General features: G+C 54.5%; 47 protein-coding genes and 1 riboswitch. Of the genes, 33 read left to right on the forward strand and 14 right to left on the reverse strand.

Translation table 11 applies throughout. From position 1 onward, the window contains the following. Window positions 1–240 precede the first annotated feature (240 nt). Together hemQ and AN477_RS09910 are read left to right on the forward strand one after the other, a co-directional pair. The gene (gene hemQ / locus AN477_RS09905; RefSeq protein ID WP_054968999.1) at window positions 241–987 is read left to right on the forward strand and encodes a hydrogen peroxide-dependent heme synthase; all 747 of its coding nucleotides are present in this window, start codon (window positions 241–243) and stop codon (window positions 985–987) included. Between the two features lie 222 nt (window positions 988–1,209). Beyond that, complete coding sequence (locus AN477_RS09910) at window positions 1,210–1,914, forward strand: LiaF transmembrane domain-containing protein (protein ID WP_054969000.1); 705 nt, start codon at window positions 1,210–1,212, stop codon at window positions 1,912–1,914. A 48-nt stretch (window positions 1,915–1,962) separates the two neighbouring features. On the opposite strand, the gene AN477_RS09915 is transcribed toward AN477_RS09910, so the two are convergent. Next, window positions 1,963–2,574: a Maf family protein gene (locus AN477_RS09915; RefSeq protein WP_083486138.1), complete on the reverse strand. Its 612-nt coding sequence runs from the start codon at window positions 2,572–2,574 to the stop codon at window positions 1,963–1,965. Between the two features lie 102 nt (window positions 2,575–2,676). Here AN477_RS09915 and AN477_RS24440 point away from each other — a divergent pair, with 102 nt between their 5' ends. Then, window positions 2,677–2,847: a hypothetical protein gene (locus tag AN477_RS24440; RefSeq protein ID WP_157061897.1), complete on the forward strand. Its 171-nt coding sequence runs from the start codon at window positions 2,677–2,679 to the stop codon at window positions 2,845–2,847. A 106-nt stretch (window positions 2,848–2,953) separates the two neighbouring features. Here AN477_RS24440 and tlp read toward each other — a convergent pair whose 3' ends face one another. Next, a complete protein-coding gene (gene tlp, locus AN477_RS09920; protein WP_054969001.1) occupies window positions 2,954–3,184 on the reverse strand; it encodes a small acid-soluble spore protein Tlp in 231 nt (76 codons plus the stop codon). 215 nt (window positions 3,185–3,399) lie between these two features. Between tlp and AN477_RS09925 the strand changes: the two genes are divergently transcribed. The 4 genes from AN477_RS09925 to AN477_RS09940 all read left to right on the forward strand — a co-directional run bounded on the left by AN477_RS09925 (window position 3,400) and on the right by AN477_RS09940 (window position 7,197). Continuing rightward, the gene (locus AN477_RS09925; RefSeq protein WP_157061898.1) at window positions 3,400–4,545 is read left to right on the forward strand and encodes a uracil-xanthine permease family protein; all 1,146 of its coding nucleotides are present in this window, start codon (window positions 3,400–3,402) and stop codon (window positions 4,543–4,545) included. A 212-nt stretch (window positions 4,546–4,757) separates the two neighbouring features. Next, the gene (locus tag AN477_RS09930) at window positions 4,758–5,945 is read left to right on the forward strand and encodes a M24 family metallopeptidase (protein ID WP_245631781.1); all 1,188 of its coding nucleotides are present in this window, start codon (window positions 4,758–4,760) and stop codon (window positions 5,943–5,945) included. A 104-nt stretch (window positions 5,946–6,049) separates the two neighbouring features. After that, window positions 6,050–6,778, forward strand: a complete 729-nt coding sequence (locus tag AN477_RS09935; protein WP_054969002.1) for a creatininase family protein — start codon at window positions 6,050–6,052, stop codon at window positions 6,776–6,778. Between the two features lie 218 nt (window positions 6,779–6,996). Continuing rightward, entirely contained in the window at window positions 6,997–7,197 is a 201-nt protein-coding gene (locus AN477_RS09940) for a hypothetical protein (protein ID WP_054969003.1), read from the forward strand. 95 nt (window positions 7,198–7,292) lie between these two features. Here AN477_RS09940 and AN477_RS09945 read toward each other — a convergent pair whose 3' ends face one another. Continuing rightward, the gene (locus AN477_RS09945) at window positions 7,293–8,654 is read right to left on the reverse strand and encodes a M20/M25/M40 family metallo-hydrolase (protein WP_054969004.1); all 1,362 of its coding nucleotides are present in this window, start codon (window positions 8,652–8,654) and stop codon (window positions 7,293–7,295) included. A gap of 238 nt (window positions 8,655–8,892) precedes the next feature. On the opposite strand from AN477_RS09945, the gene AN477_RS09950 reads away from it, so the two are divergent. Then, window positions 8,893–10,068 (forward strand): MFS transporter, encoded by a 1,176-nt coding sequence (locus AN477_RS09950; protein ID WP_054969005.1) that lies wholly within the window; start codon window positions 8,893–8,895, stop codon window positions 10,066–10,068. Between the two features lie 116 nt (window positions 10,069–10,184). On the opposite strand, the gene AN477_RS09955 is transcribed toward AN477_RS09950, so the two are convergent. After that, window positions 10,185–11,483, reverse strand: coding sequence for a BaiN/RdsA family NAD(P)/FAD-dependent oxidoreductase (locus AN477_RS09955; protein WP_211265992.1), 1,299 nt, complete (start codon window positions 11,481–11,483; stop codon window positions 10,185–10,187). Window positions 11,484–11,876: 393 nt separating this feature from the next. Between AN477_RS09955 and AN477_RS09960 the strand changes: the two genes are divergently transcribed. Further along, window positions 11,877–13,043, forward strand: a complete 1,167-nt coding sequence (locus tag AN477_RS09960) for an iron-containing alcohol dehydrogenase (RefSeq protein WP_054969006.1) — start codon at window positions 11,877–11,879, stop codon at window positions 13,041–13,043. A 1,167-nt stretch (window positions 13,044–14,210) separates the two neighbouring features. On the opposite strand, the gene acnA is transcribed toward AN477_RS09960, so the two are convergent. After that, window positions 14,211–16,931: an aconitate hydratase AcnA gene (gene acnA, locus AN477_RS09965; RefSeq protein ID WP_054969007.1), complete on the reverse strand. Its 2,721-nt coding sequence runs from the start codon at window positions 16,929–16,931 to the stop codon at window positions 14,211–14,213. A 381-nt stretch (window positions 16,932–17,312) separates the two neighbouring features. On the opposite strand from acnA, the gene AN477_RS09970 reads away from it, so the two are divergent. Next, window positions 17,313–18,551, forward strand: a complete 1,239-nt coding sequence (locus AN477_RS09970) for an alanyl-tRNA editing protein (RefSeq protein ID WP_054969008.1) — start codon at window positions 17,313–17,315, stop codon at window positions 18,549–18,551. A gap of 94 nt (window positions 18,552–18,645) precedes the next feature. On the opposite strand, the gene AN477_RS09975 is transcribed toward AN477_RS09970, so the two are convergent. The 3 genes from AN477_RS09975 to AN477_RS09985 form a co-directional block, all read right to left on the reverse strand. Continuing rightward, complete coding sequence (locus AN477_RS09975; RefSeq protein ID WP_054969009.1) at window positions 18,646–19,779, reverse strand: THUMP domain-containing class I SAM-dependent RNA methyltransferase; 1,134 nt, start codon at window positions 19,777–19,779, stop codon at window positions 18,646–18,648. Window positions 19,780–19,868: 89 nt separating this feature from the next. Continuing rightward, window positions 19,869–20,828: an MraY family glycosyltransferase gene (locus tag AN477_RS09980; protein ID WP_054969010.1), complete on the reverse strand. Its 960-nt coding sequence runs from the start codon at window positions 20,826–20,828 to the stop codon at window positions 19,869–19,871. 24 nt (window positions 20,829–20,852) lie between these two features. Beyond that, window positions 20,853–21,323 carry a hypothetical protein gene (locus AN477_RS09985; protein WP_054969011.1) on the reverse strand — a complete coding sequence of 157 codons (471 nt, stop codon included), beginning with the start codon at window positions 21,321–21,323 and terminating at the stop codon, window positions 20,853–20,855. Window positions 21,324–21,485: 162 nt separating this feature from the next. Here AN477_RS09985 and AN477_RS09990 point away from each other — a divergent pair, with 162 nt between their 5' ends. From AN477_RS09990 to AN477_RS10015, 7 genes are all read left to right on the forward strand, one after another. Then, the gene (locus AN477_RS09990; RefSeq protein ID WP_054969012.1) at window positions 21,486–22,673 is read left to right on the forward strand and encodes an MFS transporter; all 1,188 of its coding nucleotides are present in this window, start codon (window positions 21,486–21,488) and stop codon (window positions 22,671–22,673) included. A 291-nt stretch (window positions 22,674–22,964) separates the two neighbouring features. Further along, entirely contained in the window at window positions 22,965–23,633 is a 669-nt protein-coding gene (gene coxB, locus AN477_RS09995) for a cytochrome c oxidase subunit II (RefSeq protein WP_054969013.1), read from the forward strand. A gap of 42 nt (window positions 23,634–23,675) precedes the next feature. Further along, window positions 23,676–25,307, forward strand: coding sequence for a cytochrome c oxidase subunit I (gene ctaD, locus AN477_RS10000; protein ID WP_054969014.1), 1,632 nt, complete (start codon window positions 23,676–23,678; stop codon window positions 25,305–25,307). A gap of 290 nt (window positions 25,308–25,597) precedes the next feature. Then, window positions 25,598–26,527, forward strand: a complete 930-nt coding sequence (gene cyoE, locus AN477_RS10005) for a heme o synthase (RefSeq protein ID WP_245631782.1) — start codon at window positions 25,598–25,600, stop codon at window positions 26,525–26,527. 42 nt (window positions 26,528–26,569) lie between these two features. Next, window positions 26,570–27,196 carry a hypothetical protein gene (locus tag AN477_RS10010; RefSeq protein ID WP_054969015.1) on the forward strand — a complete coding sequence of 209 codons (627 nt, stop codon included), beginning with the start codon at window positions 26,570–26,572 and terminating at the stop codon, window positions 27,194–27,196. Between the two features lie 69 nt (window positions 27,197–27,265). Then, a complete protein-coding gene (locus AN477_RS25450; RefSeq protein ID WP_245631783.1) occupies window positions 27,266–27,376 on the forward strand; it encodes a putative holin-like toxin in 111 nt (36 codons plus the stop codon). A 206-nt stretch (window positions 27,377–27,582) separates the two neighbouring features. Next, window positions 27,583–28,296 carry a hypothetical protein gene (locus tag AN477_RS10015; RefSeq protein ID WP_054969016.1) on the forward strand — a complete coding sequence of 238 codons (714 nt, stop codon included), beginning with the start codon at window positions 27,583–27,585 and terminating at the stop codon, window positions 28,294–28,296. An 89-nt stretch (window positions 28,297–28,385) separates the two neighbouring features. On the opposite strand, the gene AN477_RS10020 is transcribed toward AN477_RS10015, so the two are convergent. Together AN477_RS10020 and AN477_RS10025 are read right to left on the reverse strand one after the other, a co-directional pair. Further along, window positions 28,386–28,571, reverse strand: coding sequence for a YjzC family protein (locus tag AN477_RS10020; protein WP_054969017.1), 186 nt, complete (start codon window positions 28,569–28,571; stop codon window positions 28,386–28,388). A gap of 132 nt (window positions 28,572–28,703) precedes the next feature. Next, window positions 28,704–29,771, reverse strand: coding sequence for a class I fructose-bisphosphate aldolase (locus tag AN477_RS10025; protein WP_054969018.1), 1,068 nt, complete (start codon window positions 29,769–29,771; stop codon window positions 28,704–28,706). A gap of 203 nt (window positions 29,772–29,974) precedes the next feature. Between AN477_RS10025 and ispG the strand changes: the two genes are divergently transcribed. The 10 genes from ispG to hisI all read left to right on the forward strand — a co-directional run bounded on the left by ispG (window position 29,975) and on the right by hisI (window position 39,234). Then, the gene (gene ispG, locus AN477_RS10030; RefSeq protein ID WP_054969019.1) at window positions 29,975–31,060 is read left to right on the forward strand and encodes a flavodoxin-dependent (E)-4-hydroxy-3-methylbut-2-enyl-diphosphate synthase; all 1,086 of its coding nucleotides are present in this window, start codon (window positions 29,975–29,977) and stop codon (window positions 31,058–31,060) included. Then, a complete protein-coding gene (locus AN477_RS10035) occupies window positions 31,057–31,815 on the forward strand; it encodes an MOSC domain-containing protein (RefSeq protein ID WP_083486142.1) in 759 nt (252 codons plus the stop codon). The genes ispG and AN477_RS10035 overlap by 4 nt, the downstream gene beginning before the upstream one ends. Window positions 31,816–32,168: 353 nt before the next feature. After that, window positions 32,169–33,254: an ATP phosphoribosyltransferase regulatory subunit gene (locus tag AN477_RS10040; protein WP_054969020.1), complete on the forward strand. Its 1,086-nt coding sequence runs from the start codon at window positions 32,169–32,171 to the stop codon at window positions 33,252–33,254. Further along, window positions 33,254–33,979 carry an ATP phosphoribosyltransferase gene (hisG, locus tag AN477_RS10045; RefSeq protein WP_054969039.1) on the forward strand — a complete coding sequence of 242 codons (726 nt, stop codon included), beginning with the start codon at window positions 33,254–33,256 and terminating at the stop codon, window positions 33,977–33,979. The genes AN477_RS10040 and hisG overlap by 1 nt, the downstream gene beginning before the upstream one ends. A gap of 61 nt (window positions 33,980–34,040) precedes the next feature. Continuing rightward, window positions 34,041–35,366, forward strand: a complete 1,326-nt coding sequence (gene hisD, locus AN477_RS10050; RefSeq protein WP_054969021.1) for a histidinol dehydrogenase — start codon at window positions 34,041–34,043, stop codon at window positions 35,364–35,366. A 2-nt stretch (window positions 35,367–35,368) separates the two neighbouring features. Beyond that, complete coding sequence (hisB, locus tag AN477_RS10055) at window positions 35,369–36,034, forward strand: imidazoleglycerol-phosphate dehydratase HisB (RefSeq protein ID WP_083486143.1); 666 nt, start codon at window positions 35,369–35,371, stop codon at window positions 36,032–36,034. After that, window positions 36,031–36,690, forward strand: a complete 660-nt coding sequence (gene hisH / locus AN477_RS10060; protein WP_054969022.1) for an imidazole glycerol phosphate synthase subunit HisH — start codon at window positions 36,031–36,033, stop codon at window positions 36,688–36,690. Before hisB ends, hisH begins: the two co-directional genes overlap by 4 nt. After that, complete coding sequence (hisA, locus tag AN477_RS10065) at window positions 36,687–37,436, forward strand: 1-(5-phosphoribosyl)-5-[(5-phosphoribosylamino)methylideneamino]imidazole-4-carboxamide isomerase (protein ID WP_054969023.1); 750 nt, start codon at window positions 36,687–36,689, stop codon at window positions 37,434–37,436. The genes hisH and hisA overlap by 4 nt, the downstream gene beginning before the upstream one ends. Next, window positions 37,430–38,200, forward strand: coding sequence for an imidazole glycerol phosphate synthase subunit HisF (hisF, locus tag AN477_RS10070; protein WP_054969024.1), 771 nt, complete (start codon window positions 37,430–37,432; stop codon window positions 38,198–38,200). The genes hisA and hisF overlap by 7 nt, the downstream gene beginning before the upstream one ends. Continuing rightward, complete coding sequence (gene hisI, locus AN477_RS25670) at window positions 38,188–39,234, forward strand: phosphoribosyl-AMP cyclohydrolase (protein ID WP_054969025.1); 1,047 nt, start codon at window positions 38,188–38,190, stop codon at window positions 39,232–39,234. Before hisF ends, hisI begins: the two co-directional genes overlap by 13 nt. A 660-nt stretch (window positions 39,235–39,894) precedes the next feature. On the opposite strand, the gene AN477_RS25870 is transcribed toward hisI, so the two are convergent. Continuing rightward, on the reverse strand, window positions 39,895–39,975 hold the full coding sequence (locus AN477_RS25870; protein ID WP_425388157.1) for a hypothetical protein: 81 nt from the start codon (window positions 39,973–39,975) through the stop codon (window positions 39,895–39,897). Continuing rightward, window positions 39,938–40,660, reverse strand: a complete 723-nt coding sequence (locus AN477_RS10080; RefSeq protein ID WP_425388155.1) for a DUF4931 domain-containing protein — start codon at window positions 40,658–40,660, stop codon at window positions 39,938–39,940. The genes AN477_RS25870 and AN477_RS10080 overlap by 38 nt, the downstream gene beginning before the upstream one ends. Window positions 40,661–40,946: 286 nt before the next feature. On the opposite strand from AN477_RS10080, the gene AN477_RS10085 reads away from it, so the two are divergent. Beyond that, on the forward strand, window positions 40,947–41,693 hold the full coding sequence (locus AN477_RS10085) for a Cof-type HAD-IIB family hydrolase (RefSeq protein WP_054969026.1): 747 nt from the start codon (window positions 40,947–40,949) through the stop codon (window positions 41,691–41,693). A 58-nt stretch (window positions 41,694–41,751) separates the two neighbouring features. On the opposite strand, the gene AN477_RS10090 is transcribed toward AN477_RS10085, so the two are convergent. After that, a complete protein-coding gene (locus AN477_RS10090; protein ID WP_054969027.1) occupies window positions 41,752–42,390 on the reverse strand; it encodes an MBL fold metallo-hydrolase in 639 nt (212 codons plus the stop codon). Between the two features lie 478 nt (window positions 42,391–42,868). Between AN477_RS10090 and AN477_RS10095 the strand changes: the two genes are divergently transcribed. The 5 genes from AN477_RS10095 to AN477_RS25675 all read left to right on the forward strand — a co-directional run bounded on the left by AN477_RS10095 (window position 42,869) and on the right by AN477_RS25675 (window position 49,557). Continuing rightward, window positions 42,869–43,699, forward strand: a complete 831-nt coding sequence (locus AN477_RS10095) for a YitT family protein (protein WP_054969041.1) — start codon at window positions 42,869–42,871, stop codon at window positions 43,697–43,699. Window positions 43,700–43,760: 61 nt separating this feature from the next. Further along, window positions 43,761–43,862: riboswitch (TPP riboswitch) on the forward strand. Window positions 43,863–44,001: 139 nt separating this feature from the next. After that, window positions 44,002–44,565: an ECF transporter S component gene (locus AN477_RS10100; RefSeq protein ID WP_054969028.1), complete on the forward strand. Its 564-nt coding sequence runs from the start codon at window positions 44,002–44,004 to the stop codon at window positions 44,563–44,565. After that, window positions 44,565–47,270 (forward strand): ATP-binding cassette domain-containing protein, encoded by a 2,706-nt coding sequence (locus tag AN477_RS10105; RefSeq protein WP_054969029.1) that lies wholly within the window; start codon window positions 44,565–44,567, stop codon window positions 47,268–47,270. The genes AN477_RS10100 and AN477_RS10105 overlap by 1 nt, the downstream gene beginning before the upstream one ends. A 65-nt stretch (window positions 47,271–47,335) precedes the next feature. Then, on the forward strand, window positions 47,336–48,658 hold the full coding sequence (locus tag AN477_RS10110) for a sensor histidine kinase (RefSeq protein WP_054969030.1): 1,323 nt from the start codon (window positions 47,336–47,338) through the stop codon (window positions 48,656–48,658). Further along, window positions 48,655–49,557 (forward strand): response regulator transcription factor, encoded by a 903-nt coding sequence (locus AN477_RS25675; protein ID WP_054969031.1) that lies wholly within the window; start codon window positions 48,655–48,657, stop codon window positions 49,555–49,557. Before AN477_RS10110 ends, AN477_RS25675 begins: the two co-directional genes overlap by 4 nt. A gap of 919 nt (window positions 49,558–50,476) precedes the next feature. Here AN477_RS25675 and AN477_RS10120 read toward each other — a convergent pair. After that, a partial coding sequence (locus AN477_RS10120) for a transposase (protein WP_211265974.1) occupies window positions 50,477–51,015 on the reverse strand: 539 nt, incomplete at its 5' end.

Consider the following 51,015-nt stretch of genomic DNA (forward strand, 5'->3'; position numbering starts at 1 on the left):
CACGAATCACACATCATCCCATCAACCATGTGGTCATGGTTGGGCAAGCATGGCGAACCGCCGTATGCGGACCCGCATGTACGGTGGTGTGGGGAGACGGGGGCTTCTTACCCCCTCTTACCCGATTAGTGTTAGGATAGAACTTGGACTAACGAGGCAACACCATTCGTGCCAACTCAAACGGTCTCTTCACAGGCCGTTATCGACATCAACAAACAAAAGTAAAGGAGCAAGTGTGGTATGAGCGAAGCAGTAGAAACCCTTGACGGTTGGTATGCGTTTCATGACTTTCGGACGATTGACTGGGCAAGTTGGAAGCTCGCAGGCAAGGAGGTTCGCGAGCAGGCTATCGCCGAGTTGCTTTCCTTCACGGAACAGTGCCAGGCAGACCAAGCGCAGCGAAAAGGCTCGTTTGGCCAGTATGCAGTGACCGGTACAAAGGCAGACTTCTTGTGGATTCACATGCGCGAGACGGTCGATGAGTTGACAGAACTCAAACTGGCGTTTCAGAAGACGCTGTTCGCCGATTTCACTGAACCTGTTTATTCGTACACATCCTGTGTTGAGTTGTCCTCTTATCTGGCCAAACCAGGTGTTGACGTGGATACGGATCCGTATTTGCAGAGTCGCCTGAAGCCTGTTTTGCCAGACAACAAGTATGTCTGCTTTTATCCGATGAACAAACGCCGCGCTGGTGAAGACAACTGGTATATGTTGTCCAGACAGGAACGTGGCGAGATGATGAAGAACCATGGCCTGATTGGACGGAAATACGCCGGTAAAGTGACGCAGATCATCACCGGATCGCAAGGATTAGATGACTGGGAGTGGGGTGTGACCCTGTACTCGGACGACGTGCTGCAGTTCAAGAAGCTCGTCTACGAGATGCGCTTCGATGAAACGAGTGCACGGTTTGCAGATTTTGGTCCCTTCTACATCGGATCCAACGTGACAGGTCACGCGTTGCAGCGGATGTTGACGATATAATTTTTCGCGATTGACCGGAGCGATCCGATAGTCTGGATCTCGCTGTGTCCCTAGGTCTCAAGTCGGAGATATCAAACGGTCTCCGGCCCGTGGTTCCGGCCCTGAACTCTTCGTACAATAAAACTAAAGATGAGATAAGCAGGGTACAGCCCGAGCCGGAAGAAACGTCGCGGCAGAACGGCTGACCTGGAGCTAACCAAGGGATATCAAGGAGTGTTCCGCATGAGACTGAGATACGTTTTCGGATTGATTCTGATACTGCTCGGGGGTACTGTGCTTGCCAACGCTCTCGGTATGGCGGATTTCAGCCCGTGGCATTTGATTGTTGTGTACTTTTGGCCTGTTGTGTTTTTGCTCATTGGCTTGATGTTTTTCCTCGGAGCACGAGTCTGGAGTTTCAGCCGCATTATTATGGGGTTGGCGTTTCTCGCCATTGGTGGACTGATGACCGCAAACCGGGCCGGGTGGCTGCATATTCCCGCTGAAAAGGTATGGACGCTGTTCTGGCCTGTTCTTCTGATTGTCTTTGGGTTGCAGTTGTTGTTCAGTTCCCGGCGAGATGGCCGTTCGTGGGCCATTCTCAGCGGCATCTCCAGACAGCACCCGGGCTGGAAGCTCCGCAGCAGTGACTATTGGACGATACTTGGGGGAGTCCATCTCGATCTGCGTACAGCCGAGATACAGGATGCGAGAACCACACTCGAGGTTACGACGGTACTCGGCGGCGCAGAAATTCTCGTCCCTGACGATATCCGGGTCATCTGCACAGGTACTTCTGTCCTCGGTGGGATGCAACTGTTCGAGCGGGCATACGGGGGAGTCTACACGAGCCATGAAGCAGCAAACGGGCCGGTGGGCGATTCCGTTCCTGTGGTGCGGATCCACTGCACGAGCGTCCTCGGGGGAGTCAAACTGATGGCACGCTGAGCATGGCACGCTGAGATAGGAAAGAGCTTTTGAGGCACGTCGTTCATCCTACACGGACGAGTGACGTGCCTCTTGAATAATATCAATCCCCTGCGCTTTGAGCATGAGCGAAACCCTTCGTATCGGAAGCCCCATGACAGTGAAGTAATCCCCAGTAATACCCTCGATAATGGTTGCACCAAACCCTTGAATTCCGTACGCCCCTGCTTTATCCATGGGCTCCAGGGTATCTACGTAATGTTCGATCTCGCTTCTAAGAAGCGGGGCCATGGTGACCTCAGTCCGTTCGAATTCGGATTGTACTCTGCCACTTGGCAAATGAATGAGACAGACACCTGTAAAGACCTCATGTCGATTGCCTTGTAACCTGGAGAGCATCTCGATGGCTTCGTTTCTGTCGGCGGGTTTTCCAAGGATTCTCCCTTCGAGGACGACAATCGTGTCGGCGGCTAAAATCAGAGTATCGGATGTTTCGGGCGGTTGTCGCTTGGCCACGGCGGCCGCTTTTTGACTGGCCAACTGCCGCACAACCTCGCTCGGTGCAAGACCTTCTTCAATCACTTCGTCCAAGTCGCTCACGTCAATTGAAAACTCGAGGCCAAGCATGGAAAGCAGTTCTCGCCGCCGCGGCGACGACGAAGCGAGGATAAGCTTTGGCAACCAAATCAGCTCCTACTCTGTCATCTGTAATGCCGAGATAATACAATTGATATCAAACGTTTGCAAATTGCAGGGGTACAGAGGCGGGAAGGGGAGAACCTCATGAGCATCCAGATTGGGGACAGAGTCACTCACCCGGTCGACGGGAAGATCGGCACTGTGGAAGATGTGAAGCGAAATCCAGCATGTCTGATGCGGCATTTGGTCATCGCTTGGGACGACGGAACAGAAGAAGAGCTGGAAGAACTGGAGTTCGGCCCGCTCGAGGACTGACAGCGAAGGGACTGGGTCATAAGGGTGAATGCCTGCCAGGGCCATCCGCTGCACTGTCTGGACAATGAAATGAGCCCTCGGGGGCCTCGGGGGCTCATTTGTGTGGTCAATCTTGTTTGTTCTGGTGGCGAGCCTCATCTTTGATTTCTTCACGAAATCCCTGAATCGCTTCATTTCGCCGATCATTTTTTGCTTGAATGTCTGCTTTGTCCCTTGGGTCCATCTCGTCGGCATGTGCCTTCAGGTAGTCTTCGGCTTCCCGCATATTTTCCATGGTGTTGTCAATCGCATGGGCAATACGCTCCACGTTGTCACTTCGATCATCCGGTTTTGCCACAGCCTTCACTCCCGCATACAGATTACTGGTACAGCCGTATTCTGAACTGAGTCTTGTAATTTATGCGGTTGATAGTGTGAAAATTGTCGAATTGCCCGGGCAATTGTCGAATAAGCACTTTTTCTTTTGGACAAACCCGGTTATAGTGTTGGAAATACCATGAAAGGAGCGCTTCCGTGGGCAGTATTAGAAAGCTTCCATTGTCCGTTCAACACATGTTTGCGATGTTTGGTTCTACAGTCCTAGTTCCTTATCTGACAGGGCTCGATGTCGGATCGACATTGGTCGCAAGCGGCGTCGGAACACTCATTTTTCATCTCATTACTAGAGGGAAGGTTCCTGCTTATCTGGGGTCGTCTTTTGCGTTCATCGCACCACTGACCCTCTTCGTCTCAAAGTCACACTCGCCAGCACAGGCAGCAGCGGGTCTTATCAGCGTATCCGTGGTCTACGCCATTGTATCGCTTCTCGTCACCTGGTTTGGATTCCAGCGCATCCGTAAAGTGATTCCTCCTGTCGTGGTAGGCCCTGTCGTCTCTGTCATCGGTTTGGCTCTGGCAGGCACGGCGGTTACGAGCTTAGCATCGACTCATTGGGATGTAGCGATTGTCAGTTTAGTGGTGTCGATCGTGGCGTCGTTGGCAGGTCCGAAGCAAACGCGAATTGTGCCGCTTTTGATTGGCATTGTCGTTGGGTACATATACGCCTATATTCGGGGCGACGTGAGTTTCTCGCAAGTTATCCACGCACCAGTCATTGCAGTTCCTCACTTTGAGTGGCCCCATTTCACTGTCAGTGTCGTCTTAGCCATGGCTCCGATTGCGCTTGTCACCATTATTGAAGACCTCGGTCACATGTTTGTGCTGACTGAGATTATTGAGCGGGATGTCACGGTTAACCCGGGTTTTCCTCGCGTCCTCATCGGCAACGGCGTGGCTACCTTCATTGCGGCTTTCCTTGGTGGTCCAGCTCAAACCACCTACGCTGAGAACCTCGGTGTGCTGGCAATCACGAGACAGTTCTCCAGCCGGATTATTCAGGGCGCAGCCGTGTTCGCTATCATTCTTGGCTTGTTTGGAAAGGTTGGAGCTTTGATCCACACCATTCCTCCCGCAGTCATGGGCGGAATCAGCATCCTCTTGTTCGGTATGATTGCCACCATGGGCATCCGTCACGTGGTGGAAGAGCGGGTAGACTTGACGAACATGAAAAACCTGATTATCGTCTCCGTGATCTTCATTATTGGCATTGGGTTGCCAAACAACGGTATTGCAATCTCTACGCTGGCTGGGTTGCTGATTTACTGGTTAATCCCAGATGCTGCGCTGCGAGGCAAGGATACCGGGCAGGCTAAGGCTTAACCGGATCGGGGATAATCGATTGCTCCAGTTGTTCCACTCTGGAACGTGCGGCTCTTCAACATAAGGCTCTTCAACATATGACTATCTTCAGCTGTCCACTTCGATGGACAGCTGTTTTGTCTTCAACAGCTCTTGTGCAGTACGGTGTGTCAAATCTAGCGAAAATTCTGCTATTCTATATCTGAGTGGAGAATTCGACAGGAGGGCTATCAGTGGGACCTTTGGTGATTTCAGCTGCAGAGCGAGCGGAGCGACGGAAGCAGGTTGAGAAAAGACTTCAGAACGAAGGTATGAACGGCGCCGTCATTTTCAGTCCAACCTCAATTTTTTATCTGGTCGGTTTTCACTTTATTCCGACAGAACGGCCTATGGCTTTGATCCTTAAGGATGGGACTGCCACACTCTACGTACCACGCCTCGAACATGAACACGCAGAGAAGGTTTCGGATGCCGATGCCGTGCGTTCGTATCCTGAGTATCCATCCGAAGTCCACCCGTTACGTCGTTTTGCCGACCTTCTTCGCGAACTAGGGCTTGCTAGTGTAAACATTGGCGTGGATGCTGACGGATATGCGTCGTCTTGGGGGTACCGCGGTCCAAGGCTCAGTCAGGTCATGCCTGAGGCGAAGATCACGCCAGGCCTCGGACAGTGGATTGAAGAGATGCGGATGTGCAAGTCAGACGCAGAGTTGGCACTGATCCGCGAAAGTTGCCGTTGGGGGAACCTGGCGCATGTTCTGTTGCAACGCTATTCGGTCGCCGGCGCAAGGGAAATTGATATCTCGATGCGGGCTACTGCTGAAGCAACCTCTGCGATGATCGATACACTGGGTCCCATCTACCGTTCGGCGGGTTCCGCTACATCATCGGCTGGTTTTCGGGGCCAAATTGGCGCGAATTCTGCTTTACCTCATGCCGTAACCATCAATGCAACCTTAAAGCCGGGGGATACCCTCGTTACAGGCGCAGGTGCGGATATTTACGGCTACCATAGTGAACTCGAGCGGACGATGTTTGTCGGCGAGCCCAATCAAGAGCAACGTCGATTTTTTGACTACATGCTTCTGGCGCAAGACCTTGCCATTTCGCTGATTCGGCCAGGAATCCCATGCAGTGCTGTCGAGCGCGAGATGCAGCGCTTCTATCAGGAAAACGGGATCACACAGTACACAAGGCATCACACGGGGCACAACATCGGGCTGCAAGGTCACGAGATGCCATTCCTCGATCTCGGTGACGAGACGATCCTCGCCCCAGGCATGCTGTTTACGATCGAACCAGGGTTTTATGTGGAGGGCCTTGGTGGATTCCGTCATTCAGACACCATCGTAGTGACGGAGAACGGATCGGAATCCCTCACTTACTATCCGCGCGATCTCGATTCCCTGATCTGCGGCTGATAAGGCTCACGCACAACACGAGGATATGCGGGTGGTAACTCGCGCCGTGTATGACCAGAAAGAATGTGAGTTTTGAACGGCTTTCACGTACAGGAGGAGTAGCTATGTACCTTGAACGACTCAACATGCATCAGTTCGCAGAGCTTATGAATGGCAAGGTGAATACGGCGCTCGTCCCGATTGGAATGACCGAAGCGCACGGGGAGCACTGTGCACTCGGTACGGATTTTCTGATTCCAAGAGAATTCGTCCGTCGTTTAGACCAAATTGTGGGTGACAAAGTGGTCATGGCTCCGGAAATCCCGTACGGGCATTCGTGGTCACTGGCTCCCTTCAGCGGTACGCTGGATGTTCCCGGACGAGTCTTTGCGGACTATGTCTCAGCGGTCGGAGAGCAGTTGGTCCGTCAAGGCTTTCAGTACATCGTGCTGTTTAACGGTCACGGTGGAAACATGCCCGCGCTGTCCTTTGTGAGTGAACACCTTGCCGACATTGGAGCCACGGTCTTATCCATCAACTGGTGGATCGACTATCGCGATCTCATTCTCCCGATTGCCCCGGACTTCGGCCATGCAGGAGAAGACGAAACGTCTTGCGTACTTGCCATCGATGAGAGTCTTGTCGACATGCAGTACGCACATAAACACCTTGACAGCGTCTCGCGCAAACTTCGTTTCTCGGGAATGGAAGTGTTCAACTATCCGAACGCAAACAACGGGGATGCGACGAAGGCGACGGTTGACAAGGGCCTGGCCATCTACGATGCATTGATTCCGGCGATTATCGATGACCTCGAGGATATGTGGAGTCGGCCTCCGAGATCGGACGTCTGAGCGAGGTCCAGGCTCAGAAAGCAAAGTGTGGGACATTGAGACTAAGTGTTGGACATCGAAACCAAGTGTGGGACATTGAGACCACGTGCCGGACTGAGACCAAGTGTGGGATATCGAAACCGAGCCTGGACATTCAAGGGGTGTTTTGTACATACTCCCGCTCCTTCCGAGACATGCTAGTTACTGACTTCAACTGTCAACTCGGAGGTGGGTGTGGCATGACGGATGCGAGACGTAAATCGATTGGTCGTGGGGATGAAGCGTCAGGCCCCGTGATGAACGCACGTGCCAGCCAGAGCATGGCACGCGGTGAGAGCGAGGAGAAGCTGGGTCACCACCATTACGGAACACCGAAGAAGGGGAAGTATTCCCGTCGACTGGGCGGTGAGTATGGAGCTTCCGTCAGTCATTTACAGTAGTTCGGTTCAGTCATTGCGATCCAGAGGATGAGTATGACAGAGAAGCAAAGAAATACCCCGGTTGCCTCGCGCAACCGGGGTATTTCCATGTGGAGTCAATGTTCGCCAAACTCTCTCATGAGCAGCACCATGTGCAGAATGGCTTGTTCAAAATCAGCCAGTCGAATGGATTCGTCAGGGGCATGGGCTCGTGAATTCCACCACCCGCATCCGGTCGATACAATCGGCAGGTCAAGGCCGAGGTACTCGCCAAACGGATACATCGGTCCTGTACCGGCTGAGTTTGGTGCCAGAACGACGTCGGTCTGATAGGCCTCGCGGGCAGTATCGACGACCATCTGGACAAATGGGTGACTGAGATCGGATCGATAAGCGTGTTCCCCGTTCAAGAGACTGACTTCTACGTCTGTGAAGCCATGCAGATCGAGATGTTTTCGAACCTTAGCGAGGATATCCTCGGGACTCTGGTCTGGAACGAGGCGGCAGTCGACCTTGGCTTGGGCGCGGCGGGGCAGTACTGTTTTGCTGCCTTCGCCTGTGTAGCCGCTCTCGATGCCGCAGATGGTCATCGTGGGTGCTCCCCAGAGGTGGATATTCGGGTTTTCGTCTCCCGTAATCAAAGGCCGGCGAAGGCCCAGTTGTTGACGGAGCTTTTCTTCATCGAACGGTTGTTCCTCGGCCATTTGAAGTAACTCAGGCGGCAGCGGTGCGACGTCGTCGTAGAATCCGTCAACGAGGATTCGGTTGTTTGCGTCCTTCATGCTGGCCAGTGCATGGACTAATCTCCAGGCTGCATTATCGACGATTGCACCATTTGAGGAATGCAGGTCGACATCCGCACCGTGGCACCAGAACTGCAGGTAGCACATGCCTTTAATGCCTGCGACGAGCTGTACTTGCTCCTCTGCGTTCTTACTGCCAAACTCCCAAATACAAGCGTCGGCACGAAATAGATCTGCATGCGCTGCGAGGTATGCTGGAAGACTGGGTGAACCAATCTCTTCCTCACCCTCAATCAGAAATTTCACGTTGCAGGGGAGTCCGCCGTTTTCCATCAGCAGTGAGATGGCGTTCAGTCGAACGACCAGTTCGCCTTTGTTATCGGCTGCTCCGCGTGCATACAGCTTTCCATCGTGGATTTCCGCGCCAAACGGAGGCTTGGTCCACTCATCAAGCGGCTCTGGAGGCTGGACATCGTAGTGGTTGTAGAAAAGGAGCGTTTTGTCCTGATTGCCGTTGACCCCTGCTTGGAACTCCGCGTAAATGACAGGATTACCTCCGCAGTCGTCGAGTACCTGGGCTTTACCCCCGGCCTTGGTGACCATCTTGACGACAAATTCAACCGTTTCAGGCATACCAATATGCTGTGCGGCAATACTTGGTTGCTGGCAATAGCGCTGCAGTTGAGGGACTGCTTCAGTCAATTGGCGGTGCACCAGTTCCCTTAAGACGTCCATTTGTTTTCTCCTCTCCAGAACCTTCGGTATTCTCTGTTCAAACTGTCTCGTCATTTGTATGTTCGACAATATCGTGTGAAGTCCTTGTGGATGACAGCACTGAGAAGGTGAGGTATACTGGCGTGAGGAAGGCAGATGGAGCACCGAAGCTGGCGCGTTCAATCTGCCCTCTCCCATGTCTATCTCCGTGTCAGAACTATCGGACTCCGAAAAAGGTCAACAAAGACAAGGAGACACCATGAAAAAACCCCTCGTATTCTACTTTACAAGTGAGATATTTCTTAGCTTTGGGATTGGAATGGCGCAGTATGCGCAACCATTTCTGTATGCAGCGCACTTGTCCGACAAGGCAATTGGCGTCTTGTTTGCGGTGAATTCAGCCAGTTCGGGTGTCTTTGCCTTTCTTCTGGGCCCGGTTGCCGACCGAGTGGGAGCATCTCGAATGTTTAAGCTCTCTACATTGCTGATGGGCATCGGCTTCTTACTCATGGGGCTTGTGACGGGCTATGGAGCTTGGCTTGGAGCTTCGGTGTTGTCCGGTCTTGCTGGCGGTCTGCTCATGAGCACTGAGAATGTAGTGCTCAGTTCTTTGTCCAATCAAAAAGAAAAAGCCGGCATTCTCAGCCGGTTTGTATCGTTATATATGACGCTGATCGCGCTCGGTACCGTCACTGCAGGCTGGGTGAGTGCCATGACCAGCTACCGAACAGCACTCATTGTCGGTGCGTGTCTGGCCCTGGTGGCTCCAGCCATCCGTTATTTCGTCAAGGCGCCAGACAATCGTTCGCATCGGATGTTCCGGTTTCCGTCGCGCAGAATTCTATTCATGAGCGTCTATGCTGTCCTGTTCGGTACGGCGATTGGACTATTCCGTCCGTTTGCAACGCTTATCCTGCACGGTCACTTCGGTATGGGGGACAGGTTGACGTCTTCTATCTCAGCGGCGATGCTGTTTATGGTTTCAATCGGGTCCTTTCTTGTCAGCCCGCTTTTACGCCGCCTGCGTCATGGACGAACACTGGGAGTGGCATTTGTTATCAGTATCCTGTTGACTCTGGTCATGGCTTGGACCGGGAACGCCTGGTTGTTTGCGATTGGGTTACTCCTCAGTACTGTGTTGACGAGTGTTCCAGGGCCGATTGTGGATTCGATGTTCCTGGATGTAACGCCGCAAACCGAATATGCTCAGATGTTTGGCATTCGGGTGTTCGGCAACAGCGCAGGCAGCGCCATAGGGGCCTATGGTGGCGGCATATACATGAACCAGGATGCCATCGGAGGATTGTTCTCTCTTTCCGCAGGGATCCTCGTCGTCTCGAGCTTGTACCTCTTTTGGCTGCTTGGGCGCGTCCTGCGCAGAGGCCAAATTGGCCCCTCGAGTGAACAATCGCCTCTAACGGGGATGGAAGCCTGAAGGAGGACGCAAGCCAGAAGTGGGATGGGAAGCCAGAAGTGGGATGGGAAGCTTGAAGGAGGACGCTATCCCGAAGACTTCCGGCCTCCTTCGTCGCTGTTGCTGCGGTGCAAGTGCTACGGCTGCAATTGCTGCGATGTTGCAGCGGCGAGTGCATGTTCTGCCGCAGAAGAACCTGCCAAGTGACCCGAAGAGAATGCCACCGTGATGTTATATCCCCCCGTATGGGCGTGTACGTCCATCACCTCACCGGCAAAATAGAGTCCATCACAGACCTTCGAGGCCATCGTTCGCGGGTCAATCTCGCGAACACTGACCCCGCCTCCGGTTACGGTCGCTTGTTCGAGCGGGAGGGTACCTGTGATCTCCACGACAAACCCTTTGATATGTTGTGCAATCGCGTCCAAATCGGTATTTTTGACCTCACTCATCGGTGTGTCTGCGGGAATTTTCGCCACTTCCAAAATCACATCTGCCAGACGATCCGGTATAAACCTCGGCAACAGGTTGTGGATATGCTTCTTCGGTTCCTCCTCTTTGGCCCTTTTCAAGTCCGCTTGAAGTTCGGATAAGGGTTGTGAAGGGAGAACGTCGATGTGGGCAGTTAGCCGGCAATCAGTGTCTTTTCGCCGTGCAGTGGAGACATAATGGCTGCAGCGGAGCGCAGCCGGACCGCTCAGCCCGAAATGGGTGAACAGCATATCTCCGGTTTCGGTCGTGAGTTTTTTTTGTTTTTTTCCGTGCACGTAGACGGAGATATGGATACCGCGCAATGACAGACCCTGCAGGGTTCGTTCACGGATAAACCAGTCTTTGCTGGTCAGCGGCACCTCAGTAGGATAGGGTGAAACGATGGCATGCCCAACGCGGGCGGCCCAAGGATATGCATCTCCTGTGCTGCCTGTCTTGGGCACACTCGCGCCACCTGTTGCGATGACGACGGATGGTGCATAGACAACACGTTTATCGGACAGCACCACCCCCGTTATCCGGCTGTCCGCTGTCATGAGGTCCTTTACCCGACACTCTTCCCAAACATCAACTCCGGCCTCAAACACTCGATTTACAAGTGCCTTGACGACCGTTTGAGCCTTGTCTGTGACAGGGAATACGCGTCCTCGGTCTTCTTCCTTGAGTGCGATCCCAAGCCCTTCAAAAAACTGCATGACGTCAGAGTTAGAAAACCGGTGCAGTGCAGAGTGCATGAACCGTCCGTTACCAGGTATGTTTTCCATCAATTCGGGCAGAGGCTTTGCATTGGTTACGTTGCACCGGCCGCCGCCCGATATACCGAGCTTACGGCCGAGTTTATTGCCCTTTTCGAGCAAAAGCGTGCGGGCTCCGAAATCGGCCGCTGCGAGTGAGGCCATCAGCCCGGCTGGACCTCCGCCAATGACAATGACGTCATAGGTCAAGTCACTCGAAGCGGACTGCCGTGCGATCGGATTGTGTGATGTCGACGTTGTCGACGAGTTGGCCCCAACGTCTGGTTCCGTTGAATTGCTTGAAGTCGGGCTGCCGGCATTCGGATTGCTTGAACCCAGGTTGCTTGAAGTCGGGCTGCTGGTATTCGGGTTGCCGGCATTCGGACTGCTTGAACCCAGGTTGCTTGAAGTCGGGTTGCTTGAAAAGCTCACGGTTGATGTCCACCTCTATCGGAATACGGCTATCGTGATCGTCAGATAAACAGGGTATTTTGCCACAGTGTACCGCCCGAATTGGGTCTTCGCAAACGGAAGGTGTACAATTAGGGGACGGGCGCACAATGATAGATGACGCCCGATGGGAGATAGGAGGAGACATAACACATGAATCCATTTCGCTTTCAAAACCCGACCGCGCTTTATTACGGAAAGGGACAAATCGAAGAGTATCTAGCTGCTGAGGTCACCAAGGTAGGTAAAACAGTACTCTTGGTGTATGGCGGTGGAAGTATCAAACGGAACGGCCTCTATGATAAGGTCGTCGGCATTTTGAAGAGTGCTGGTGTGACTATACATGAGCTGTCTGGTGTAGAGACGAATCCTCGGCTGACAACTGTTCATAAAGGTATCGACATCTGCCGCAAAGAAGGCGTCGATCTCATTCTCGCGGTTGGGGGCGGATCGGTCATTGACTGTTCGAAGGCCATTGCCATGGGTGTGAAGTACGAAGGTGATGTCTGGGAGATTTATGCACGCAAGGGTGCAGCAACAGGTGCACTCCCGCTGGGGACGATATTGACGTTGGCGGCCACCGGATCGGAAATGAACTCTGGCGGTGTCATCACCAATTGGGAAACGAAGGAGAAGCTTGGGGGCGGATCGCCATACACATTCCCGGCATTTTCATTTTGCGATCCGGAGAATACATACACGGTACCTAAAGACCAGACGGTGTACGGTATCTGTGATATGCTCTCCCACTGTTTTGAGCACTACTTCCACCCCACGGAGCATACGCCGTTACAGCAACATCTGATTGAGGCTGTCATCTCGACGATTGTCGAGAACGCACGTTTTGCGGTTGATAACCCGGAAGACTACAACGCTCGGGAGACCATCATGTACTGCAGCACAATGGCGTTAAACGGCATGATCAACATGGGTGTACAAGGTGACTGGGCTTGTCACGCCATCGAGCACGAGATCAGCGCGATCTACGACATCCCACATGGCGGTGGACTGGCGATTGTGTTCCCGAACTGGATGGATCACGTGGTGAATGTGAATCCGCAGCGGTTTGCGAATCTGGCAACCCGAGTGTTTCATGTCGATCCGACTGGAAAGTCGACGGAGGAGCTTGCCGGGATCGCGATTGAAAAGGTTCGCGAATTCTTCCGCTCAATTGGCGCACCGACTCGTCTTGCGGACTATGACATTGGCAGTGAGAACGTCGAACGGATGGCAGAACAGGCCGTTCGCTTCAAGCCGATCGGCAACTTCACCTTGCTTGGCAAGGAAGACGTCCAACAGATTTTAAAGGCTTCACTGTAAGGTGTTTGTGTTTGGGGGCGAGTGGCTTGGCGGGGCCGGGTCGCGAGCCGGTCGGGCCAGGTCGGTGGGGCTAGGTCGGTGGGCAGCTAAGTCGTTACGAGCGACTAAGCTGACGCTGCAGTCGGTGAACCGCCGTGGTTAAGTCGGCGAAACCGACTAAGGCAAGGGAAAATCGGAAGTTAAGTCGGTGGGACCGACTTAACGGATCGCCTGAGGGGCAGCTAAGTGGCTGCGAGCGACTAAGCCGACGCTGCAGGTGGTGAATCGCCCTGGCTAAGTCGGCGAAACCGACTAAGGCAAGGGAAAATCGGAAGTTAAGTCGGTGGGACCGACTTAACGGACCGCTAGAGGGGCAGCTAAGTCGTTGCGAGCGACTAAGCCGACGCTGCAGGCGGTGAACCGCCCTGGCTAAGTCGGCGAAACCGACTAAGGCAAGGGAAAATCGGAAGTTAAGTCGGTGGGACCGACTTAACGGACCGCTAGAGGGGCAGCTAAGTGGCTGCGAGCGACTAAGCCGACGCTGCAGGTGGTGAATCGCCCTGGCTAAAGTCGGCGAAACCGACTAAGGCAAGGGAAAATCGGAAGTTAAGTCGGTGGGACCGACTTAACGGACCGCCGGAGGGGCAGCTAAGTCGTTACGAGCGACTAAGCCGACGCTGGAGGCGGTGAACTGCCGTGGCTAAGTCGGCCGCAAAGGTGGCGAGCCTACTTCGACTAAGTTCACGCACCCGCTCCGAGTTGGGGAGTCCCAGCTCGACAGCTCGAAGCAGCACATAAACACAGAAAAAGAGCCGTCCTAGGTGTCGATCGAGTGCGACACCCGGGATGGCTCTCTTTTTATCCCATGATCCTTCAATCATTAAACCCAATGGAACAGGGTGGAGTCGACGGGGCTCCACCCTGTAACCTTTCCGTAAGCGTCAGTTTCTCGGCGGCACGTTCGGGTCAACGACGGGTGTCTAGGCCTACCCACACGACCCTTTAGTCGAATGCAGCCCAGCGGGCTAGCCGCACGCAAGTACAGTGCCGGCCACTGAGACCAGACTGTTCGCCCACGACCAGACGACGACCTCACGACGACCCTGCTGACGACCTCACGACGACCCTGCTGACGACCTCACGACGACCCTACCGACGACCAGACGACGACCTTACGACAAACCTTGCTTACGCGGTCTCGCCGGTCAGGAAGTTGCGGAGCACGGTCTGCAGAATACCGCCGTTCCGGTAGTACTCGATTTCGACCTGGCTGTCGAGGCGCAGCGTCGCGTTGAAGGATGACTCGCTGCCATCGGTCTTCTTGACGGATACCTTGACATTCTGGCCTGGTGTCAAATCACCCTTCAGGCCTTCGATGCTGAACGTCTCAGTGCCATCGAAGCCAAGGGACTTCCAGCTTTCACCGTTCTGGAACTGCAGCGGCAGAACGCCCATGCCGACCAAGTTGCTGCGGTGGATACGCTCGAAGCTCTCCGCGATGACGGCCTTTACGCCGAGCAGCGTGGTACCCTTTGCTGCCCAGTCACGGGAGCTGCCTGTTCCATATTCCTTACCAGCGACGACGACCAGTGCTTGACCCTCGTTCTGGTACTTCATCGATGCATCGTAGATAGCCATCACTTCGTCAGTCGGCAGGTACTTCGTGACGCCGCCTTCGGTGCCAGGTGCAACCTGGTTGCGGATGCGGATGTTCGCGAAGGTGCCACGCATCATGACTTCGTGATTACCGCGGCGTGAGCCATAGGAATTAAACTCAGCCGGTGTCACACCATGCTCTGTCAGGTAGCGGCCTGCAGGGCTGTCGACTGCAATGTTACCTGCTGGCGAGATGTGGTCGGTTGTGACCGAGTCGCCGAGCAGGGCAAGCACATTGGCTGCTTGGATGTCGCTAGACTCTGGCAGGTCAGCAGTCAGGCCAACGAAGAACGGTGGTTCCTGAATGTAGGTTGAAGCTTCATCCCACTCGTAGAGTTGACCCTCTGGGGTCTCGAGTGCGTTCCAGCGCTCGTTGCTGTCGAACACGCCAGCGTATTCCGACTTGAACAGGTCTGCGCTGAGAACCTTCTGGATGGTCTCCTGAACTTCCTTGGAGCTCGGCCACAGGTCCTTCAGGTAAACCGGGTTGCCGTTTTTGTCGGTGCCGAGTGCCTCGGTCTGGAGGTCGATGTCGACCGTACCTGCGAGAGCGTAAGCCACGACGAGCGGCGGCGAAGCCAGGTAGTTTGCCTTCACCAGGCTGTGGATACGGCCTTCAAAGTTTCGGTTACCAGACAGGACTGCAGACACCAACATGTCGTTGTCCTTAATGGCGGCTGAAACTTCATCCGGCAACGGACCGCTGTTTCCGATACAGGTTGTGCAACCGTAACCGACGACGTCAAAACCGACCTGTGCCAGCGGCTCAAGCAGATCTGCCTTCTCGAGGTAGTCGGTAACAACGCGGGAACCAGGTGCCAAGCTCGTCTTCACGTAAGACGGCGGTGTCAGGCCAAGTTCTGCAGCCTTCTTTGCGATCAGGCCGGCGCCAACCATGACGGATGGGTTCGATGTGTTCGTGCAGCTTGTGATGGCAGCAATAACAACTGCGCCAGGCTTCATGGTCGACTCTTTATCGTTCAGCGCAACGGCTGCTTCCTTCGCAAAGTCGGAATCGGACAAGCCGAAACCGCCCTTGTCAACCGGTTTAGCGGCTGCGTCTTCGAAGGTTTGCTTCATTGCGTTCAGGGCAATCTTGTCTTGTGGGCGCTTCGGACCTGCCATCGTCGGCTGAACCGTCGAAAGGTCGAGTTCGAGCGTGTCTGTGTAGACCGGATCGGGCGTCTCATCCGTACGGAAGATGCCTTGTTCCTTGTTATACGCTTCGACCAACTGGACGAGCTCTTCGTCACGACCGGTGCCGCGCAGGTAATTCAAGGTTTCAGCGTCGACTGGGAAGAAGCCCATCGTTGCGCCGTATTCTGGTGCCATGTTTGCAACGGTTGCTCTGTCAGCGAGGCTGATGTTCGACAACCCTGGGCCGTAGAATTCCACAAACTTGCCAACGACACCCTTCTTACGGAGCATGTTGGTGACGGTCAGTGCGAGGTCGGTCGCTGTTGCACCTTCCGGCAACTGGCCAGTCAGTTTAAAGCCGATGACTTCAGGCAACAGTTGATAAAGCGGTTGTCCGAGCATGCAAGCTTCAGCTTCGATACCGCCGACACCCCAGCCAAGGACACCGATACCGTTGATCATCGTGGTGTGCGAGTCAGTACCAACAAGGCTGTCTGGGAATACGTACATTTCGCCATCCATTTCCTTCTGTTGAACGACTTTCGCAAGGTATTCCAAGTTCACTTGGTGAACGATACCGGTTCCGGGTGGAACAACGCGGAAGTTGTTGAATGATTTTTGCGCCCAGCGCAGGAACTTGTAGCGCTCTTCGTTGCGCTCAAACTCTTTCTTGATGTTAAATTCAAGGGCTGCTTGGGATGCGAACGCATCTACTTGAACCGAGTGATCGATGACCAAGTCAACCGGAATCAATGGATTAATACGATCTGGGTTGCCGCCAAGACGCTTCATCGCGGAGCGAAGTGCTGCGAGATCGACGACTGCTGGTACGCCTGTGAAGTCCTGCAACAAGATACGTGCTGGCTTAAAAGGTACCTCAGACTTTGCAGGTGATGCAGCATTCCAGTTTGCGAGTGCTTTGACGTGATCGTCGCCGATTGCGTGGTTGTCGTACTGACGTACAACAGCTTCGAGCAGAATTTTGATAGAGAATGGTAGTTTAGATACAGGACCAACACCCTGTTCCTCGAGGCCATTCAATCGGAAGTAGGAATACGACTTATCCCCGACCGACAAAGATGCTTTGATCCCAAATGGATCGCGGTAGTTCGCCATCGAATCTCCCCCACTCTGTGATAATAATGCCGGATAAATTGGGTATGCGTGTAAGCCTTACGTCGTGCCTTACAACGACCATTACCCATTGTTGCAGACGCACGGTCCAATGTCGAATATCGATTGACAATCCCGATGGGGGAATCGCGTATCTCGATAGATCGGCATCGCAAAACGCGTGCGGACAGTGTCGCCGAGGAATAAAGATTGGCAACGGTCCGTCCTGATGTAAACATGAAAAGACCTTTGAATCGGGTTTGCCTCAAATTCGTCCATTGTCACTCTACTACCACAACAGGGTGTTTGCAAGGTGGAAACGCTGGAACTGGCGTTGCGTTGACAGGTACAATTGGTACAGATGAGCTAGACTGGAGGACCATGATGGGCATACAGGAAGAACGACTGTACTACCACGACAGTTACGTGCGTGAATTCACAAGTATTGTCAACGAGGTGCGCCAAACGGACGCAGGGAATTGGGTTCGTCTTGCTGAGACTGCATTCTATCCAACCTCAGGCGGACAGCCTCATGATGTCGGCTATCTGAATGGAATACGGGTTACAGACGTCGAGGCAGAAGATGACGGTGTGTGGCATAAAGTGGACAAGCCTATTTCTGTGGGTCAAGAGGTCACAGGCCGGATCGACAATGAAAGGCGCTTTGACTTTATGCAGCAACACTCGGGTCAACATGTCCTGTCTGCTTGTTTTGAGCAATTGCTCCATGCGGATACCGTCAGTTTTCACATGGGTGATGCCATCTCGACAATCGACATCGACGTGCCGCAGATTTCCGATGACGATCTCGCTTCGATGGAGCGCGCGGCGAATGAGTGGATTTGGCGGGATGTCCCGGTTCAGGCTCGATTTGTGACCGCGGAGGAGTTGGCTGGGCTCGACCTCAGAAAGCCGCCGAAAGTTGATGAGGATGTTCGGATTGTAACCATCGTCGGACTCGAGCATAACCCGTGCGGTGGGACACATGTTTCGTCTACCGGGCAAATCGGTCAGATCCTCATCACGAAGACTGAGCGTATGCGCGGCGGTGTTCGGATCAATTTCGTATGCGGTACACGAGCCCTGGCGTACAGTCGGCAGTTGGCCGAAACGTTCCGTACACTTGGAAGTCGTCTGTCTGTTGGTTTGCCAGACATGGTGTCTGCGGTTGACATGCTGCAGGGCCAGGTTCGCGATGGGGCCAGGCAACTGCAGGACCTGAAACAGCAAACCGCATCCTTAATGGCGAAGGATCTCGTTTTGCAAGCCAAGGCCGGATACGGGGACATGCATGCTCTGGCAGCTGACATTGGGGATGGTTATGGAATGAACGAGCTAAAGCCGATGATGAGCGCAGTCACGGCGTTGCTGGAAGAGTCCGGACAGGTTCCATACATCGCAGCTTTGACAGGAACCAGCGCAGGACGACACTTCGTGCTTGCCACGGTGAGTGAAGAGTCGTCGCTGCAGGCGAACAAGATTGTCACTGAGGCGCTCGGCGTGGTCGGGGGCAAAGGTGGTGGCAATGCCAAGATGGCGCAGGGCTCCGCGCCAGTTACGGAAGGCGGGATTCCCTTGGTCGAGGTGCTGCAAAACGTCATGATAAGCCTGGCCCGCCCCTGAGGCTTGCCACCTCGGTTTCGTCAGGCGTACCGCGGCAGTTGAACAGGCGCACAACCCAGCTTTGGACTTTGGGCCGCATAAGTACGACCGGCCCTCAGCTCCGCGGCGGGAGCGGTCCGAGGTACTGGTAGAGGTTGGTCTGAATACGCCCGTTATACAGCTTCCGCTTCTTGTCCGCTTTCTGGCGAAACAGTTTCTCGAACTGCGGGTGTGAGGTGATGACAAACCAGCTCCACGTGTCGAGGCCCGCTTTCACTTTGCCCATGCTGCGATACAGTGCCTCTACTTCGTCGGCTGATCCGATGCGTTCCCCATACGGCGGGTTGGTTACGATGCAACCATAGGGGAGAACCGGGTGGAACGTTGCGACGTCTGCGACGGAAAATGTGATGTCGTCAAGAACACCGGCTCGCTCAGCGTTCTCTGTCGCGAGTTCAACCACATTCGCATCAATGTCAGAAGCGTAGATGGGCTGTTGAATCTCTTTTACGCGCGTCCTGGCATGTGCTCTTGCATCCGCCCACGTGCGCTCTGGAATCCATGGCCACTGTTCCGCCGCAAAGGACCGCATCAGGCCTGGTGCCATGTTCCGACCAATCAATGCTGCCTCAATCGCGATCGTGCCGGAGCCGCAAAGCGGATCGGCAAATGGGCGATGTGGCTGCCAACGACTGAGCAGTACAAGCGCGGCGGCAAGTGTCTCTTTAATAGGCGCGCGCGCGCCTGCTGGCCGATAGCCCCGCTTGTGCAGGCCGGCTCCTGAGGTGTCGATGGTGATGAGTGCGATGTCTGACTGCAACGACACCTCAATACTGAAGAGGGGACCGTCTTCGGGCAGATCCATGACACCATGTCCATCTCGAAGTGACTCTACAATCGCTTTTTTGACGATCCGTTGGCACGCAGGCACGCTGGACAGCTTTGACTTTACAGATCGGCCTTCAACGGGGAAGGCTGCGTCTGGCGGAAGGAGCTTCGACCATGGCAGGGCCTTGGTGCCTTCAAACAACTCGTCAAACGTGTCTGCACGGAACTCGCCCATCTTAATGACCACACGGTCAGCAGTGCGCAACCAGAGATTGCTCTGGACGAGCAACAGCGCATCGCCTTCATATTCCACATAACCGTTGTGCGTGGTTAAAGTTTCCACGCCAAGGTCCGTTAGTTCGCGTTTGACCACCGCCTCAAGCCCAAATGGGGTGGTGGCTATCAATTTTAGTGATTCCATATCGTGAAAAAACTCCTGTCTGAGCCATTTGGTAAGCACGGCAATGCCAGTGGGTAGGCACTGTAATCATGTCGGTTGGCAAGCGCTGCTTAGTGGGTGAGCACCACGATGATAGATGCCAAAGAGAAACAGAGACTGACAATATACAAGAGCGTCACCGTTTGTACTTGTGAGAAACCAGCATGGAGCAAACGGTGGTGACTGTGCGATTGGTCAGCCTTGTATACAGGTTGCCCTTTCAGCAAGCGTCCAATCACGACGCGAATGGCATCGAAGATGGGAACTCCAAGTGCGAGGACTGGGACAATGATGGAGACAATCGTTGCAGACTTAAAAGCACCGATGGTTGCGACAGAGGCCAGAATGAAACCGATCATTGTGGAACCGGCGTCACCCATAATGATTTTTGCCGGGTAGAAGTTGTAACGAAGAAATCCTACGCATCCTCCCGCCAGTGCAGCTGCCCACATGGCGGACTGCATGTCCCCTGTTTTCCAAGCAAATACCACAAGTGTCAGGGCCGAAATTGTGCCAACCCCTGCGGCGAGTCCGTCTAAGCCGTCGAGGAAGTTAAACACGTTAATCACGCCGACAATCCACACAACAGTGAGCACCCAGGCGAGTTCGTGCGGGAGACTGATATAGTGGCCGCCGCCGAAAGGGACGGTCAGCGTGTGAACGGTGCCGCCTGTCCAGATGACAAGGATAGCAGCAACCGTTTGGGCAATGATGCGAATTCCAGCGGAGAAATCTTTGCGACGCGTTTTATAGAAATCATCCACCATTCCCACGCTGTACAAAACCAAGGTGCCTCCGAGTATGCCGTAATAGACGGACGGGATCGGGTGCCGAATCGCGGAGAAGATGGCAGAGCTGATCACGAAGCCCGCAAGGATGGCCATGCCGCCTAGCAGAGGGAGTGGTTCTTTGTGCACTTTCCGTGAATTCGGCAGGTCAACAAACTTCCACTTGATAGCCAGCCTGCGAATATACGGAACCAATATCACGGAGATTAGAAAAGCGACAATGCACGACAGCGCAATAAACATGTTGTACCCCTCTCAGAGCAAACGCTACCAGTTTTCGTGTTCATTGATTTGCTGGGTTTGGCCAGACGAAAAAGTCACGGTGAGCTGGAGCTGTTTGCGGGCATCGTCATAGTGTGATTCGGCAATCGGCTGTTGCTTGTGAGTCTGCGGGTTCACATACACGATGATTAGCACGGAACCGTGATCATACTCTGCGTAACGATGCGCCAAGTCTGTTGCGAAGGCCGCTCGCTGATTATCCGGAACACTTTTCGTGAGTGTCAGAATATAAGACATCGGATCGATCCCAGTCCCGGTATCGATTTCCGCCAGCTTACCAAGTTTGTGTGTCAACACATATTCATCGAAGGTTTGTTGATGATTAGCGGCGGCCGTACGGGCAGCCTGTCTCATATAGACATAGACGTAGCCGGTTGCTGCTACAATCAGAAGAGCCACAATGACGATATAGATCTGAGTACGTGTTGTTCGACGCTTCGGACTAACCTCTGTCATGGTATTTCCCCTTCACGTGTATCTAGCAACCGTCTCTGCGTCAAATCAGTTGACTCGTGCCCGATTATACTGCAATCTGCCTCATCCGACTACTCATTTGGTCGATTTTCCCTGCGGTGATATGCTAATTATGTACTTGATTGGACGGAGAGGATGGCTGGTATGTTTCAAAGACTTCGGGTGATATTGTTAATGCTTGTGACCGTCTTCATCGGGTTTGGACTCATTATTCCGGTTGTCCCGCTGATGGTGACCAATGTCGGAGCACAGGCAATCCAACTTGGACTCTTGCTCGCTGTTTATTCAGCGGTTTCCTTTTTTATGTCTCCCTATTGGGGTCGCCTGTCTGACAGAATCGGACGACGACCGATTCTAATCATTGGTCTGTTTGGCTATGCACTGAGTTTCCTCGTCTTCGGATTCGCATCCCATCTGCTTTGGTTAATGTATCTCTCTCGGATCATCGGCGGTGGGTTCTCAGGTGCCGTTACGTCCACTGCAATGGCGTATATCGCGGATGTTACTGACGTGGAGAACCGGACTAAGGGCATGGCGTTTGCGGGCATGTCGATCGGTTTCGGCTTTATCATTGGTCCTGCTGTAGGGGGGCTGCTCGGCGGCGTGAACATCTCCCTGCCTTTTTTTGTCGCAGCTGCACTTGCCATTCTGAACGCACTGTGGGGCTTGTTTGCGCTCGATGAATCTCTGAGTCCGCAAGTTCGACAAGCCAGGCACGACCACTCACGTGAACAGAAACTATCACGGTGGGCTGCATTTCAGGGCTCCCTCAAGTACATGTATCTGGTTGACTTTGTTTCGCAGTTCACCATCTCGGCGCTGGAAGGTTGTTTGCAGTTATTTGAAATGTGGAAGATTCACGCGACTGCAGAGCAAATTGGCTGGATGTTTTTTATCTCAGGTGTTGTTGGGGCGTTGATTCAAGGCGGGATCGTCAGACGCTATGTGACCCATGGGCGGGAGGTCCCTACCTTATACATTGGTCTGTTTGTATCTGCAGTTGGACTGGTCCTGCTGATTTTTTCGAAGAACTTTGCAACGGCAGCCATTTATATGACCGTGTTTGGTGCTGGAAACACAGTCCTCAAGCCGACACTCACTTCCTTAGTGACCAAGGAGACGAAAGTGGGGCAAGGGTTGGCCAACGGACTCTTGTCATCAATGGATAGTCTTGCACGAATGGTGGGGCCAGTGCTCGCGACTCTGGTTTACGAAGTTCACGTCAACCTCCCGTTTCTACTTGCCGCTGCTGTGGCCATTCTCGCGATGGGACTCGTCGCCTCTTACCAAGTTTCGAAGCGGCACGAAACAATTGTGAAAATTGCTTCGTAGAGGCTGGTATTGTGGTGGATTCCCTTGACGCGCTTCTGATTAGTTGTGGTAAACTGTACCCGTATCTTTGCAGGTTTTTTCGTGTGCTAGAGGTCTTCACCAAGGTCGACATCAGAGCCAAAATGGCGAGCTAGAATACATCCGGTAGACAGCAGATCAACCAGTCCGGAAACTCTCGTTCGCCAGCGGGTGCTCGGCGCTTTTTTGTTTCTGAAAGTGTCTGAATGCACTGAGAGTTCGGACTTGGGTGTTGTTCTCGGGAACGGAAATACCTGCCGAGGAGGGGGAAGATTGGGAGGCTCTACGTGGTTGCCGGCAGCACTGACGCACATGTCCCAGAGTGTAGATGGATTATTCTACTGGGTTCTGGGAGTCATCACGTTTTTCTTCGTGCTTGTGGAAGTCTTGCTGGTCGGGTTTCTGGTTCGTTACCGTCGGACGAAGCAGAATCTCGTCGGAGCAGCGGTTCACGGAAACAACAAGTTAGAAATTCTGTGGACTCTGATTCCAGCACTTATTCTCGTGGCTATTGGTGTTTTTAGCGTGAAGTATGTTTATGCCGATCAGATTGCGCCGGCCAAGCCTGTGGTCATTCAAGTAATTGGGCACGAGTGGCAGTGGGAGTTCAAGTATCCGAACGGCGTCGATACTGTCAACGATCTGCGCGTCCCTGCAGGTCAGAATGTTCTGTTTGATATCACTTCTGCTGATGTCATCCATGGCTTTGACATTCCTGCCGTGCGCCTGCAGCAGGATGCAGTGCCAGGACGCCGTACCCAGTTTTGGGTGAACGTCGAGAGTCAGTTCGTCGGGCAGACGTTCGATGTCCCGTGCGATCAGTTCTGCGGACCGGGACACCCCACTATGGTTGCGAAGATGCAGGTTATGAGTCCCGCAGCTTACCAGAGTTGGCTCCAGACTGAGAAACAGCAACAGAACAGCACGTCATCAAACTCGTAAGTTCTCTACCAAATCTACCGAGCATATGAGGTGGTGTAAGAGATGGAGGCAGCGCTGAAGCCGCCACGCCGGTCTTTCGTCAGAGAATGGATCCTTACGGTTGACCACAAGAAAATCGGCATTATGTATGGCGTCACGGCCCTCTTTTTCTTTCTCTTAGGCGGTCTCTTCGCGCTCTTGGTCCGGACCGACCTGCTCAGTTACAAGGGATTGTTTACAGCTCAGAGCTACAACGAATTTTTTACGATGCATGCCACAATCATGATTTTTGCGGTCATTATTCCACTGTTGACCGGTGCCTTCGGAAACTACCTGGTCCCGTTGCACATTGGCGCGCGCGACATGGCGTTTCCGCGCATGAATGCACTGAGTTACTGGCTGTACCTTGTATCCGGTATCATTTTACTGCTCAGCATGGTGTTTGGTATGCCGGATGCCGGCTGGACATCGTACCCTCCGTACAGTGTACAGTCGCACGGCCCAGGCATTGACCTCTGGGTGATGGCAATTCATCTCTCAGGACTATCGTCTATCCTCGGTGCCATCAACTTTATTGTTACCATTCACAAAATGCGTGCACCTGGGATGACCTATACGCGGATGTCGCTCTTCACATGGAGCATGCTCGTTACTGCGTATATGCAGTTGTTCGGCACTCCCGCGCTGGCAGGGGCTATCACGACGCTGATTTCGGATCGACATTTTGGTACAGTGTTTTATAATAGCGCCCAGGGCGGCGATCCGATGCTGTACCAGCACCTATTCTGGTTTTACTCACACCCTGCGGTCTACATTATGATTCTGCCAGGGTTTGGCATCATCTCTGAAGTACTGCCCGTGTTTGCGAGGAAACCTATCTTCGGTTATCACGCCATCGCGTATTCGAGTGTCGCGATTGGGTTCCTCGGCTTTTTTGTTTGGGCTCACCACATGTTTGTCGCAGGCATGGCCATGTCAACGGGAATTCCGTTCATGATCTCGTCTATGATCATTGCGGTGCCAACTTCAGTGAAGATATTTAACTGGCTGGCGACCTTATGGAGTGGTTCCGTTGAGTACACGGTGCCGATGATGTTTGCATCGCTCGGCTTCATCGGATCGTTCATTATTGGCGGGTTTAGCGGGGTGATTGTTGCAGCCGTGCCGCTGGATATGAACCTGCATGATACGTACTTCATTGTTGCGCACATCCATTACGTACTGTTTGGCGGCAGCGTCATGACCATCATGGCTGGTTTGCATTTCTGGTTTCCGAAGGTTACAGGACGGATGTATAATACGAAATTGGGCTATCTGTCATTCTGGCTGTATTTTATCGGCACTCAGGTTGCATTTTTTCCCATGCACTTCCTGGGACTGGCAGGTATGCCGCGTCGCATCGCGTCTTACAACCCGATATTTCAATTCTGGAACGATGTATCCACAATCGGTGCTTATATGCTCGGGCTCGGTACGTTGGTGATTGTATCGAATCTGCTGTACTCTGCGAAGCGCGGCCGCAAGGTTGCTGCAAATCCGTGGGGAGCGCAAACGTTGGAGTGGACCATCTCCTCTCCTCCGCCGGAGCACAACTTTGACGATCTGCCGGTTGTATCTTCCAACCCTTATCAGCCGTATCCGGAACCCAACGCAAACCCGAATCCCACACCGAGTCCGACTCCGGCTCCCGTCTAAGATTGTTGAGATTTCGATGGTTGCCGAGTGGTTGGAGAACACAACATCCATTCGGACGAACGAGTGAGTGAATGAATGTGAGTGAACGGAACACGGGTGAGAGAGTGAGTGACGGAAAACGGGTGATAGGATAGCATGACCTTATCTTGGTCATGTTATATTTGGTAAATTATCTCGCATAGGTTTTGGCTTCAGCTCTGGTTCACCCGGTTTTACCGTTTAAACTCGCAGTTCAAGAGCAATACGGTTTGCCAAAGTCCCAGAGTTCAGATTGAAAGGGGTGTCTCAGGATGGCAATGAAAGGTGCCGCATTAGAATCCGTCCCGGGTGGGGCGGACGAACAATCTACGAACCCGTCGCGTGGATCAATCCGCGACTATATCTCCGTGCTGAAGCTTGGCATAACGGTTGCCAACGTGATGGCCACAATCTCAGGACTCTGGGTTGGCAGCCACGGTCATCCGGATGTCTTGACGCTGATCTTCACCGTCATCGGCACGGCAATGGTAGTAGCCGGTGGGGCTGCACTCAATAACTATGTCGATCGCGATATTGATCACCGCATGACCCGCACGCAACAGCGAGCCACAGTATCTGGAAAAGTCAACCCAACCATTGTATTTTGGATGGGACTGACACTCGGTATTGTGGGCACTGCGTTAATCGCCGTGTTGGTCAACGTTGTTGCCGCAGCTTGTGCGTTCGGTGGTTTGATTGTGTATTCCTATATCTATACCGTCTGGCTGAAGCGTACAACGACGCTGAGCACGGTGCTTGGAGGGGTGGCAGGTGCCCTGCCGCCCCTGATTGGGTTCGCCGCAGGAAGCCACGGCAGTCTTGGCATTGGTGCATGGGTCCTGTTCTTCATCTTTTTCCTCTGGCAGCCGCCGCATTTCTTGCCGCTGGCCATGAAGCGGACAGAAGAGTATCGGGCTGCGGGTATTCCAATGCTTCCGGTCGTGCGCGGGTTTGCTCAAACAAAACAGCAGATCCTCCTCTATACAGCAGCCATGTTCCCTGTGTCACTGCTGCTGTACGGCCTTGGTTACGAGGGGATTATTTATCTCGTTGCTGCCACTGTACTCGGGCTCATTTTCCTTGGTCGCGCGGTACAAGGTCTGTTTGTGAAAGATGACTTGGCTTGGTCAAAGAAGATGTTCGGGTTTTCGCTGTTGTACCTGACCGCGATGTGTATCGTCATGATTATCAGTGCGGTCTGATTACGGCCGTCACGAGTTGGCGGCGGTGGAGGAGGTCAACGCATGTCTGCACACCCGTCACCACCCGGTGCACATATTAACCATCATGAAAATATCGACTCGCAGGGCAATGCAAACCTGGCAGTCTGGGCAGGACTTGTTGCTCTGACGTTTATGACGGCGACATTTGTGGCTTCGAACGTGTACCTTCGGGGATGGAGTCCCACGAAGTTCGTTCTCAAATCAACCATTTTAAAAGACCTGCCGTACTACTCCGTGCTTCTGTCGGTTATTTCCGCGGTACTGCTTGTCGGGGCAGCCACCTTTTTCGTGAAGGACCGTTGGGGTGCGTTTAACGGAACGCTGGGCCTGGCGACGCTTTTCTACATTGGACTGGCAGCGGTTCAGTTCCAGATGATGCTGCGTTTTGGTCACGCAAGTCCTCAATCGGCAACGATTTACGCCCCGACAGCGATAGTACAGTTCTTGTTGACCGTGGTCGGAGTTATCTTGTTGGCCGTCGCGGGATGGTATTCAGGGTTCGCCAGTAAAGCTAAGATCAACGCGTTTTTTCCAGTCGCCATGAACGTCTGGTTATACACAGCAGCGTCTGGCATTGTGATATTGCTGCTTGAAGACGTCTTAACAGTCGGTCAGTTTGCCGCCTGGTGCGGACAGCACTTGACCTGATGGAAGCGTTGGTCAGCGCAGAGTTTGTTGCTGGCCGAGGGTTGACATTGGGGCGAAAGGAGAGCGAGGATGCAGTTCATCATGTTCGCGTTCGGGGTGTTTGTCTTTGCGGGTTTGACCCTGCTCATCTTAAAGTACACAACTTATCTTTCCAACACGAAAAAGCGTTCGATGAAGTGATTTTGATGAAGTGATTTTGATGAAGTGATTTTGATGAAGTGATTTTGATGAAGTGATTTTGAGGGTATAGGAGGAGGCTCCTATACCCCTATTTTTGCAATAGTCTTTTTGGATTACAATTTCACGCGCAATGTGTCTTGTCGCATGAAATTGGGCACGTTATGATTGGATGAAAAGACAATTTCAGGCTGAGAGGAGGGGCTTCCATGATAGGTCTTCCTGCAATACTGGTATTCATTTTAACTTTGTATTTTGCCATCTTGGTACTTCGTCAGTTTCGCCGAAATCATCGGTTAAGTCACGGTTTGTGGACGGTATCGCTGTTTATGTCTGCGCTTGGGTCGCTGGCTTACGCACTTGCAGTGTGGGTGCATCCAGGGCGCGGGGTTTGGTTTGTCATCTACTACCTCTTTGGGGCACTGTGGATGGCAGCCGTGATGGGACTTGGCAGCCTGGCTCTGGTGTTTTCGAAGAAAGTTGTCTGGTCCGTCGTCATAGTGGTTGCGATTGTTGGACTCGTTGCCAGCATCGGGATCATCGTGGCACCGCTCAACGCATCTGCACTAGCTCACTTGGATGGCGGCGCTGGCACTGGCGTGATCGTGAATCGAGCGCTGTGGCTCGTTCCGCTCATCATCCTCAACACATTCGGTGCACTGGCAGTCGTCGGCGTGGGATTCATGTCAGCGTGGAAAGTATTGCGTCATAAGGCACCGAAGAAGTTTTTCCTGGGCAATTTGTGGCTGTCGATTGGGGTTCTGGTCATCGCAGGGGCAGGCAGCGGTGCGAGACTCGGGTGGCCGGGGTCGTTCTGGGTTGTGATGTTAATCGGCTGGGCGATTGCTTTTGCGGGGTTCCACCTGCTCTCGTCTCCTCGCGTCGTGGCACCACTTGAACAACGCGTACCCGCGTCGGTGTAGCAACAGTTTTTCAATCCCGCTGTAATCCCGATTCAGGACATCAAAAAGACTGCCCGGCGTGCGAAGGCACACTTCGGGCAGTCTTTTTGTTACTTATTGCGGTTTCTGGTCCACTTTCGGTTGCCGTTCGTGGTCCCTGGAAAGGTGTCACCTTTGCGCAACCGGAGCTTCTTTGGATGGCTAAGGTTGTTGCTGTCCGGGTGTTCACCAATCTCGACGTATTCACCGTCATTTGGTACTTTCCAACCCGGCTCAAACTGGTTGTGCTGTCCCATGAGCATCACCCCCGCACGGCTAGTATCACATGCGGTGCAGGGGTCTATGCGTCACAATGGGATGCAGAACATGTTGCCAGGTTCGGAGGTACACGCCTGCTTTAGCACGTTTGCTCAGCCGGCTTACGTTGATTACGCGAGTGTAACGTCTTTGCAGAGATATACGTCCTGGATGGCGTTTAGGAGCTTCGCACCTTCGTCCATCGGACGCTGGAAGGCTTTGCGGCCTGAGATGAGGCCCATACCGCCTGCACGCTTGTTGATCACGGCTGTCTTGACAGCATCAGCGAAGTCATTCGCCCCGGATGCACCGCCCGAGCTGATGAGACCGATTCGGCCCATATAGCAGTTCGCAACCTGGTAACGTGCGAGGTCAATCGGGTGCTCAGTGGTCAGTTCTGTGTAGATGCGGTTGTCCGTCTTACCGTAGCTGCTGCCTTCCATGTTGAGGGCCTTGTAGCCGCCGTTCGTATCGGGCAGCTTTTGTTTGATGATGTCTGCTTCAATGGTAACGCCAATGTGATTCGCCTGACCCGTGAGGTCAGCTGCGGTGTGGTAGTCGATGCCGCCGACTTTAAAGTCTGGGTTGCGCAGGTAGCACCAAAGTACCGTGAACATTCCGAGCTCATGTGCTTGCTGGAATGCCTGACTGACTTCCTGAATCTGCCTGGTCGACTGGTCAGACCCAAAGTAAATGGTCGCTCCTACACCAGCTGCGCCCATCTCCCATGCTTCACGCACACTCCCGAACATAATCTGGTCAAACTGGTTCGGGTAGGTCAGCAGTTCGTTGTGGTTGATTTTTACAATAAACGGAATCTTGTGGGCGTATTTGCGTGACGTTAAAGCGAGTGCTCCGAATGTTGAAGCGACGGCATTACATCCGCCTTCGATGGCGAGCTTGACGATGTTCTCCGGATCAAAATAGGCCGGGTTTTTTGCGAATGACGCCCCAGCCGCATGTTCAATGCCTTGGTCGACTGGAAGAATCGATACATAACCGGTTCCGCCGAGACGCCCGTGGTCGAGCATCGATTGCATGCTGCGCAAAACCTGGTTGTTTCTGTCAGTGTGTGCGAAAACTTCACTGACCGTGTCCGAGGAAGGGCTGGTCAGCGCGGCCTTCGGAATGGTTGTGGAAGTATGCTCGAGGTAGTAAGATGCTTCGTCGCCAAGGTATTTCTGGATTTGTTCAATCATGGTTTACACTCCCGTCTTAATCCTAATGGTATGTCGAAGCATACCAACTTGTATGAACCGTGATCCGAAACGCAAAACGGCGCAGACACGCGAATCCGTACAAGTAATCGACACTAGAGTATCAAATCCAACCCCAAATGGGAAACAGTTTTGAGGTATAATGGGCCAAGAAGACTATGCCTTATCTAAGGAGAAGGTTACCGATGTTTCATCGAAAAGATACACGGAAAGTTCACGTGGGTCCGCTCACGATTGGCGGGTCCGATCAAGTTGTGATTCAAAGCATGACCACGACCAAAACTGCAGATGTCAAAAGTACCGTAAACGAAATTCACCGCCTCGAGGACGCAGGCTGTGAGATTGTTCGCGTGACGGTCAATACCCGCGAAGCTGCAGAAGCCGTCAAGGAAATTAAACGACAAATTCACATTCCGCTCGTGGCAGATATACATTTTGACTATCGTCTGGCCCTCGCCGCCATCGAGAACGGTGTCGACAAGGTTCGGATTAACCCTGGCAATATCGGTCAGCGCGATCGCGTTGAGGCTGTTGTCAATGCCTGCAAAGAGCGGGGCATTCCGATTCGTATTGGTGTCAATGCAGGCAGTCTGGAACGACACATTCTGGAGAAGCACGGATACCCGACGGCAGAGGGCATGCTCGAGAGTGCGCTCCACCATATTAAGATTCTGGAGGATCTCGATTTTCATGACATCATTGTGTCCATGAAGGCCTCCGACCTGCCGCTTGCCATTGAGGCGTACCGCCTTGCCGCGGAGTCGTTCAACTATCCCCTCCACCTTGGTATCACGGAGTCGGGCACACTGTTCAGCGGCACCATCAAGAGCTCGGCAGGGCTTGGCACCTTGCTGTCGATGGGGATCGGAAACACGATGCGCGTTTCACTCAGTGCCGATCCGGTCGAAGAGATTCGCGTGGCGCGCGAGCTCTTGAAAGACTTCCACTTGATTTCGAACGCCGCTACCCTCGTGTCCTGTCCGACGTGCGGTCGGATCGACATCGATCTCATCTCTGTAGCGAATGAGGTCGAAGCGTACCTGGAGGGTATTAAGGCACCGATCAAAGTTTCGGTGCTCGGGTGTGCGGTGAACGGGCCTGGTGAAGCGCGGGAGGCGGATATCGGGATCGCAGGGGCAAGAGGAGAAGGTCTCCTGTTCCGCAAAGGCGAGGTTGTCCGCAAAATCCCGGAGGCGGAACTGGTGTCCGAGTTGAAGAAGGAAATCGACGTGCTCGCGAAGCGCTATGCAGAGACCGGGAGTCTGGAATGAGCAACGTGAATCGGGAGACCGGATCGCCACAGGTTGACGGGATAGAGGCAGGCAGACCGCCCCAGGTCGCTGCGCTCGGGCAGGTGGGCCCGCTGCAGCTGGCTGGGAAGCTCCTCTCCATTCAAGTCGGGCTTCCTGCAGAGAAGGTGTACGCCCGTCCAACCGACGACCATGAGGCTGTGTGGGTCTCGGGAATTGACAAGCGACGAGTCGATGGACCGGTTGAGCTGGGGCTGACGAATCTGGCAGGAGACGGCCAGGCCGATTTAAAGCACCACGGCGGACCGCACCGCGCAGTACTGCTTTACAGCGCTGCACATTATGATGAGTGGCCGGATGTACTCGGTGTACCTCGGTTCGAATGCGGGGCATTCGGCGAGAACTTTACGGTCTCAGGATTTTCCGAGGAAACGAGCTGTATCGGAGACATCCTTCAAATCGGGGAAGTCGTGGTCCAGGTCTCGCAACCGCGTGGGCCGTGTTGGAAGCTCGGACGCAAGCACCACTTGCCGTTGTTGCCGGTTGAGGTGGAACGCCGCGGATGGACCGGGTGGTATGTCCGGGTGCTCCAAACAGGCACCGTGGAACCCTGCCAACAGATAACGCTGGTGGAACGTCTGCATCCGCAGTGGACCATTACGGAAACGCATCGGATCATGAGGGAACGTCGAACGGCGCGGGAAGAGGCACTCACGCTTGCGGCTTGTCCTGAGTTGTCGTCCGATTGGCAACGAACGCTTCGGGAGCTCGACTAACGCGCGAAGCGGACCAGGCAGAGATGGCTCGACTGAAATCATCATATGAAATGGCCTGTGCACACGCAGAATTTGTGCCAGGCCATTTTTTCGTAGTGGCAACGAGACTGACATGGCCATTGACGCGTGGCTGAGCAGCATATAAAATAACCTCATGCTTTATCACGTTAGCATACTAAAGCGATGCGGCCGTTCCTTTGCATTTTGGAATATGGTGGATAAAACCTGTTAAAATGGAGTAATGATCGTATTTCGAGTTTCCGAGCCTGCGGGCGAAAGCGGACTTTAAACGTCAGTCAGGCTTTCATTTAATCAGGTTTTCATTTAAATGGAATCGTGGAAGTGGTGAGAAAATGAGCATTGATGTCGTGCGAAAATGGGTGGACAGGCCGCTTGGAATGCAGGATCTTTTCCCGCAACAAGCAAAATTCCGGCGCAAAGTGGAGTCTGTGTTGCTGGAGGAATTCGACGAGCACGGATTCGAGATGGTTTCCTGCGGCGCCTTCGAATATGTGGACACACTCCTCAGAGGCAGGGCTGCAGCGGAAGCAGAAGCCTGGGTCAGGGTGTTTGACACCCTCGGTCGGACGGTTGCGCTGCGGCCCGAGATGACGCCTTCGATTGCCAGGATGGCAGCGCCCGTTTTGTCTGGTGGAAACAAAGAGATCAAGTGGTGTTACGCTGAACGCGTTTATCATCGCACGGACGATCCCGCTTCACTCTCCTGGGTCAGCGGTCGTGCCGCTGAGTCAACGCAAGTTGGGGTGGAGTGGATCGGGCCGTCAAGTCACGAGGTCGATGCAAAACTTTTGTTGATGTGTCAGTCGGGTCTGAAGCGTCTTGGATTAAAGGATTGGCAAATGGTCGTCAGTCACGCTGGCTTTGCTTCCGCGTTCTTATCTGCGAGCGGTATCGAGTCTGCTGTTGTAGACGATTTACTTGCTATGCTGGCTCGTGGCGATTACGTCGGATTCCGCCGGATTGTGGACGGACAAGAAGACACAGAACTGGCCAGCGGTGATGTGCTGTTATCGGTTTTGTCAAAGCTCGATCCGTTTTCGTCCTCTCGCCTCACGGATCTCATCCATGTTTCCTGGAAGGATGCATCACTCGGGAAACAGGTGGAGCATTACTGGGACAGTCTCGTTCAATTCGCAGCACAACTCAAGTCGATGGGGCTTGCCAATCAATTGACGTTTGACCTGACCCTGACGCGGGATATCAGTTATTACACTGGGATCGTCTTTGAAGTGTTTGCAAATGGCGTCGGTGCACCGGTTGCGCTTGGTGGGCGTTATGACGGGCTGCTTGCCTCGTTTGGTGCCCCAGCTCCCGCCGTCGGCTTTACTTACGAGGTCGAGCGGTTGATGGCTGCGCTCAGCGAGATCGAGTGGACGACACAGCCGACAAACGATGGGGAGACGGGGGCGAGTGAGTGATGTTGACGATTGCCTTGGCGAAGGGTCGGACAGCAGATGACGTGATGCCGCTTTGGACCAGTGCTCTGCTTCCCAAACCGGAAGGGATGGACGAGAGCAGGTCGCTCGTTTTTCATGCATCCACAGATGGACTTGCAGGCCATGCAGATGGGGTGACGGGCAAGTCAGCCGGTAATGCAGGCAACGCAGACGGGCGTTCAGGCTTTGGAGAATCAGAAGACGAGGCGTTTCGCTTTTTACTTGCGAAACCAGCGGATGTGCCAACCTATGTGTCGTTTGGTGTGGCAGACATCGGGATCGTCGGGAAAGACGTGGTCTTGGAATCTGGTCGCGAGGTCTATGAACTGCTTGACTTAAAGAAGGCAGAGTGCCGCCTCTGCGTGGCTGGTCGCCCAGAGCATCGCGGCAAGCCGGCACATCGGGTCGCAACCAAATACCCTCGTTTGGCAGACCAGTATTTTCGAAGCCGCGGGGAGGCAGTCGAGATTATCCCGCTTGGCGGATCGATAGAACTCGCAGCCGTGATTGGACTTGCTGATCGGATTTTCGATCTCGTTCAGACCGGCAGCACCTTAAAGGCAAATGGGCTCGTTATCTTCGACGAAGTGATGGATGTGTCGGCCAGATTGGTTGCGAACCGATCGAGTTACCGAACCAAACGCCGATTGATTGATGAGATCTCAGCTCGGCTTGGCGAGTCGATTACTGCGCAGGCAGGCGTTTAGATGGCAGGCGGTTCAGATACTGTGCATCGCTTGTTACACAGGTGTGTGCAAGAGGAAAACAATGGGGGCGAATGCAGTGAAACTTCGGCGCGAGAGTGCGGCGTTATTTCAGTGGCGGCGGACGAGTGACACGGACGAGGCTGCGATGAAGACAGTCAAGGAGATCATCGATACGGTAAAGGCAGAAGGAGACGACGCGCTGCGTCGCTGGACTGCAAAACTGGATTACCCGGGTGCTGAAGACGTGAATTTTCGGCTCCATGTGCCGCCAGCAGTGCTCGAAACAGCGTGGAATCAACTGGATGTTTCCCTGCAAGAGGCGTTGTCTGCAGCGGCCGATCGGATTCGCCGATTTCACGAGTCACAGTTGCAAGGGGCAGTTGAAATCAGTGACGGAGATGGTGCAGTCGTTGGGATGGTCTGGCGTCCCATTGCGCGCGCTGGCGTGTACGCACCAGGCGGTCGTGCAGCATACCCGTCGACCGTGTTGATGAACGTCATTCCGGCACAGGTGGCGGGGGTCGGTGAGATTGTGCTCGTGTCCCCGCCGCAACGGGAGACAGGACTGCCGCACCCGCTCGTGATGGCGGCGGCGCATCATCTCGGCGTACATGAGGTGTACTGTGTGGGCGGTGCTCAGGCGATTGCGGCCTTGGCTTACGGCACCCAGTCTGTGCCGCGTGTGGACAAGCTGGCCGGGCCGGGAAACCTTTATGTGGCCCTTGCGAAGCGGGCTGTCATGGGAGACGTCGGGGTCGACAGCATCGCCGGTCCGTCTGAGGTGTTTATTGTCGCCGATGAAACGGCGAACCCTGCCTACATTGCGGCGGATATGCTCGCTCAAGCCGAGCACGATCCGGAGGCTGGCGCAGTTTGCGTCACCACAGCCTCCGGACTCGCAGATGCCATTGAAGCAGAGCTCGAGCGGCAATTGGCGGAGCTGCCACGCAAAGAGATCGCGCAAACAGCACTTGAGAACTGGGGGGCCATCGTCACGGCAGGCTCCATTGGCGAGGCGATTGCCGTGGTTAACGAGAGTGCGCCGGAGCATGTTGAACTCTTGATTCACGACGCAGATCAGTATCTCGGGGACGTCCAGCAAGCGGGGGCCGTCTTTCTCGGTGCCTTTACGCCTGAGCCTGTCGGGGATTACTATGCGGGTTCAAACCACGTCCTGCCGACGCATGGCACAGCACGCTTCACGTCGGGTCTCGGCGTTGCGGACTTTCAGCGCCGCATGACTTACGTGACCTACCAGCAGCGGACGCTTGAGGCACACGCAGCGCACATCATGGCGCTTGCAGCGGCAGAGGGGCTTGACGCTCACGCAAGGTCCATCGCGGTCCGATTGACCGACGCAAACACACCTGGGAAGGGAGAGCGCTGAGTATGCCGGATGGAAAGAGTGAAAACGAACGACTGAACCTGACCACCGACGCGAGTTCGAAACCTACCGGTTCGAACGGCTCTGCCCCAAACACTGTGACGGTCCGCCGCGTGACCGGTGAGACGAACGTGGAACTGTCTTTGTCGCTGTACGGAACAGGCCGGGCTGATCTCGATTTCCCCGTTCCTTTTCTCCGCCACATGCTGCATCTGTTTGCGGTGCACGGACGATTTGATCTGACGGTGCACGCGACTGGGGATGTCGATGTGGACGATCATCACCTCGTTGAGGACATTGGCTTGTCTCTCGGACGGGCCATTCACCAGGCACTCGGGGACAAGCGTGGTATCCGCCGATACGGCGAGCGTCACACGCCGATGGATGAGACTTTGGCACGGGCGGTCATCGACCTGTCAGGAAGGCCTGCATTTGTGATGGTGGCTGACATTCCGGATCAGCGGATCGGCACCTTTCCAACGGAACTGACTCGAGAGTTCTTCAAGTCCGTTGCCAATGAGGCGCGGATGGCGCTTCACCTCGCCGTCTTATACGGCGAAAACAGCCACCATATGGTAGAGGGATTGTTCAAGGCCATGGGTGCTGCACTGGCCATGGCTGTCGAGGTCATCGGCGATAGGGTGCCAAGCAGCAAGGGGGTATTGGAATGATCGTGCTCCTTGACATGGGGATTGGCAACTTGTCGAGTGTGCAAAGCGGGTTTGCTCGCTCCGCTGGGGCCGAGACCGTGATCGTCCAAAGCGGAGAGGCGTGGGACGAACTGATTGCCAGCGGCGCACAGGTCAGCGGACTGGTGCTGCCCGGTGTCGGTGCGTTTGGCGATGCGATGTTCCAACTTCGGTCCTCCGGGTTGCTGCGTGTGGTCCGGCAGATGGCTCGCGAAGGGAAGCCGCTGCTTGGTATCTGCCTTGGGATGCAGCTTCTTTTGTCTGTCAGTGAGGAGCACGGCAGCCACGTGGGCCTCGGCATCATTCCAGGTTCTGTAACTCGGTTCCCAAACTCTGTGAAGGTGCCGCACATGGGTTGGAACGACCTCGTGAAAGTGGTCGATCACCCGCTTCTCAACGGCATCACGCAGGGTGACTTTGTCTACTTCGTACACTCGTACAAAGCTAATCTGCAGAACGAGGCCGATCTCCTCGCTGCGGCGGACTACAACGGCATTGTGGTGCCGGCGGTGATTGGCAGAGGGCTCGTCCTTGGCACACAGTTTCATCCGGAGAAGAGCGGCCACGTGGGAGAGGCCATTCTACGCAACTTTGTCGAGATCTGCAGGCAGACGGCGAAAGCAGGTGCCCACGCATGAGTAGTCCATCGTTCACGCTGTATCCGGCGATTGATATCCTTGGCGGCGCGTGTGTACGGCTTTTCAAGGGAGACTATGACGCCTCGACCACGTATGAAGCAGACCCTCGTAAGGTGGCGGAGAGGTGGTTAGAGGCAGGCGGTCGGTTTTTACACGTCGTCGATCTCGATGCCGCCAAATCCGGCTCCCCCGTCAACCAGGGTGTGATCCGCGATATCGTTCAGTTGGCAGGCCAGGTTGGCGCATCTGTTCAGGTGGGCGGGGGTATCCGAGATGAAGCAGCGGTCGCAAAGTGGTTAGAAGTTGGTGTGTCGCGCTGCGTGCTTGGCACAGCCTCCCTCGACACGGAGCTCATGGAGCGACTTGTAAGACAGTTCGGCGGAGACAACCTGGTGGCCGGCCTCGATGGTCGTGATGGGAAGCTGGCGGTGCGCGGCTGGATCGAGCAGACTGAGGTTCGATTGGTCGACATTGCCGCACGCCTGTCTAACCTTGGCGTCGCTCATGCCCTCGTTACAGATGTACAGCGTGACGGCACGCTCGGCGGGCCCAATCTGGACCTGGCGAAAGAGGTGGCGGGCACCGGGATGGCTGCGATTGCATCCGGCGGTGTCCGCAACCTCGAAGACGTGTTGGCTGCACAGCAAGCGGGTCTGGCGGGGGCGATTGCAGGACGATCGCTTTACGACGGCACGCTGAATCTGGCTGCCGCGCTCAAGGCCCTGGGAGGGAATTTGGAATGCTGACCAAACGCATTGTCCCGTGTTTCGATGTGCTCGATGGGCGGGTCGTCAAACACGTTGGCTTCTTAGAGAATCGACGCGACGCGGGCGATCCGGTCGCACTCGCCAAACGCTACTCGGACGAAGGTGCGGATGAGCTGGTGCTGCTCGACATCTCCGCTTCGGAGGAAGGCCGGTTGGCGACCCACCGGGTCGTCGAAGAGGTGGCGCGTCAGGTCAACATCCCGCTGACCGTCGGTGGGGGTGTTTCAGGGATTGACGACGTGCGCGAACTGCTGCTTTCCGGTGCGGACAAGGTTTCGATGAACACGGGTGCCGTCCGAAACCCGCAGCTCATCAAGGAGGCCGCCCACCGCTTCGGTGAGCAGTGCGTGGTCGTCGCGATTGACGCGAACCTGAACCAGACGATGCGGACGTATGAGGTCATGATTCAGGGGGGCAAGATCGGCACAGGCATGGATGCGGTCACTTGGGCGAAAAAGGCGGTCGACCTCGGTGCAGGTGAGATTCTCCTGACCAGCTTTCGCCAGGACGGAACCCGTGAAGGCTTCGATATCCAGCTGACAAAGCTCATTGCGTCTGCCGTCAATGTGCCGGTTATCGCAAGCGGCGGCGCGGGCAAGAAGGAACACTTCGTCGATGTGTTTGTCGAAGGGCATGCGGATGCGGCCTTGGCTGCCAGCATCTTCCATTTTGACGAGACATCAATCCAGCAGGTGAAGAGCCACCTGCGGCAAAGGGGGGTGCCGGTAAGGTGGGAGAAGTGAACATCAACCGGATCGACCAAGTGGGGCAGGATGCAGCGGCGCTGGGGGCAACGGCGCAGGATGCAGCGGCGCAGGATGCCGTGACTTTGCAGCCCGTTGTGCTCGAGGCGGTGCGCTATGACATGCAGACTGGGCTTGTCCCTGTAGTGGTTCAGGATGTAGAGACAGGTCTCGTGCTGATGCAGGCGTATGCAAACCGTGAAGCCTTGAAACGCACGATAGGAACGGGGCAGGCTTGGTTTTGGAGCCGATCGCGCCAGGAGTACTGGCGTAAAGGCGCGACGAGCGGCAATGTGATGACCGTGAACGAAATCCGCCTCGACTGCGATGGGGACTCGGTACTCTATCTCGTCTCTCCAAAGGGGCCGGCCTGTCACACCGGTGCCACGACCTGCTATTTCCGAACTATTACACCGAAGGATCAGGCCGAAGGTATGCGTGTGCAGACGGCCTCTCCAGCAGAGGCTGGAATGGACACGACCAGAGACACCGGGAGTGCTCCGTCGTCGTCGACCGTAAGCGAGGCTGCGAGCGGTGGAGTCGGGGTTGCCAGCAGTGAGGATGCGACCGCAGATGCTGGATGCAGTGGTTCCGGTGGCGGCAACGACAGGGAGATATCGTCGACTGGGGAAGTGTCGATTTTGCAGACACTATGGACGGTTTTGGAGTCAAGATATCGTGATCGACCGCAGGGCTCTTACACGACATACCTCTTCGAACACGGAGTTGATAAGATCGCGAAGAAGGTTGGCGAAGAGGCCGTGGAGGTTGCCATCGCTGCAAAAAATGCGGTGGCTGTGTCACCGGTATCGCGGGAAGCGCAAGTCCCAGAAACTGCACACGTGTCTGCAGAAGCCAAGGCCCCCTGGTCCGCTGTGACTGACGGTAAATCTCCCTACACGGATCTGACTTCCGGTCAGAAGGAGTTGTCCTCCGAGAGCGCAGACCTGTTGTATCACTTGCTCGCATTGTGGAAGATGGCGGGGGTTACCCCAGACGACATCTACCGTGTTCTCAAGGAAAGGCACGGCTAGGAAGGGAATTCCATATCGACCCCGTCAGCACATAAAAAGATAGAAAGAAATAAGGATGGCGACCTCCGGTCGCCTTTCCACATTTTCCTTGGTATTCCGTGCCCTGTGTGCAGGGGCACCTGCCTGCCGGGTTCTTCAGGTGCGGAGTCCTCATGTGTGCCGAGTCCTTCGGTGTCGGCGCATAAGGGAAAATTTGTACTCTGATGCTGCATTTCTGATGTTCCCATCTAAAATGACGCACCAAATGTTCGTTGTTAGCCTAAAACGCGACAAATGAGGCTTGAAGAGCATCGATAAGGGAAAACTTGAGCGCTATCCGGAATGGTCCCATCTGATTTGAGCTGATAGGGGAAGTTTTGTACGTTCTATTGTGGGACAATCGCAACCAGTGTGCTGGGACGGCCCCGGCATCCCTCGGCGGTCCGAGCGCAGCGGAACTCAGTTCCGCTAGCGCAGCCGGGAGCCGTACTTGCCAGCCCCAGCCCCAGCCCCAGCCCGAGCCCGAGCCCGAGCCCGAGCCCGAGCCCGAGCCCGAGCCCGAGCCCGAGCCCGAGCCCGAGCCCGAGCCCGAGCCGAGCCGAGCCGAGCCGAGCCGAGCCGAGCCGAGCCGAGCCGAGCCGAGCCGAGCCGAGCCGAGCCGAGCCCGCTTCAAGCAGCCAATTAGAAGTAATATCGCTGCATTGCCTTCACGACGTCCTCAAGTCTATCGGATACCTGTGGAATCGAATATCCGATGTAGATGGGAGATGTAACAAAACGCGGTACGACTTTTATACGCTGCCGGGTCACCCGGCAGCGTATAAAAGAACAAATTATAGCTCCGGCACAAATGATGAAAGTGGTTGAGCGTATAGTGGGTGGCCGCCTGGATAAAATCGGCCATCGGTTCCAGGTCTTCGTCAGGGTTGTTGAAGAGTACGTTAAACTCAAAGAATCCGACTCGAGGTTGGGTCGACACATTCAACGTGGCACCGCCACGGGTTGCAACGGTCAGTCCGTCCGTGTAAGACGTATCGAGCATGTCGTGATAGTCCACGTCTTTCAATCCGACGATCTGCATATGTGGATGTCGCTGCGTGCCTCCTGAATACGGGCCGTGGTTCTTGAAAAACAGCACGGATGCGAAATCGCCAGATTCACGCAAGCGAGCCCAGTGTTTCAAACCAAAGCGCATCAGCCGATACAGGTGAGCTTTCGGATACTGTGAGAGCTCGCCTTCGCAATCATCTGTTTCGACAAGCACGGTTTGATATGCGTCCTCGAGAACCGGGTATTTGTTCATAATCAACAGAATAGGGCCGTCTTCGTCGAGGATATCCGTCAGTTGCGACCGGTCACAAAACGGACACTCGACGTGCCTGTTGACAATGTTCTCAGGCTTGTTGGCCCCAACATGAGAGATAAATCGGAGGTGGGTCTGGCTCAACCGTCTCACTCCTCGGTTAGAAATACCAGGGAACGATAGGCCGCTGCCTAGATTCGAGACAGGTCGCGGCAAGTCATGCTGGGTGCAGCCCAATCTGCCTGGTCGGCACAAATAGCAAACAGCAATCTGTTCTGTAACTCTTGCACTGCGTGTAAAATCAACTTGGACCACCATTTCATCAGTTGTCCCACAACAATAAGTTGAGTCCGCATGGTATACTGTACATTCTAAAGGGAACTCGTGAAAATGTCACAGCGTTGCGACAAAGGATACCGGAGGCTGAAGGATGCGTAAATGGAAGTTGATCGCGCTCGATCTCGATGGGACTACACTCACCAAGCAAGGCGTCATCACGGATGCTACGCGTTATTGGTTGGCACAGGCTAAGGCTGAAGGTGTACCCTTTACCTTTGCCACAGGCAGACATTGGAATGGCGCGGTTAAGGATCTCGTGAACGATCTCGGTATCGAGATACCCGTTGTAACATCCAATGGTGCTGAAGTTCATCTGGCAAATGGTGAGCTTGTGTCGCGACATTACCTCCCCGTTGATGAGGTGGAATTCCTGCTCCAACTCGCCCGTCAAACCAATACCCATTACTGGGGAGCGACCGTGGAGGGGCCCGTTCAGCAGGCGGAGATTCCAGAAGATGTCCGAGTTCACGAGTGGCTAAAATTCGGGTTTCATGCGAGTGAGATCGACGTGATCCAAGTACTCTGGGATGAATTATCCCGAAAAGGCGTGTACAGTTTGTCTAACTCCCATCCATTGAACATCGAGGTTAACGCGATCGGCGTCACGAAGGCGGCGGGCCTAGCAGACGTCTGCAAAATTTGTGGCGTAGACAGGTCTCAGCTCGTCGCCATGGGAGACAGTCTGAACGATGTGCCGATGTTGGAGTGGGCCGGACTCGGAATTGCCATGGGCAATGCACAGGAGTCCGTCAAGCTGGCTGCTGATTGGATATCACGCCGACATGATGAAGACGGTGTGGCCTACGCGATCGAGATGAAGGTTCTCGCCGACGCATAGCAGACTGTGCGGGCCGACACGGGCAGGCTCCACCGTGGCAACCAAGCGTCCCACGAACTCATACGCCAAGTGTCTCCCACATGGAACCACGGCGAACCGGGGTTCCATGTGCTGGACAAACCCAATCGAAGGTGAGTCGCCCGACTTCCCTCAGTGACTTCTGCAACTCTGTTTTATCCCAAGTCAGAAAGCCTGGTGCAGGCTGGAGTTGGCCCTTTCGTGTCATAACGAGATCGCCAGCGAGTAACACATCCCCATGACGCAAGCAGACGTGACCGGGTGTATGGCCTGGTGCTGGTATCACTTCGAGGTTCCCGATCTGCTTTCCCGCCTCATAAGGTTTCACGCCAGCCGGATGGTCTACTCGCATGATCCGCTGGAAAACATGACGGATGCCGGGACCGTTTTGTTCCCCGTGAATATACGGGATCTCGATTTCCGGTGCCCACACGGTTGCGTTTGAGTAGTAATCTTGGAGTGCCTTCGCGTTGCCAATATGGTCGAAGTCCTGATGCGTCAGAACGATATGTGCGAGGTCTGACTGATGGAGGCCCAGTTTTTCAAGCGCCGCGATGATCCGCTTTGAACGGCCACGCATTCCCGTATCCACCAGAACAGGCTCATCACCAAGGATAACGTAGACAAAACTTCCCTTGGTTTCGTTCTCAAGCAGGTGAATGTCTTTTGTGACTTCCACGTTAGATCACTCCTTCAAGTCAGAACCGTACAACTGATAACCGTACATCTTAGAACCGTGCTCACCGCGAACCGTGCTCACAGCGGCATACATAATCGTACCACCACTCGTTGCTTCGGAAAATGATATCAAGGTCATTTGGTATTCTTTGCACAAAGATTATGGCTGCGCCTGCTGGCTACCCTGGTTGACTGCTGGTTGACTGCTGGTTGACTGCTGGTTGACTACCCAGGTGACTAATGGTTGGTTGTCCCGGTTGACTGCTGGTTGAACGTGGTTACTTGCTGCGGTTATCTGCACTGGTTGGCTGCTTCGGCGTTTCAGACGTCGGCATACGGATCGCCCTCACTTGCGTGTGGGACAAGTTTTGGGAGGAGGAAGTCATGTGACACACAATTCGGACCAAGGCTCACCTGACCAAGGCTCACTGTTGGGAACTGGTCTGCAGTTCAACCGGAAACGCCGTCGCTTTCCGAAGATGGTTTCCCGCGGCATCGGGCTGCTGGTCGGTGGGGCACTTGTCGCCGCCGGGCTAGAGGACTTTCTCATTCCAAACCATGTCATTGATGGGGGCATTACGGGGATTTCCATCATCTGTTCGCACCTTTTCGGGATACCGATTGGAGCGTTTCTATTCGTGTTGAACTTGCCATTTCTCTTCATTGGTTATCGCCAAGTTGGTAAGACCTTCGCCCTCTCGACGCTGTTTGCCATTACACTCATCTCTATTCTCGCGACGGTCATGGGCGGGATTGGGCCAGCGACTAAGGATCCGCTGCTTGCGAGCGTCTTTGGCGGGATCATTGTGGGCATCGGAGTGGGTTTGATTATCCGTAACGGAGGATCTTCAGATGGCACCGAGGTTGTGGCCGTACTCCTCAATGAAAAGACGCCTTGGTCCGTCGGCGAGATCGTTATGTTTTTCAACGTTTTTATCCTCGGCAGTGCAGGCTTTGTATTTGGATGGAATCATGCCATGTACTCGTTGATTGCCTACTTCATTGGGTTCAAGACGATTGACATCACCTTGACCGGGTTCGAAGAGACCAAGTCGATCTGGGTCATCACAGACAGGCACGAAGAGATTGGTGAGGCTATCATTCAACGGCTTGGTCGTGGGGTAACCTATCTAAATGGACAAGGTGCCTTTACGGGTGAAAGTCGTCAAGTTGTATTCAGTGTGATTTCGCGGCTCGAAGAGGCAAAACTGAAGTCCATTGTCGAAGAAAAGGACCCCAGCGCATTTCTCGCCATTGGGCCGATTGCCGAGGTGCGCGGCGGGAGATTCAAAAAACACAGTGTGCATTAGTCTCAAGTTCCATATTTACAATGCCTGCATGGAGTGATACATTCGGGGTAACAACTGAATCATTTGGCGCTAGGGGTGCCTGTGTGGCTGAGAAGCGTAGAGACGCTAACCCTTGAGACTCGATCTGGGTAATACCAGCGGGAGGAAGTGCTTGACATCGAACTCTGATGGTAATCCTCTTTGATGCGCCGCGTTTGCGCTCGAAGAGGTTTTTTAATGTCTATCAGAAAATCGTCAAGTCAAGGCAGACACAAAGCGCCTCCGTGTCAGAAAACAGGCAGGATAAAAGGAGGAAAACGTGTATGTGGAAGTTACGTGACATCGTTCTCATGGTCATTCTTGCAATCATCTGTGGTCTCATCTACGAAGTCTGGGGTCTCTTGTACAACGTCTTAAACTTCAGCTCCGCTGCAGGACAGGCGGCAATGAACGGGGTCTGGTATATTGCGGGCATTCTCGTTCCCATCATCATTCGTCGTCCTGGCGCAGCTTTGCTTGGCGAGGTGCTCGCTTCCATCGTTGAGATGGCAACCGGATCGAGTTGGGGGTTAGCAAATGTCTTGGCCGGCGTACTGCAAGGGATTGGCGCGGAGATTATCTTTGCCATTTTCCGTTACCGTGTCTACAATATGACTTTGGCTATGCTCGCCGGCATGCTGTCTTTTGTACTGGATCTGCCGCAGTGGTTCCTGGAGTACAGCGGCGGTGGTTTTGGACCTGTAAATCAGACGATTTATATTGTCGTGTCACTTATCAGCGGTGCAATCCTCGGCGGCTGGTTGTCACAGGTGATGGCATCGGCCCTGAACCGTACAGGGGTGCTGCGCAACTTTGAAATTGGACGACAAGCTCGGGCGGTAAAGTGATGTCGATCCACGAAGGGAATCAGACTTTGCAAGAGACTTTGCAGCAGCCCTTGCTAGACAATCGGCTGGAGGAGGGGCGCGTGAACTCACTCAGGGTTCACGCGCCCCTGGTTTCGCTAACGGATGTGCATGTTCGCTACGAGTTGGAAACAGCTCCGGTGCTGCAGGACATCACGTTTGCAATTCAGCCCGGCGAGACTGTGCTGCTCGCTGGTCCGAGTGGAAGCGGAAAAAGCACGCTTGCGCTGCTTTGCGCCGGTCTCATCCCGTCAGCTGTTGAAGCCGAAGTAGAAGGTAAGTTGGAGATCCACCCGCGGGTCAAAGAACCCGGCGGTACAGCGATGGTCTTCCAGGACCCAAGCACCCAGTTTTGCATGCAACGGATCGGGGACGAGATGGCCTTTGGCCTTGAAAATCAGCAACTTCGTCGAGAGTTGATGCCTGGTCGTATTGCAGAAGCACTCGTTCGCACGACGCTGGCTGCCCGGCCAAGTGATGAACACCACCGGCTTTCAGGTGGACAACAACAAAAACTCGCGATTGCCTCCGCCCTCGTAACGGAGCCAGCGCTGTTAATACTGGATGAACCAACATCAAATCTCGATCCTGAGGCGACGCAGCTGGTCTTCGACGAGATCGCAAACCTGCGTCAAAGCGGGCAGACGATGCTGATTGTCGAGCACAAGTTTTCTCCGCTGCTGGACGTGGTGGACCGGCTGGTTTTGTTTGGCCGCGATGGTCGGATCCACAACCAGGGACCGGTGCGCGAGGTGCTGGCCAGAGAATGGGCATGGATGGTTGCTGAAGGCGTGGTAAGCCCCGAAGAGCCGCTGGCCGCTGACGCCGCCGATCCAGGCATTGGCGATCCGTTTTCTTCGCGGGCGGCGAGTGCGGCTCGGGCTGTCGATCTCGATTCGTCTCAGCCAGCGGCGACAGGTGCGCCCCGGCTTGCAACGGCCCACGGGGCTCAGCCTGCGACAGCGGAAGCGGCCCGGCTTGCAGCGGCCCACGGGGCTCAGCCTACGGCAACGAGTGCGTCTCAGCCCGCAGATGCTGCACTGATGATGCGTCACGGCACCGTTCGGCATGGTGACAAGACGGTATGGCAGGACTTGAGTATTGCCATTCCGCGTGGGCAGATGACTGCCATTGTTGGCCCGAATGGCGTTGGCAAGTCAACCTTGCTGCAAGCGATGTGCGGATTGCAGCGACTCGCCGGAGGAGAGGCATGGCTTCTTGGCAAACCTCTTTCAGAATGGAAACGATCCGAACGCATGCAGGTTGTTTCCTATTGCTTTCAGAACCCGGAGCTTCAGTTCGTCTATGAACGGGTGGCAGATGAGTTTGCGAATCAGCGGATCGCAGATGAAATTCCGACTGATCTGGAACAGCACCTCGCAGATTTCGGACTTGCGGGTACAGCAATGCAGTCCCCATTTGCACTGAGCCAGGGGCAGAAGCGTCGGCTCTCTGTTGCCGTCATGTTGCATGATGATCACGAGGTCTACCTCCTCGATGAACCAACATACGGTCAAGATGCGAAAACGCAGAGAGCCATTATGTCGATGATGGAGGACCTCCTTACGGAGGGGAAAACCGTCGTACTGACCACCCACGATATGAATCTGGTGCGCCGCTACGCTACGCACGTCGTTGTGCTCGCAGATAGCGCGTGCATTTTCACCGGAACGCCATCTGAGCTGTTCGCAGACCAGTCGATATTGCAACGGGCTCACCTGACGCCACTTAGGGCGCCCGGGACTCCAGACAATGGAAAGATACCGAGCGGGATGACTGCCCATCGAGCCGTACCAAATGCGAGGGCTGACAACGGGCCTCCAGCAAACGGGGCTGCCGCAAACCAGCGGCCGCCGATATCAAACGCCGCGTACCAAATGGAAGACGAAACTGTTGCCGCGATTGCGGTTGAGGTCGCGGAGATGCAGACGAAGCGGATAAAGCACCCAACGGATCGCCTGAATCCTGCGTGGCTGGTCATCGCGATGGCCATTGCAGGTCTGATTGGCACCTTCTCGCCGAACTTCACGGCTGCCTTTGCGTCTCTTGCGGTCTCTCTCCTGTGGGTGTTTGTGGTGGCCCGTGTGCGGTTGTCATTTGCACTTAAGTGGTACGGCGTGTTTGCCCTCATTTACGCGTTTTACATCTGGTCTTTCACGGCTTATGCCGCGGTGCCGCCGGGGATGGCAAGTTATCGGATCGGCTGGGTCAATCTCAGCTGGTACGGTTTTCGCGAAGGCCTTCTGATGGCGCTGCGCATGTTTAGCTCTGTCGGGTACCTGATTGTCATGACAGGCACGCTCAATATGACAGATTTGATTGTTGCACTGGCGAAGAACCTGCGTGTGGCACCGAAGTTCGCGTTTGGAATTCTGGCTGGGCTGCGACTAGCTCCGATGCTGCGGAGTGAGTGGCAGCAACTGAAGTTAGCCAGACAGTTGCGCGGCAAGGATGCACGGTTTGCGATGTTTCGCCCGGTTTTGTACGCAATCCCGATTTTAAGCCAAGGCGTTCGCATGAGTGAGCGTGTGGCTGTGGCGATGGAAGCGCGCGGGCTGGTTGGAGAAGCAGCAAAGCGACCGGAAGCCCGGACGTACTTCCGCGAGATGTCAGTACATTGGTATGACTTTGCAGTGACGGCAATTGCTGTACTGCTACCTCTGTTCCTCCTCATTGTTTTGCGCTAAAGTTTGTGTCAAGGCAGTATTGTCCGGAAACGGAGGAACGGTGCTGCGCTGAGGAGGCAGGATACTTGGCACAGCGGGCGGGGGCGCATGATACGAGCGGTGATGGGTTGGACGAACGTCACTACGATTTCAGCAACGGGTTTGCCGGGCTCATCCCCGTTGTGGCGTTGTGGGTGCGCCCCGTCTGGTATGCTGCCATTCTTGTGTGGATCGCGATCCAACCCATCGCGATGTGGCAACGCGGCGTTGTCAGTGTCTTTGCAGCCGTCTACGCCGCGTCCAATATCCTGATGTTGACCCCGAGTGATGATCCGAATTGGTCTAGGATTGTAGAGCGGACCTTGCAAATTGAATTGGTCTGTTCCATTGTGGCCGCACTCTTTTTTCCGCCGTTCCTTCCGAAAAGTCCTGCTCCACTCCTCATCTGGCCGACTTTGACGACGTTTCTGATGCAACAACGAGGAACGTCGCGCGGGTTGGCCATTGGTGTTTTGGCTGCTGTCACGAGTTTTATCCTCGATTTTCGTGCCCCGATCTGGTTTCCGGCAGCGGTAAACGCAAATCCATCGTATGCCAAGGGGACCCTGTCGTCTGCGCTGTTGCTTGGACTTTACCTCACGCTTGGCCTGGCCATCTTTATGGTAGCCCTGCTTCTTCGCCAACAGGGCGTGCAAACCAGTCAACTGCGGCGGACGATGAACGAGTTGCAGCAAAAGTCACAAGAGTTGTCCCATCGCAATGACCAGTTAAACGAGTTTGCCGACAAGGTCTATGAATTGGCAGCGACGGAGGAGCGAAACCGGATCGCATCGGAAATCCACGATACGGTGGCTCACCGGCTAACGGCACTGTTTGTACAACTTCAAGCAGCCGAGCGACAGCTGGGGCAAGGAAAGGTGGAAACGGCGATCGAAAACCTTCAAATCTCGGAAGAGTTGACCAGAGAGTCACTGGAAGCCGTACGTGAATCGGTACGCAGCATCCGGAGAACCTCTGCCAGCGAGGGTCTGAACGCGCTTCACAGACTGACTGCTCAATACGCAGCGCTCACGGGAATGGCCATCAACACGACGTTTGAGGAACCGCTGCAAGGGATCCCGCCTGTGGTCTTAGCACTTTTGTACAGGGTCATCCAAGAGGGCCTGACGAACGCCAAGCGGCACGGACGAGCATCCGAGGTGAGCGTTCGCCTGTCGCGCCGGGGTCTGATTCTGCTGCTTGAGCTGCGTGACAACGGACGCGGTGCAGGAGAAACTGTGTTCGGTTTTGGGCTTTCGACCATGAATGAAAAAGTCGAGAGTCTTGGCGGACAACTGTCCATCCAAACAGAACCTGGACAAGGGTTTTCGCTCCAATTACGGGTACCTGCGTGGGAGGTGGATTCATGATTCGCGTGTGTGTTGCAGATGATCAACGGCTGATGCGTGAGGGCCTGCGAACGTTGCTCTCCCTCGAACCCGACTTTGAGGTCGTTGCGCTTTCTGAGAATGGCCGGGAAGCTGTGGCAGTCGGCCTGAGTGGACAAGTGGACGTGATCCTGATGGATATTCGCATGCCAGTCATGGACGGAATCGCGGCCGTACGGGCGATCCGTGAAGCCAAGTCGGAGGTCCGAATTCTGATGCTGACAACCTATGACGATCACGACGACGTTGTCGGCGCCCTTTCCGCCGGCGCAGCTGGCTACCTCCTCAAAGACATGCCTGCCGATGAAATCGCGGAGGCGATTCGCACCGTGTACCGAGGGGGCGCTGTCCTGCCGCCGCCGATTGCGAACACCTTACTCGATCACGTTCAGAGTCTGTCCGACCCCTCTGGTGGCTTGGCGCAAGATAGAGCAGCACCTGGCGGTATGGGCGGGAGCTCGGAGCAAGATGGAGGAACACCTGACGGTATGGGAGGGAGCTCGGAGCAAGAGGGAGCAACACCTGACGGTATGGGCGGGAGCTCGGAGCAAGATGGAGGAACACCTGACGGTATGCAGAGGGACTTGGCGCAAGATGGTGTGTTCGGTCGAGGAACGGACGCTGGATACCATAGGAACGTTAGGGGGCAGGGGAAGCTTGTCAGCGAACCAGCCCTGACCGACCGAGAGCGCGAGGTCCTCAATTGCCTCGCAGAGGGCTTGTCGAATCGCGAGATCGCCTCGAGGTTGTACGTTACGGAGGGGACGGTCAAAAACCACGTGAGCAGCCTTATCGCGAAGCTTGAGCTGCGAGACAGGACACAGGTGGCCCTGTACGCGGTGCGTCACGGCTTCGGGAGGATGGATGGAAATTTGGAGTAGACTGACTTATCCGCGCTGGTTGTCGGTTAGTAAGTCGGTCCCAGCGACTTAATCTCGTGATTTTCGGTCGTTAAGTCGGTGAAACCGACTTACCCTCGCTCGTTCTTGGCCGTTAAGTCGGTCGTACCGACTAAACTCACCCAGAGAGGGGCCGACTGCGGACAGTAAGTCGGTCCCAGCGACTTAACCTCGTGATTTTCGGTCGTTAAGTCGGTGAAACCGACTTACCCTCGCACGTTCTTGGCCGTTAAGTCGGTCGCACCGACTTAACTCACTCAAAATCGGGTCGACTGCGCACAGTAAGTCGGTCCCAGCGACTTAACCTCGTGATTTTCGGTCGTTAAGTCGGTGAAACCGACTTACCCTCGCACGTTCTTGGCCGTTAAGTCGGTCGTACCGACTTAACTCACCCAGAGAGGGGCTGGTTGTCGGTTAGTAAGTCGGTCCCAGCGACTTAACCTCGTGATTTTCGGTCGTTAAGTCGGTGAAACCGACTTACCCTCGCTCGTTCTTGGTCGTTAAGTCGGTCGCACCGACTAAACTCACCCAGAGAGGGGCCGACTGCGGACAGTTAGTCGGTCCCAGCGACTTAACCTCGTGATTTTCGGTCGTTAAGTCGGTGAAACCGACTTGTCCTCGCTCGTTCTTGGCCGTTAAGTCGGTCGTACCGACTTAACTCACTCAGAGAGGGGGCGACTGCGGACAGTAAGTCGGTCCCAGCGACTTAACCTCGTGATTTTCGGTCGTTAAGTCGGTGAAACCCACTAGCGTTGCATTAAATAGTCACTGGAGTGTCAAGAGCATCACACTGCATGGCAACAGTACGTAGTCGGAATGTTCGGTTTGTTAGCTGGATGTGTATGGCCTAAAAAGATTACACCTCTTAGACAGATAGCCTACATTCCAGATTTTGGCGTATTTAGACTGGGTCGTACTCCAGGTCATCCAAGTGTTCAATATCTCCGTCTACGTACTGCTGCAGCGTCTGGGAGAAGACTTGCTCGTGTTTCATCTTTTTCCGCCCAGGCGAACTGCGGCTCGGTGGTCTGTTTAAGCAGCGTAGAAATACCTCGAAGGGCTGTGCCCAGGTGTTTTGTAGACACCTGTAAACAAGTAGCACCCTTCCGTTGTGGCTCACCCTCAATTGAAGAAGTAACAGCAAGCAGAAGGCGATGAGCGCAATCCGCAATTGATTGAATACGGCATTCTCACTCTTCCCATACATGCTTTTTACCTTCAAGTGCTGCTTAATCCATTTAAAGAACAGCTCGATTTGCCAGCGTCTCCTATACAAATCGCCAATCTCGACAGCATCCATGGTCAGGTCGTTAGTCAGGATAATAATCAAATTACCTTCACTGTCCAACGTCTCTATCCAACGCGTTGGATGAGTCATACTCCGAGAGGCGGATGAGCCGATCCTTACCACATCGTCCCGAAGAACAGGTGACCCCTGTG

Origin of the sequence: Paenalicyclobacillus ferrooxydans (assembly GCF_001399675.1) — a bacterium.
Classification (GTDB): Bacteria; Bacillota; Bacilli; order Alicyclobacillales; family Alicyclobacillaceae; genus Alicyclobacillus_B; species Alicyclobacillus_B ferrooxydans.

Coding starts and splice junctions, on each gene's coding strand:
- hemQ (WP_054968999.1), top strand. CDS start 241: ATGAGCGAAGCAGTAGAAACCCTTGACGGTTGGTATGCGTTTCATGAC.
- AN477_RS09910 (WP_054969000.1), top strand. CDS start 1,210: ATGAGACTGAGATACGTTTTCGGATTGATTCTGATACTGCTCGGGGGT.
- AN477_RS24440 (WP_157061897.1), top strand. CDS start 2,677: ATGAGCATCCAGATTGGGGACAGAGTCACTCACCCGGTCGACGGGAAG.
- AN477_RS09925 (WP_157061898.1), top strand. CDS start 3,400: ATGTTTGCGATGTTTGGTTCTACAGTCCTAGTTCCTTATCTGACAGGG.
- AN477_RS09935 (WP_054969002.1), top strand. CDS start 6,050: ATGTACCTTGAACGACTCAACATGCATCAGTTCGCAGAGCTTATGAAT.
- AN477_RS09940 (WP_054969003.1), top strand. CDS start 6,997: ATGACGGATGCGAGACGTAAATCGATTGGTCGTGGGGATGAAGCGTCA.
- AN477_RS09945 (WP_054969004.1), bottom strand. CDS start 8,654: ATGGACGTCTTAAGGGAACTGGTGCACCGCCAATTGACTGAAGCAGTC.
- AN477_RS09950 (WP_054969005.1), top strand. CDS start 8,893: ATGAAAAAACCCCTCGTATTCTACTTTACAAGTGAGATATTTCTTAGC.
- AN477_RS09960 (WP_054969006.1), top strand. CDS start 11,877: ATGAATCCATTTCGCTTTCAAAACCCGACCGCGCTTTATTACGGAAAG.
- acnA (WP_054969007.1), bottom strand. CDS start 16,931: ATGGCGAACTACCGCGATCCATTTGGGATCAAAGCATCTTTGTCGGTC.
- AN477_RS09970 (WP_054969008.1), top strand. CDS start 17,313: ATGGGCATACAGGAAGAACGACTGTACTACCACGACAGTTACGTGCGT.
- AN477_RS09975 (WP_054969009.1), bottom strand. CDS start 19,779: ATGGAATCACTAAAATTGATAGCCACCACCCCATTTGGGCTTGAGGCG.
- AN477_RS09980 (WP_054969010.1), bottom strand. CDS start 20,828: ATGTTTATTGCGCTGTCGTGCATTGTCGCTTTTCTAATCTCCGTGATA.
- AN477_RS09985 (WP_054969011.1), bottom strand. CDS start 21,323: ATGACAGAGGTTAGTCCGAAGCGTCGAACAACACGTACTCAGATCTAT.
- AN477_RS09990 (WP_054969012.1), top strand. CDS start 21,486: ATGTTTCAAAGACTTCGGGTGATATTGTTAATGCTTGTGACCGTCTTC.
- ctaD (WP_054969014.1), top strand. CDS start 23,676: ATGGAGGCAGCGCTGAAGCCGCCACGCCGGTCTTTCGTCAGAGAATGG.
- cyoE (WP_245631782.1), top strand. CDS start 25,598: ATGGCAATGAAAGGTGCCGCATTAGAATCCGTCCCGGGTGGGGCGGAC.
- AN477_RS10010 (WP_054969015.1), top strand. CDS start 26,570: ATGTCTGCACACCCGTCACCACCCGGTGCACATATTAACCATCATGAA.
- AN477_RS25450 (WP_245631783.1), top strand. CDS start 27,266: ATGCAGTTCATCATGTTCGCGTTCGGGGTGTTTGTCTTTGCGGGTTTG.
- AN477_RS10015 (WP_054969016.1), top strand. CDS start 27,583: ATGATAGGTCTTCCTGCAATACTGGTATTCATTTTAACTTTGTATTTT.
- AN477_RS10020 (WP_054969017.1), bottom strand. CDS start 28,571: ATGGGACAGCACAACCAGTTTGAGCCGGGTTGGAAAGTACCAAATGAC.
- AN477_RS10025 (WP_054969018.1), bottom strand. CDS start 29,771: ATGATTGAACAAATCCAGAAATACCTTGGCGACGAAGCATCTTACTAC.
- ispG (WP_054969019.1), top strand. CDS start 29,975: ATGTTTCATCGAAAAGATACACGGAAAGTTCACGTGGGTCCGCTCACG.
- AN477_RS10035 (WP_083486142.1), top strand. CDS start 31,057: ATGAGCAACGTGAATCGGGAGACCGGATCGCCACAGGTTGACGGGATA.
- AN477_RS10040 (WP_054969020.1), top strand. CDS start 32,169: ATGAGCATTGATGTCGTGCGAAAATGGGTGGACAGGCCGCTTGGAATG.
- hisG (WP_054969039.1), top strand. CDS start 33,254: ATGTTGACGATTGCCTTGGCGAAGGGTCGGACAGCAGATGACGTGATG.
- hisD (WP_054969021.1), top strand. CDS start 34,041: ATGGGGGCGAATGCAGTGAAACTTCGGCGCGAGAGTGCGGCGTTATTT.
- hisB (WP_083486143.1), top strand. CDS start 35,369: ATGCCGGATGGAAAGAGTGAAAACGAACGACTGAACCTGACCACCGAC.
- hisH (WP_054969022.1), top strand. CDS start 36,031: ATGATCGTGCTCCTTGACATGGGGATTGGCAACTTGTCGAGTGTGCAA.
- hisA (WP_054969023.1), top strand. CDS start 36,687: ATGAGTAGTCCATCGTTCACGCTGTATCCGGCGATTGATATCCTTGGC.
- hisF (WP_054969024.1), top strand. CDS start 37,430: ATGCTGACCAAACGCATTGTCCCGTGTTTCGATGTGCTCGATGGGCGG.
- AN477_RS10085 (WP_054969026.1), top strand. CDS start 40,947: ATGCGTAAATGGAAGTTGATCGCGCTCGATCTCGATGGGACTACACTC.
- AN477_RS10095 (WP_054969041.1), top strand. CDS start 42,869: ATGGTTTCCCGCGGCATCGGGCTGCTGGTCGGTGGGGCACTTGTCGCC.
- AN477_RS10100 (WP_054969028.1), top strand. CDS start 44,002: ATGTGGAAGTTACGTGACATCGTTCTCATGGTCATTCTTGCAATCATC.
- AN477_RS10105 (WP_054969029.1), top strand. CDS start 44,565: ATGTCGATCCACGAAGGGAATCAGACTTTGCAAGAGACTTTGCAGCAG.
- AN477_RS25675 (WP_054969031.1), top strand. CDS start 48,655: ATGATTCGCGTGTGTGTTGCAGATGATCAACGGCTGATGCGTGAGGGC.